We start from the raw sequence: 55145 nt of genomic DNA, 5'->3' as shown, positions 1-55145 counted from the left end.
TGATCGAGACGCACCAGGCCAAGGGCACGCTGCACCGGGGCGACGGCCCGTACGTCCCGCCGGCGGAACCGGACACGGCGCTGCGCTTCCCGGGCAAGGCCGTGCTGCTCGACGGCGGCAACCTGCTGGTCTCCGACTCGGCCCGGCACTCCCTGGCGGAGCTGGCGCCGGACGGCGAGCGGCTGGTCCGCCGGATCGGCTCCGGCGCCCGGGGGCGCGCCGACGGCCCGGCCGAGGCGGCCACCTTCGCCGAGCCGCAGGGGCTCTGCCTGCTGCCCCGGCACGCCGCCGAGGTGGCCGGCTACGACCTGGTCGTCGCGGACACCGTCAACCACCTGCTGCGCGGGGTGAAGCTCGCCACCGGCGAGGTGGTCACCGTGGCCGGCACCGGCCGGCAGTGGCGGTCCACCGTCGACGACCACGCGCACGACGCGCTCTCCGTCGACCTCTCCTCCCCCTGGGACCTGGCCTGGTACGACGACAGGGTCGTCGTCGCGATGGCCGGCATCCACCAGCTCTGGTGGTTCGACCCGATCAAGCGGACCGCCGGGATGTACGCCGGCACCACTGTGGAGGCGCTGCGCGACGGTCCGCTGGCCGAGGTGTGGATGGCCCAGCCGTCCGGGCTGTCGGTAAGCGCCGACGGCACCCGGCTCTGGGTCGCCGACAGCGAGACCAGCGCCGTCCGGTACGTCGAGAACGGGACGATGTTCACGGCCGTCGGGCAGGGGCTGTTCGACTTCGGTCACGTCGACGGGCCGGCCGACCGGGCGCTGCTCCAGCACCCGCTCGGGGTCTGCGCGCTGCCCGACGGTTCGGTGCTGATCGCGGACACCTACAACGGTGCGGTGCGCCGCTACGATCCCGGGACCGAGCAGGTCGGCACGGTGGCGGACGGCCTGGCCGAGCCGAGCGACCTGGTGCTCACCGACGACGGCGGGGTGCTGGTGGTCGAGTCGGCCGCCCACCGGCTCACCCGGCTGGCCCCGGGGGCGCTGGACGCCGCCGGCGCCAGCACCGTGGACGGGCCCCGGCACAAGCTGGAGCGCAAGCCCACCGACGTGGCGGCGGGCGAGCTGACCCTGGACGTCATCTTCACCCCGGCGCCCGGCCAGAAGCTGGACGACACGTACGGCCCGTCCACCCGGCTGGTGGTCTCGGCCTCGCCGCCGGAGCTGCTGCGGGAGGGGGCCGGGACGACCACCGACCTGTCCCGCCGGCTGGTCATCGACGGCTCGGTGCCCTCGGGGGTGCTCCAGGTGACCGCCCAGGCGGCCACCTGCGACGCGGACGTCGAGCACGCCGCCTGCCACCTGACCCGGCAGGACTGGGGGGTGCCGGTGCGGGTGGTCGACGGTGGGGCGACCCGGGTGCCGCTGGTGCTGCGGGGCATGGACGCCTGACGGCCGGTCGGGCCCGGGATCCGGGCCCGGCTCAGGCGAACGGCTTCGGGGTGACGCCCGCGTCGAGCAGTGCCGCGCGGACCAGCTCCGCCGCGGCCACCGCGCCGGGGCTGTCTCCGTGCAGGCAGACCGACTCGACCTGGCAGGGGATCACGCTGCCGTCGACCGCCACCACGGTGTGCTCGGTGGCCATCCGGACCGCCCGGACGGCCACCTCCTCCGGGTCGGCGACCAGCGCGCCGGGGGCGGTCCGGGGCACCAGCGAGCCGTTGGGCAGGTAGCCCCGGTCGGCGAAGCCCTCGGCGACCACCCGCAGGCCGGCGCCGACCGCGAGCTGCGCCAGCGTCGAGCCGGGCGCGCAGAGGATCGGCAGTTCCTCGTCGTACCCGCTGACCGCGGCGACCAGGGCCGCCGCCTGCGACTCGTCCACCGCCGCCGCGTGGTAGAGGGCACCGTGCGGCTTCAGGTAGCGGACCCGGGTGCGGGCCAGCCGGCAGAACGCGTCCAGGGCGCCGAGCTGGTAGGTGACCTCGTCGCGCAGGTCGGTGAAGGCGTACGCGATGTGCCGGCGGCCGAAGCCGGCCAGGTCCCGGTAGCCGACCTGGGCGCCGACGGCCACTCCCCGCTCGGCCGCGGCGGCGCTGACCCGGCGCATGGTGGACGGGTCGCCGCCGTGGAACCCGCAGGCCACGTTCGCCGAGGTGATCAGGTCCAGCAGCGCCTCGTCGTCACCGAGCCGCCAGATGCCGAAGCCCTCGCCGAGGTCAGCGTTCAGGTCCATGGAACCTCACCGTAGTCCCCGGCCGGGCCTGCGCGAGCGCTGTCACGTCCGCGACCACCCCGATGACCGGGTAGCCGCCGGTGGTCGGGTGGTCGGCCAGGAAGACCAGCGGCCGACCGTCCGCCGGGACCTGCACCGCGCCGAGCACCAGGCCCTCGCTGGGCAGCTCGCCGCCGACCGCGCGGGGCAGCGCGGGACCTTCCAGGCGTACGCCGATCCGGTTGCTGAGCGGACCGACGGTGTACGGGCTGTGCAGCAGCCGGTGCACGGCGGCCGGGGTGAACCAGTCGTCGCGGGGGCCGAGGCGCAGCCGCAGCCGGAGCTCCGCCGGCGGCGTCCAGCCCGGCGTGACGTCCACCGGCGCGGGGCCGCCGGCGGGCGGGCCGAGGGCCAGCCGGTCGCCGTCGCGGACCGGGGGCGGGCCGAGCCCGGAGAGGGTGTCGGCGGAGCGGCTGCCGAGCACCGGCTCGACGGCGATCCCGCCCGCCACGGCCAGCCAGCTGCGCAGCCCGGCCCGGGGCGGCCCGATCCGCAGCACCGCGCCGGCGGGCACGGAGAGCGGCCGGCCGACGTCCGCCGGCCGGTCGTCCACCCACAGTTCGGTGTCCGCGCCGGTCACCGCCACCGTGGTCGCGGAGGTGAAGCGCAGCACGCAGCCGCCGAGGGTGACCTCCAGGCCGGCGGCCGGCTCGGGATTGCCGACCAGCCGGTTCGCCAGCCGCAGCGCGGCCGGGTCGAGCGCGCCCGACCGGGGTACGCCGAGGTGCGCCCAGCCGGGGCGGCCCTGGTCCTGCACGGTGGTCAGCGCGCCGGCCCGGAGCACCTCGACGGCGGCGGACCGGCTCATGCCGGCACCAGCCGGACCCGGGTGCCGGGGGTGAGCCGGGCGGGCGGGTCGGCGTGCACGTCGAACAGCGGCAGCGTGGTCCGGCCGACCAGCAGCCAGCCGCCCGGTGAGGCGCTCGGATAGATGCCCGCGTACGGGCCGGCGAGCGCCACCGAGCCGGCCGGCACCCGGGGTCGGGGGGTGGCCAGCCGGGGCACGGCCAGCTCCGCCGGCAGCCCGGTGAGGTAGCCGAAGCCGGGCGCGAACCCGCAGAACGCCACCCGGAAGTCGGTACGCCGCAGCCGCCGCACCACCTCCGGCACCGGCACCCCCCAGTGCCCGGCGACGACGGGCAGGTCCGCGCCGTCGTACACGGTGGGGACCTCGACCTCGCCGACGGTCGGCGTGGCGGTCGGCGGCGCCGGCGTCCAGCCGGCGACGAGCCGGGCCACCGCGGCCGGGTCCACCCCGTCGAGCAGGACGGTACGCGCGGCCGGGACGATTTCCTCGGCGCTCAGCTCGCCGGCCGCCCGGCGCCGGCACAGCTCGGCCCGCCACCCCTCCACCTGGTCGGGGTCGTCGCATTCGAGCAGCAGCGCGTACGCGCCGACGGGCCGGATCCGCACCCCGCCATGGTGGCCGATCCGGGGGCGGTCCGGGAATCCCCGGCACCGTGAGCGCACACACTACTTGCAAGTAACCTACGGTGTCGTAACCTGTCTAGGTGACCACCTCTGCGCCGCTGCGGCTCAAGCCGGTCGACATCGGTAAACCGCGGATGCGCGGCTGGCTGCACACGTACGCGTTCTTCGTCGCCCTCGCCTGCGGCATCGTGCTCTGCGCGATCGCCGCCACCCGTCCCGGCTGGGCCCCGCTGGTCAGCTGCCTGATCTACAGCGTGACCGTGTGCGGGCTCTTCGGCACCAGCGCGCTCTACCACCGCCGGGTGTGGTCCGAGCGCGGCTACCAGATCATGCGCCGGCTGGACCACTCGATGATCTTCGTGTTCATCGCCGGCACGTACACGCCGCTCTGCGCGCTGCTGCTCGACCGCGGGCCGGCCACCCTCATGCTGGCCGTGGTCTGGGGCGGCGCGCTGGCCGGGGTGGCGGTGAAGCTGATCTGGCCGCACGCCCCCCGCTGGGTCTCCGCGCCGCTCTACCTCGCCCTCGGCTGGGTGTCGGTGGCGATGCTGCCGCAGATCCTGCGCGGCGGCGGGGTCACCGCCCTGGTGCTGCTCGCGGTCGGCGGCGCGCTCTACAGCGTGGGTGCGGTGTTCTACGCCCTACGCAAGCCGAACCCCTGGCCGACCGTCTTCGGCCACCACGAGTTCTTCCACGCCTGCACCCTGATCGCCGCGATCTGCCACCACATCGCGATCTATTTCGCGCTGTTCGCCTGAGGCCCGCCGGCCCGGCCCCGTCCGGCCCCGGGCACAGGCAGGGGGCCCCGCGCCGTTGCGGAGCCCCCCACGTCCCTGGGCGAGAGCGCGCTCAGACCGTACGGCCCGGGCGGCGAACCTCGCGGTACTCCTCGCGGACCACCCGGTCGTCCTGCACCGGCACCACCGGGTCGGCGACCACCCGCTCGCGCACCGGCGCGGCGACCACGGCGCGCCGGCGGTTCCAGAAGTAGAGGGTGGTCAGCAGCCCGACCAGGCCGGCGAGCATCAGCACCCAGCCGACCACGTTGACGTTGAGCCATCCCAGGTCGGCGTCGATGGCGAACGCGAAGATCGCGCCCAGCGCGATCAGGAAGATGCTGGCACCGATGCCCATGACGTCGCCTCCTTGGCGTTCAGCTGGCGTTTCCTACCGCCGCGGCCATGGATGAGGTAGCGGCACGCATCGACATACCCAGGCGCTGTGATCGCCAATCAGGCAAGCTGTGGCCATGACGGACCGGACAGCCGGGGAGCGGAGCCTGGTGCTCCTGCGGCACGCCAAGGCCGAACCGCCCGATTCCTCGCCCGACGCGGAGCGCCGGCTCAGCGCGCGCGGACACGCCGACGCTGCCGCCGCCGGAGCCTGGCTGGCCCGGCACGGCCTGCTGCCCGACGTGGTGCTCTGCTCGCCGGCCCGGCGCACCCGGCAGACCTGGCACGACGTCGCGCTGGGCATGACCGGCTCGCCGCCGGAGGGCGGCCCGGCGGGCTCGGCCCCGGCGGTGCGCTACGAGGCCGCCGCGTACGAGGCCGGCCCCGAGGACCTGCTGGCCCTGCTCCGGACGGTCGACCCGGCGGCCCGCACCGTGCTGCTGGTCGCCCACAACCCGGGCATCTCGCTGCTCTCCGCCCTGCTCGACCCGGAACGGGCCGATCCGGACGGCCTGCGCACCACCGACCTGGTGATCCACCGCCCGACCTCCCCCTGGCCGGACCTCACCCCCGGCGCCGCCCCCATCACCACCCGCCACACCGCCCGCGGCTGAGGTGTAAGGAGGGGCCCCCTGTTAACGCATTTAGTAGAGCAGGGGCCCCCGCTTAACACTTCCGGCGGCTCAGGAGGGCGGAGCGGTCGGCCCCACCGGGCCGGACCCGTGCCGTGGCCGGCTCAGGAGGGCGGTCGGCCCCACCGGGCCTGGCCCGCGCGGTGGCCGACTCAGGAGGGTGGGGCGGTCGGCGGCGGCGGGTCCGGTGGCGGCGGCATCATCGCCGTCGGGTGGGAGAGCCGGTTCTCCTCCACGATCAGCGTGCGTGCCCGCTTGCGCCGGTCCTGCCAGAACCACAGCGTGGTGAGCAGGACCGCCAGCCCGGCCAGGATGAACACCCAGCCGACCGCGCGCAGGTCCAGCCACCAGACGTTGGCCCGGATGGCGAAGGTCATGATCGCGCCGAGCGCGATGAGAAAGATGGCGCTGCCAATGCCCATGTGCGCTGCACTCCCCCGTGCGGTGGCCCTTGGGCGTGCCCCTGACGTGTCCGTGACGGTTACCCGCCAGGCGGCACGCCTACCCGACCCGGCCCGCGCAATTCGGCCCGCGCAATTCGGCCCGTCACCGCTCCGCCCCCCACCGCTCCGCTGTCATCTTCGACAGGGGGCCCGCCATGATCCGCGCTGAATCCTGGTTGTAGTGGCCTTGTAGGCGCAGCGAGACCACTACAACCAGGATTCAGCGCGATCTTGCAGGCGGACACCAGCGGCCGGCGAGCGCATGCTCGCCGGCCGCTGTGGGTCAGACTGGGATGATCGCCCCAAAGGGATCAGAAGGCCTCTTCTGGGAGGTCCATCAGGTCGAGGTCGGTGCCTTCGATGATCCGCCGGTCGGAGCCGATGCGGGGCAGCACCTCGCGGGCGAAGAACCGGGCGGCGGCCACCTTGCCGGTGTAGAACGCCTTGTCGGCGGCGGACACCTCGCCGGCCAGGGCCTTCAGCGCGACGTCCGCCTGCTTCTGCAGCAGCCAGCCGACCACCACGTCGCCGAGGGCGAGCAGGAAGCGACGGCTGCTCAGGCCGACCTTGTAGAGCGCCCGGGCGTCGCCGGCCTGGGCCTCGCCCAGCCAGCCGGTCATCACGCCGAGGATGTTCTGCACCTCGGCGAGCGCCTTGCCGAGCGCCTGCCGCTCCTCCTTGAGCTGGCCGTTGCCCGCCTCGGAGGCGATGTGCTCCTGGATCTCGCCGGCGACCGCCAGCAGGGCCTTGCCGTTGTCCCGGACGATCTTCCGGAAGATCAGGTCGAGGCTCTGGATCGCGGTGGTGCCCTCGTACAGGGTGTCGATCTTGGCGTCCCGGACGTACTGCTCCAGCGGGTAGTCCTGGAGGAAGCCGGAGCCGCCGTACGTCTGCAGCGACTCGTGGCCGAGCAGCTCGTACGCCCGCTCGGAGCCGACGCCCTTGACCAGCGGAAGCAGCAGGTCGTTTACCCGCTTGGCCAGCTTGGTGGCCTTCTCGTCGCCGGCCGCCTCGGCGATGGCGACCTTGTCCTGCCAGCCGGCGGTGTAGCAGACCAGCGCCCGCAGCCCCTCGGCGTACGACTTCTGGAGCATGAGGGAACGGCGCACGTCGGGGTGGTGGGTGATGGTCACCCGCGGCGCGGTCTTGTCGGCCTGCTGGATCAGGTCGGCGCCCTGCACCCGGTTCTTGGCGTACTCCAGGGCGTTCAGGTAGCCGGTGGAGAGGGTGGCGATCGCCTTGGTGCCGACCATCATCCGGGCGTACTCGATGATCATGAACATCTGCCGGATGCCGTCGTGCTTCTCGCCCAGCAGCCAGCCCTTGGCCGGTACGCCGTGCTCGCCGAAGGTCACCTCGCAAGTGTTGGAGACCTTCAGGCCCATCTTGTGCTCGACGTTTGTGGCGTAGACGCCGTTGCGCTCGCCCAGCTCACCGGTCTCGGCGTCGAAGTGGTACTTCGGCACCACGAACAGGGACAGGCCCTTGGTGCCGGGGCCGCCGGCGCCCTCGACGCCGACCGGGCGGGCCAGCACGTAGTGCACGATGTTGTCGCTCAGGTCGTGCTCACCGGAGGTGATGAAGCGCTTGACGCCCTCGATGTGCCACGAGCCGTCCGGCTGCTGCACGGCCCGGGTGCGCCCCGCGCCGACGTCCGAGCCGGCGTCCGGCTCGGTCAGCACCATGGTCGAGCCCCACTGCTTGTCGATGAAGAGCCGGGCCCACTTCTGCTGCTCCTCGGTGCCCTCCACGTGCAGCACGTGCGCGAAGGACGGGCCGGAGGCGTACATCCAGACCGGGGCGTTGGCGCCGAGCACCAGCTCGGCCAGCGACCACCAGAGGGCGCGCGGGGCGTTCGTGCCGCCGAGGGCCTCGGGCAGGTCGAGCCGCCAGAACTCGGAGTCCATGAACGCGCGGTAGGACTTCTTGAACGACTCCGGCAGCGGCGCGGTGTGCGTCGCGGGGTCGAAGACCGGCGGGTTGCGGTCGCTGTCCAGGTAGCTGGCGGCCAGGTCCTCGCGGGCCAGGCGGTCGACCTCGGAGAGGAAGCTACGGGCGGTGTCGACATCCAGGTCCGTGTACGGCTCGTGGCCGAACGTCCGGTCCGCCCCGAAGACCTCGAACAGGTTGAACTCGAGGTCCCGAACGTTGCTCTTGTAGTGGGTCATGCTCGCTGGCCCCGCTTCCGGACAGGTGTTACCGATCAGTAACCCAGACTGTATTACTCACCGGTAGGCAGCGACAACCCGATCACCGAAGTGATGGCAATTACACACCTGCGGTTCGCCGGACGGCGTCCCCGCCGCCATCACGCCTCCGCCGCGCCGACCTCCCAGCTCGGGACGGCCGCCGGGGTGGCGGCACGCGAGCCGGTGTATTCCATCAGGACCAGCGCGATGTCGTCGTCGAGCCGGCCGTGCACCCACTCGACCAGCGCGGTCTCCAGGGAGGCCAGCCCGTCGGCGACCGTGCCGTGGCCGAGCAGCCGCCAGGCCCGGTCGGCGGTCGGGAAGAACTCGCCGTCCCGGCGGGCCTCGCCGAGGCCGTCGGTGAACAGCAGCAGCCGGTCACCCGGCTCCAGCCGCTCGACCCGGGGCCGGACCACCGGCATGAAGCCCAACGGCGGGGCCGGGGCCGGCGGCTCCAGCGGGATGACCGCCCCGCGGCGCAACAGCAGCGGCGGCGGGTGGCCGCAGTTGACGATGGTGAGCGTCCCGCCCCGCTCCTCGACCAGCGCGGCGGTGACGAAGTCCTCGTCGCCGACGTTGCGGGCCACCGCCCGGTCCAGGTCGGTGACCACCGCCCGCAGGTCGGAGCGCTCGTACGCCACGTGCCGGTAGGAGCCGAGCACGATGCTGGCCAGCCGGACCGCGTCCAGCCCCTTGCCGCGTACGTCACCGATGATCATGCGGACGCCGTACGGGGTGTCCATCGCCTCGTACAGGTCGCCGCCGATCTCGGCGGTGGCGGTGGAGGAGATGTATCGGGCGGCCACCGCCAGCGAGCCGACCCGGGGGCCGAACGGGCGCAGCACCGCCTGCTGGGCCACCGTGGCCAGTTTGGACAGCTGGGCGATCTGCTCGGCCTGGCGCTGGCGTACCGCGGCGACCCCGGCGGCGACCGCGGTGGCCAGCGCGATGCCGGCCACGTTGATCGCGGTGACCAGTGACATCTCCGGCTCGGCCAGGGCGAAGCCGGCACCGGTGAGGGTGGCCGCCGCGCCCACGCCGAGCACCACCCGCCAGGACGCCAGCGCGGCGGCCAGGAACGGGGTGGCCACCATCAGCGCGACGTAGTGCACCGGGCGGCCGTCGGCCGCCTCGACGGCGGAGACGATCGCGAGCAGCCCGAGGGCCGCGCCGAGGCCGGCGCGGGATCCGGGGGTCAGCGGGCTACCGCCCGACCGAAGGGGCTGCATGCGTACACCGGACAGCATGCCTGAAGAAAATGAACCGTGGCATGAACCTGCCCTGACGTCCGAGCGTGTTCTGGCCGACGGGACCAGGCCGGCCGCCGGTCGACGCCCGCCCCGCCGATCAGCCGAGCACCTCGTACTTCACGGTCAGCTCGCCGAGGTCGACCGAGGCGATCGCCGCGAACGCGGCGCGGGACAGGTCGATGCAGCGCCCGTCGATGTACGGGCCGCGGTCGTTGATCCGTACGGTGACCGACTTGCCGTTGTCCGGGTTGGTGACCCGGACCTTGGTGTTGAACGGCAGGGTCTTGTGCGCGGCGGTCAGCGCGCTCGGGTCGAAGGTCTCGCCGTTCGCCGTCATCTGCCCCTCGTCGTAGAACGACGCGCCGCAGGTGCCGCTGTCGACCACGGCCGCCGTCTTCTTCGCGGCGGTCGGCTTCGGGCTGGCGGTCCGGGTCGCGGTCGGCTTCGGGCTGGCCGTCCGGGCCTTGCCCCGCGACGCCGCCTGCGCGGACCGGGTGGCCTTCGGAGTGGCGGTCGCGGTGGCGCTCGGCGATGGGCTGGCGCTCGGCGAGACGGTGGGGCTGGGCGAGAGGGTGGGGCTGAGCGAGGGGCTCGGTGCGGCCGAGGTGCTGGCCGGCGGGGCGGCGTCGAGCACGGGCGGGGTGGTCGCCTCGCCGGCGGTCAGCTGGACGGCACCGACGGTCCCACCGACCGCGAGCGCGACACCGACCGCCGCGGTGGCGGCGATACCGCTCGGCGAGGAGAAGAAGCGGTTGCGCAGGGTGTGCCTACCCGTCACTGACCTGGTCCTTTCGTCGATCGGGTGAACCGAGATCGGACCGTAACGAGAGAAGTACTTCCGAAGTCAACGTGATCATGGTGGTATAGCCCGATTTACAGCTATACGTGTAGCCGATCATCCGAGTCGAGGTGGGCCGGTCGGGCCGCGTCGCGCCGGCCGCCCGCCGTGCCGCAGGATGGGGCCGTGCCCGCTGAGCTGAGCGAACGCCTCGTCGCGTTGTTCCGCTGGATCGACCCCGGCCCGACCAGCGACCACCTGGTCAGCGACGTCGCCGGCTGGTGGCGCGACCCCGAGGTGCTGGCCGGGCTCGGGCCGGCGCTGGTGGCGCCGTTCCGGGCCGCCCGGCCGACGGTGGTCGTCGCCCCGGCGGTGACCGGGCTGATCCTCGGCCCACTGGCGGCCACCGCGCTCGGCGTGGGCTTCGCGCCGGCCTACAAGGCCGGCGACGGCCGGCTGCCCGCCGGGCCGGTGAGCTGGGCGCAGAGCCGGCCGGACTTCCGGGGGCGCCGGGTCCGGCTGGGCGTACGCGACCACGACCTGCGCCCCGGCGACCGGGTGCTGGTCGTTGACGACTGGCTGACCACCGGCGCCCAGGTCCGCGCCACGCACGCCATCTGCGCCGCCCGGGGCGCCGAGGTGCTGGGCACCGCCGTGGTGGTCCGCGACTGCCCGCCGGAGACCGCCGCCGAGCTGCGGCTGCACGCCCTGCTCGACGCCGCGCGGCTGCCCACCCGGGCCACCCATTGACCTCCACGAAGGTTGAGGTTTCACGATGGGGGCATGGACACGGGGATTCTGGACGAGGCGTACCGGCGGCTGCACCACACCGGGCCGGAGTTCGAGGGCTGGCTCTCCAACCACGGGCCGATGGCGGTGGAGGCGCTGGTGCGGCACGGGCACGACGGCCGGGTGCACCGCTGGCTCGACGCGTACCTGAAGCGGCTCGACGACGCGCCACGCGGCCTGCGGCCAATCGACGACTGGCGGGCGGCGCTCGGCGACCCGAAGCGGGCCGGTGACTGGCTCGGCTACTTCGCGCGCGAACTGCGCGAACGGCCCTGGCGCGAGGTGCTCGGCACCTGGTGGCCCCGGCTGCTGCCGGGCATCGCCGCCGGTGCCACGCACGGCGTGATCCGGGTCGGCCACGCCGTCCGCGCCCTCCTCGACGGCGGGGACGGCGCGAGCCCGGACCGGCGCACCGAACTGGCCCAGGCGCTCGGCTACTGGGCCGCCCGCTGGCAACCGGTGCCGGGCGCCGGGCCGCTCACCGGCCGGACGGACCTGGTCGACGCGCTGGACTCGCTGCCCCGGCTGCCCGACCGGACCGGCGGCATCGGCGACCGGCTGGGCCGGCTGCCCGACGTACCCCACTGGTCGCACGCCCTAACGGCCCCGCGCCCGGCGCGGACCCCGGCCGACGCGCAGCGGGGGCTGACCGCGCTGGTGCACCGGGCGAGCCTGGACTACCTGCGGTTCGGCCACGAGAACCCGGTGATGCTGGTGCACGCGGTCACCGCGCCCACCGCGGTGCTGCGGACCCTGCCGGCCCTCGACCCGGCGCGGTGGGCGGCGAGCCTCGCCGCGGCCTGGTCGGCCACCGCCGCCGTCACCGCGGTGTACGCGCCGGCGCACCCGTCCGGCGCGCCCGCCGTGCGGCCGGCCGACCCGGCCGAGGTGTTCGCCCGCGCCGCCCGGCACGGCGACGAGCACGTGGTCAAGCTCGCCGACGCGGTCCTCGACTCGCACGCGGCCACCGGGGACGCCCGGGTCCTCGCCGCCGCCGGCTACGCCGGGCAGCTGATCTGAGGGTGCAAGGAAGGTGCCCTTGTTAACGCCTACGGTAGAGAAGGGTGCCCTTCTCACCACCCCGGTCGGCGCGCGGTCAGGGGGTGCGCAGCTCCGGCAGCAGCCGGGTCGCCACGTCCGCCAGGACCTCCTCGTCACCCGCGTACCAACTGCTGGCCCGGGGCCAGTGGGTGATGACGTCGGTGAAGCCGAGGGCCGCCGCCCGGGCCACCTGCTCGGCGAAGAAGTCGGCGCTGCTCAGCGAGAACTCCGGCGCGGAGTCCAGCGACAGGTAACGGTCCAGGCTGGCCGGGTCGCGGCCGGCCTCGCCGAGCGTCCGGTCCAGCCGGCCGCACAGCTCGCCGACGCCGTCCCACCAGCTCGTCAGGTCGTCCCCGCCGGTGCCGGTGGTCACCCAGCCCTGGCCGAACCGGGTGGCCAGCCGCATCGACCGGGGACCGTTGGCGGCGACCACGAACGGCACCCGGGGCCGCTGCACGCAGCCGGGGTTGTTGCGGGCGTCCACGGCGGCGAACCAGTCGCCCCGCCAGGTCGTCCCGTCCTCGCGCAGCACCAGGTCGAGCAGCTCGGTGAACTCGCCGAACCGGTCCACCCGCTGCCGCGGCGGCAGCGTCTCGCCGCCGAGCACCGCCGAGTCGAAGCCGATCCCGCCGGCGCCGAGGCCGAGCAGCACCCGGCCGTCGGAGATGTCATCCAGGGCGGTGAGCTGCCGGGCGAAGGCCACCGGGTGCCGGAAGTTCGGCGAGGCGACCAGCGTGCCGATCCGGATCCGCGAGGTCACCGTGGCCGCCGCGGTGAGGGTGACCATCGAGTCGAACCACGGCCCGTCGACCAGGTCCCGCCAGCCCAGGTGGTCGTACGTCCAGGCGTGGTCGAAACCCCACTCCTCGACCTGCCGCCACCGCCGCTGCGCCTGCGCCCACCGCTGGTCGGGCAGGATCACGATGCCAATCCGCATGATCGCCAGCCTAGTCGGGGCGGGTGGGGGGTGAGGTTGGGGCGTCATGCCGTGAACTGCGGTATCCCAGGCGGCGGTTGGCGCGTCTTGCCGCGAGTCGGCTCCCTCCGGCTGGCGGGCGAGGTCTGGTCAGGTTGGGCGGGCCTCCAGCACTGCCAGGTCCCGTTCCGCGTAGCGGCGGTGCGCGCAGCACTCCGTCATCAGCACCCGCAGGCACTCACCGACCGGGTGCGACTCGGTGCCCCAGACCGGGGCCAGCTCCGCCGTGCAGACCCGGTCCAGCTCCGCGTCGGTGAGGTCCGCGACCACCCGGCCCGTGCGGGCCATCCGGTCCGCGTGCAGCGCCAGCACCTCCGCGTACGCCGGCCGAGCGGTCAGGTCCACGCCGATCTCCGCGGCGCGGCCGCTCGGATAGTCCGTCGGTGGCAGGGCCAGCCGGTGGTGCGGCACCGCCTCGCCGAGGATCATCCGACCCACCCAGGTGTCGGCGGCGAAGACCAGGTGGCGCAGCGTCTCCACCAGCGACCACTCGTCGTCCACCCGCTCGTGCCGGGCCGGCTCCGGCAGGCGCTCGGCGCGGGCGATGGTCTCCGCCCAGAGCCGCTCCACCAGCGCCCACATCGCCCGGTGGTCGTCGGCCGACCGGACCGCCCGCAACCGCACCCGCTCCGGGTGCCGCCGGTCCAGCTCCGCCGACACGTACGCGGTGACGTCGACGTCGTCGACCACCACCCGCCCGGCGGTGCCGTTGAACCCGGAGACCCGCAGGTCCGCGATCTCCGAGCTGACGATCCGGACGCCGGTCAGGTCACAGTCGCGGAAGGTGGCGCCGGTGAGGTCGGCGGCCCGGAAGGCAGCGCCCCGGAACTGGTCGGTGTCGGCGTACTCGGTGCCCATCGCGTCATCATGCTCGGCCGGTCCGACAGTTCGGGGAGCACCCGGTGAGCGCCGTCCCACTACAGTGGCCACTCGCGAACCGGCCCGCGCCGCCCCGCCGGGACCGGGCGCGGATCGGGGGCGTCATGAAGAACTGGTACGACTCCTGGCTCGGCGCCGCGTCGCTGGGCGGGCTCGCCCTGCTGGTCGGCGGCGCCTGTCACCTGCTCGGCTGGTGGGATGCCGCGCAGCAGGCCTACGCGGTGGCTTCGGCGGCGCTCCTCGTGCGGCTGGCCGTGCTGTTCGGGCGACACCTCCGGGGACGCCGGAACAGTCAGCGGCCGGGCTCGCGGCGCGTCGTGGCGGCCTGGTTCGCCGGCGCGCTGCTGGCGTTCGTGGCCATGTTCCCGGTTCTGGGGCAGACGGGCGACGACCTGGGGGGCGTGCTCGTGCTGCTGGCGGTGGCGGTGGTCTTCCTCGGCTGTCTGGGTCTCGCGCTGGTCGAGGCGCAGCGCGTCGAGCGCGACCGCCCCACCTCGCACTGATCCCGCCCCGTCATCCGGGCGATCGCCGGCCGTCCCGCGGTCGGCGGGACGGCCGGGGACTTGGCCTCGGGAACTACGGTGGGCGCCGACCGGTGGACGAGCCCGCCTGTCGATGCGCGGAGGTGATGACGGTGGCGCAGCGTTACTGGCGACCCGACCGGTTCACGATCAAGGTGCTCAATCCGCTCGTCCGGGCGGCGGGCGGAACCACCCTTGAGGTGGCCGGGCGCCGGACCGGCAGAATCCAGCGGATTCCGGTCAACCTGCTGGAGCACGGCGGCGGGCGGTACGTGGTGGCGATGCGGGGCAACACCGAGTGGACCCGCAACCTGCGGGCCGCGGGCCGGTGCGCGATCCGCCGGGGACTGCGCCGCGCCACATATCACGCGACCGAGCTGCCGCTCGACGAGCGGCAGCTGGTCGTGGACGCGTACCGCGCCAAGTGGCCCGGGCAGTCCCGGCGCTTCTTCGACCGGTTGCCCGACGTGGCGGACCATCCGGTGTTCCGGCTCGACGCCGACGGCTGACCGGGACTGAAAACCTAGATGGCGAGGTCGCCGTAGGTCGGGGCGCCGGACGCCTCGTACGTCAGTTGCAGCGTGCCGTTGGGGTGGGCGACCGACTCGGTGAGCCGGAGGGCGGCGGGCACGGCGCCCTCCGCGAACACCCGCTTTCCGCTGCCGAGCACCACCGGATAGAGCCACAGGTTGAGCCGGTCGACGAGGCCGTGCCGCAGCAGCGTCTGCACCAGGTCCAGGCTGCCGATCACGTGCAGCTCGTCGTGGCGGTCCTTCAGCGCGGCGACGCCCTCGGCGAGGTCACCGGCGACCAGCGTCGAACCCGCCCACTCGAGCGGCTCGGCCAGGGTGCGGCTGGCCACGTACTTGGGCACCCGGTTCAACAGGCCGGTGAAGGGCATCTCCTCGGGTGCCTTCGGCCAGTAGGCGGCGAAGATCTCGTAGGTCTTCCGGCCCAGCAGCAGCGCGTCCATGCTGGTGGCCTGCGCGAACATGGCCGAGCCGGACGCCTCGTCCAGCAGCGGCACCTGCCACCCGCCGTGCCGGAACCCGCCTTCGCGGTCCTCGTCCGGCTCCCCCGGCGCCTGTGCCACGCCGTCCAGCGTCACGAACTCCGTCACGACCAGCTTGCCCATCGGATGCTCCCTCAGATTCTGAACCGTCCCCCGACAGACCGCGCCGCGGTCGAATAGTCATCGGTGGGATCCGGCCGATCCGCGGTGACCCGACACCCCGCCACCACCGCACCGCCGCGAGCGTGACGGGTCTGCGCACCGGGCAGAACACCTAGCTAGGCCCCGCGGTCCTCGATCAGGCGGCACATGACCTCGATGTCGCCGGAACGGATCATTTCGTCAACCGCTGCCACCATGGCACCGACACCGGGCTCCGGAACGATCACCTGATCCGAGCACCGGAAGTAGCGACCGCCATCGACTTCGCCGGTGTCGGCGACAACATGTCCGTACATGTCGTCCGACAAGCCGTGCGTCTCGCGCACCCCGTGCGTCACCATCACGCGCACTGTGGCTCCCGGCCTGTTCACGCCACATCGCGCTGGCTGACTCGACGGGGGACAATGCGCGGGGGCCGGGATGGCTATCGTGCGCCGGTGACCGCTGGTGCCGAGCGTCCCTTGCTCTTCCTCGACGTGGACGGACCGCTCATCCCGATCGGCGGGGGGCCGCCGCGGGACTCCGGCGGGTGGACGGCCGGGGCCGACGTCACCGACCAGTGGGACGAGCCGGTCAACCCCCTCCTGTCGAGGCTCGATCCGACGCACGGTGCGCGGCTCAGCAGACTCGGATGCGAGCTGGTCTGGGCCACCACCTGGATGGCCGACGCTAACGAGGACGTCGCACCACGCATCGGCCTACCGGAACTGCCCGTCGTCGACTGGCCCGATGAGGACGAGGAACCGCCGGTCCGGCGGCTGCACTGGAAGACCAGGGGCCTGGTCGCGTGGGCGGCCGGACGGCCCTTCGTGTGGGTCGACGACGAGATCAGCGACGTCGACCGAGCCTGGGTGGCCGCCAACCACCCTGGACCCGCGCTTCTCCACCGCGTGGACCCACGGGTCGGGCTCACCGATTCCGACTTCGCCGCCATCGAGCGATGGCTTCAGCGCGCGGGGCAGGCCTCGGGCCGGTAGCGGGCACGGCCGGCGCACCCGAACCCGATCCGCATGAGGCCGGTGTTGACGACTTCTAGCACATGCCAATACTCTTTGGCATGTGCCGAGGAACGCTCTGCAGATCGCTGCCCTGACTGGTGACGAGCTGGTGCAGGTGCTTGCGACGCTCGCCAGCCCGCACCGCATGCGCGTCCTCGCTGCGTTGTCCACGGGCCGCAACTACGTCAGTCGGCTGGCCCGGGACCTCGGCATCAGCAGGGCCCTGCTCCAGGTGCACCTCAAACGCCTGGAAAAGGCCGGGCTGGTGACGGCTCATCTTGAGCTGTCGGAGGACGGCAAGGCGATGAAGTTCTACGAGGTGACGCCGTTCGTGCTGCACCTGACCCCGCAAGCGCTGGTTGTCGCGGCCAGAACACTCACGGACACCACCGACGGCGGTGACGCCACGGTGAACATCGGAGAGGAACGAAAGTAGATGTCAGACCGCATCATTGAGGAGATCGCCATCGTCCTGGTGGTCGGCGCCGTGGGGGTCGCCGTCATATGGCAGCTCGGAGTCAGCCGGCGGGCCAGAGCCGCATTGGCTCGCGACACCGATTACCGGAAGATCGCCGAACGCGCCGTCGCGGCACAAGAGGCAACCGACGGCCGGTTGGCCGATGTCACCGGGCGGCTGACCGAAATGAACCTACGGGTGGCCGCGATAGAGCGAGTCCTCAAGGACGCCGAATGACCACGGCGGCGGCACGCCCCCGCCGTCTGGATGCCCGACCCGCCACATCAGGGCGCCTGACGAACCTTGCTCTCGCCGTGGCACCCGTCGGTGTCCTTGCCGGCTGGACCCTCATGCGGCTGGGTGCAAGCCACAGCACCGGTGTGGGCTGGGCATTGGCGCACTCGGTATGGCTCATCAGCTATGCCCTGTTCGGGATCGTCGTGGTCGAGCTGTACCGACGGATACGAGCGCAACCCAGCGGTGGCAAGGTCGTTGCCGTCCTCACCGCGGCTGTCGCGATGGCCGGCATCTCGGCCATCGCCGGTCAGATGATTGTGGATCTGGTTGTTGGTCTTGCCGCCGCCGATCGGACGCACATGCACGAGCTGTTCCAACGGGCGTTCGCTGTTCCCGGAGTGCAGCCGGTGCTGTACGAGGTCGGACCGATATTCCTCATCATCGGTCTTGCTGCTCTGTTCACCCACTTGGCGGTCATGCGCCGGGTCTCGGTGCGGACCGCCGCCCTGGCCCTGATCGGCATCATTCTGATCGGGCTGGAGGGGGCCGCCGAGGGGGTGGTGCGACTGCTGCTCATGCCGGCAGGCGCCGGCTGTCTCGCGCTGGCTCTGAACGAAATCAGGCGTACGTCAACGCACGGCCACGCTGGGCCCGCCGAGTAGGCGGGGTCCACGGTCGAGCGACCCGGAGCTCTCCTCGGTCGCCGACGTGAAGATGCGATGCCCTCGCGGGTCCGGAACGGCACCCGCCCTCCTCGATCGCGGCCCGGACGGGCTCCAGCACCCGGGACGGCTCTGCCCGAGCAGCATGATCTACCAGCACGCCACCTCCACGGCGGATCGGGCCATCGCCCAGGCGGTGAGGGCCGAGCGCGGGAAGGCCGAGAAGCCGGCGGCGGGTTCCTCGGACAAGGCCACGGCCAGGGGCAGGTAGCCGGGCAAGAAGCGTGGTCAGTGGCCAGTCGGACGCTGCTGTCCTCAGCAACGACGACGGCCCTGGCTGGGACTTGCGTCCTGACCAGGGCCGTTCACGTGGAGCGGGTGACGGGAATCGAACCCGCACTGTCAGCTTGGGAATCGGATTGATCCACACGTTGGGTAGCCCCATCGCCCAATAGAGGAACACGGAGCGTTCGGGTTGTAGCCGGCACGATGCCGGCCATAGCTCGTGTTGACCTCTGCATCGGGCACGGATCGGGCACGCGATCGAGGACGGCTGTCGTCCCGGGTGAGAGGCTGAGCGCATGCGGCTGAACAAGGAGATGGCAGCGCGGCTTGCCGATGCACGTCTAGCTGAATGGCGACGCGTCGGCTACGACGAGTGGCGCGCGATGCTCGAAGACAAGGAGCTACGCCAGGTCGTCGGCGAGGACGGCAAGCGGTACAGCGTGGTCAGCTACGCCCTTGATGACGGCGAGGGGCGTGTCCGCATGGCGGTGGCCGTGGATGACGGGGGCTGGTCGGCGTTCGTGCCGTTGGTGCGCGATCAGCTAATGAATCCAGATGGCACTTTCGTCGAGTGACCTCTTCGGTGTGAAGGAACGACCATGGCATGCTTGAGCTGCACCTCGTCATGCCGTGAGCTGCACGAACAGTCCACAAACGTCCACGGTCGTCCGCCGTTGTCGCGCCCGGTCGTCACCCAATTAGTCACCCACCCCGCGCCCAAGGCGTCTTAGTCGTCGAGCGAGGGGCTGCACCTCGCGGACCCAGAGTTGCCAGCCGCTGTCCGTCTTGCGGCGCTGGCTCGCAGTCACCATCCGGATCGTCGATATTTGCGGTTTGGCGGCTTGTTGTCATAGCCTACGCTCTGTGCATGGAAGCTGCACTCATCGCTATCGTTGTAGCGGCGCTCGGCTACGCAGGGACCTACATTACGAATCTCAATCTTTCCCGACGTAATGAAACACTTGCACGCATTACTCGCCAGTTGAGTGAACTCTACGGGCCACTTCTGGCCTACACCGAATCAAACGGCCGACTCTTTGTTGCATGGGAGAGCAGCCTTCGCGCTGACAAGTTATCACCTTACGGTCGAAACCGTAATCCATCAGACGAAGAGTTGGCCGAACTACGACTTTGGATGCAATCCGCATTTATCCCGAACGTACGCAAGGCCCGCGATGTAGTAATTCAAAAGGCTGACTTGTTAATTGAATCAGAGATGCCTGAGGTTCTGCTCGAATTCTGCGCTCACGTGGGAGCGTATGACATGATCATGAAGCGATGGGAAGCTGGCGATCATTCGAACCATTGGCCGGTTATCCGCTATCCGCGCGAATTAAACAAGTATGCTAGGTCTTCCTTCCGCACTTTGAAAGAGCGACAGGTTGCCCTTCTCGGTTACCAGTCCCGGAGGTTGATCCCGGGCGCATCATTCCGCCGTTCGGCTCGTGTCAAAAAGCTAGAGCCAGCGGCAGCAAGCGCCACGCCCTTGCAAGCTTCGGCTCCGCCGCGAGTCCCGAACCAAGGCGCGCCGGATGATCGGGGCTGACTCCTTGACCCCCAGGCAACCAACAGCGCTCGCCGACCTGCATTGCCGGGAGAATCTAGCTGCGACAACCGTCCCCGGGAGTCTGTAGACGTCCTTCGCCGCTCGTACCCGTCGTCACTCAGATAGTCACCCATGGCAGACAGCGAGAGAAGTCCGTCATTCACCCTTGCTGACCCTCTCGCCGGCCACGCAGCGGCACGTCTCGGGCTCGTCCTACGGCTGCCAGCGTTTTGCCGCGCAACTGATTCGGGCGTCGGCGGGCGTTCTGGTGGTGGGCGCTCAGCGCGCTCTCGGCTCGTACCTGGCCGAATGGATCGATCACCGTCCGGGGCTGCGCCCAAGGACTCTCGATCTCTACCGCTGTTCGGACCACCCAAGACCGATGCCGGCATCCGGACCGTCACCATTCCCGACGCTGTCCGCCGCGACATCCGCGCACACCTGGACGACTTCGTCGACGAGGACCAGGACGCGCTCATCTTCACCGGCGCGAAGGGTGCCGTCCTGCGCCGCTCCAACTTCCAGACCGCCTGCAAGTGGCGCGAGTCGGCGGCTGCGGCCGGCCTGCCCGGCTTCCACTTCCACGACCTGCGGCACACCGGCAACACCCTGGCGTCCCGGACCGGGGCAAGCTTGGCCGACCTGATGGCCCGGATGGGCCACGCCTCGACCCGCGCCGCGATGATCTACCAGCACACCGCCCGGGAGCGCGACGAGCACATCGCTGACGCACTCAGCTCACAGATCAAGCAGAGCAGAGATCGGGCACGTAGCGGGCACGGCCAGCGCAAGAAGCGGTAGCAACGAACGAGGCCCCAGCCAGGAAACCTGTCCTGAGCTGGGGCCTCAGGTTGGAGCGGGTGACGGGAATCGAACCCGCACTGTCAGCTTGGGAAGCTGATGTTCTGCCATTGAACTACACCCGCAGGCGGCACCACTGTACCTGAGGTCATCACCCCCGTGCACCCAGGCACCCCCGACACGTCGACCGCCAGTTAACGATCTTGAAACCGACGGCCAACCTCGGTCGCCGAAAAGTTTCCTCGCGGCAACATATAGCCATTCTCAAATCGTTCTATCGGTTGTAACGTCTCACCCACATTTCAGCCCCGGCGCGACACACCCCCGGTCGCGCCGCCAGAAAGAGGTGGGCCCATGGGACTCCGTCCCAACCTGTTGACCCGGCGTACCGCCGGTGTCGCGACGACGACCCTGGCGCTGCTGCTCAGCACCGCCGCGGTGGGCGTCGTCCCCGCTGCTTCGGCCTTCTCGGCCGCCCCCGACAACGCCTGCGCGGAGCCCGCCGGGGCGCACTCGGACCACGCCGACGCCCGGGTCAAGAAGGGCGGTTCGGCGAAGCTCGACCCCAACGAGCTGACCGCCGCGCAGCTCCGTGACCGCGAGGCCGACTTCGCCGCCGCCCTGCGCGAGCGGGCCAACACCCGCCTCGGCGCGAACGCCGTCGCCCCGCTCGCCACCGTGACCATCCCGGTCGTGGTGCACGTGATCCAGAAGGACAGCACCCGGGCCGGCGGCAACATCCCCGACTCCATGATCACCTCGCAGATCAACGTGCTGAACCAGGCGTACGGTGGCGGCACCGGCGGCGCGGCCACCGCGTTCGGCTTCCAGCTGCAGAAGATCAACCGGGTCACCAACTCGTCGTGGTACCAGATCACGCAGGGCTCCTCGGCCGAGCGGCAGATGAAGACCAGCCTGCGCACCGGCGGCAAGAACACCCTCAACGTCTACCTGGGCCAGCTGAGCAACAGCCTGCTCGGCTGGGCCACCTTCCCGAAGCGCACCCTCGACAGCATGGACGGCGTGGTCGTGCTGAACGAGTCGCTGCCGGGCGGCACCGCGACCAACTACAACCAGGGTGACACCGGCACCCACGAGGTCGGCCACTGGCTGAACCTCTACCACACCTTCCAGGGCGGCTGCTCCGGCTCCGGCGACAGCGTCAGTGACACCCCGGCGGAGTCGTCGCCGGCGTACCAGTGCCCGACCGGGCGGGACACCTGCAGCGCCCCCGGCCTGGACCCGATCACCAACTTCATGGACTACACCTACGACTCCTGCATGTACCAGTTCACGCCGGGTCAGGCGGCGCGCATGCTGAGCGCGTGGAACGCCTACCGCGCGGCGTAACAGCCCCCAACACCACGAAAGGTGCCGGCTCCGTCGACGGAGCCGGCACCTTTCGCGTACGCCTGGTCAGGCCGCCGACCGGCGGGTGTCGAACCCGTGCCGTCCGCCGCGACGACCCTCCGCCGCGACCGGCCGGTGGACCGGCTGGCCGGCGGTGGCGTACGGGTCGAGCCACACCTGCACCGCGGGGCGGCCGGACGCCGGCGCACCCTGCTCACGCCGGGTGAGCATCGCGACGTCGACGGTGAACTCGAAGAGCCGCCAGTCGACCTGAGCGGCGGCCCGACCGGCGAGGGCCACCCGGGCCACCCGCCCCGGATCGGTCACCGGACGGGCCCGACCCGCCAGGTACGCCTCGTCGTCGGTCTCCTCCGGCGGGAAGGAGTGCAGGGCGTAGCGACCGTCGCGTTCGAGGTCACGCCGCTTCGGCGAGTTGATGACGAAACAGAACAGCCCCTCCTCGGTGATCACCGGGGCGACCGGGTGGACGCGGGGCCCGCCGTCGGCGCGGACGGTGGCCAGGTAGCCGAAGCCCGACCCGTACTGCTGGAAGAGCCGGCGGATGCCGGCGGCCAGGTGGGGCTCGTCGGTGGCGAATTCGGACCAGGAAGCCATGCCGCCATCCTATCGAACAGATGTTCGAACGACAGTCCGACACGCGATCCGACACGCCTGTCAGTCCGGCCGATCGCTAAGGTGGTGCGATGCTGCTCTCGGACCGTGACCTGGTCAGCGAGATCAAGGCGGGCACGCTCGCGTTGGATCCGTTCGAGCCCACGCTGGTGCAACCGTCCAGCATCGACGTACGCCTGGACCGGCTCTTCCGGGTCTTCAACAACCACCTGTACACCCACATCGACCCGTCGACCCGGCAGGACGACCTGACGTCCCCGGTCGAGGTGCCGGACGGCGAGCCGTACGTGCTGCACCCCGGCGAGTTCGTGCTCGCCTCCACGCTGGAGGTGGTCACCCTCGGCGACCAGCTCGCCGGCCGGCTGGAGGGCAAGTCGAGCCTGGGCCGGCTCGGCCTGCTCACCCACTCCACGGCCGGGTTCATCGACCCCGGCTTCTCCGGTCACGTCACGCTGGAGCTGTCCAACGTGGCCAACCTGCCGATCACCCTCTGGCCGGGCATGAAGATCGGTCAGCTGTGCATCTTCCGGCTCTCGTCGCCGGCCGAGCACCCGTACGGCTCGGAGGTGTACGGCTCGCGGTACCAGGGGCAGCGCGGCCCGACGCCGAGCCGTTCCTGGCAGCAGTGGCGCACCTGGCCGACCCGCTGACCCGTTCACCCACGCAGTCGCGCACCCGCGCGCTCGCCCGGCGAGGCCGCGCCTGGGCGGGGTGAGGCGTTAACAGGGGCCCCCTCCTATACAGAATGCGTTAAGAAGGGGCCCCTCCTTACACGTCAGCCGGGGCGGCCGTAGCTGTTCACCGGGCCGTCGTCGACCCGCTTCATCTTGATCGGCATGCCGGCCTGGGAGGCGTGCACCACCCAGCCACCGCCGACGTACATGCCGACGTGGTGCAGGTCGGAGTAGTAGAAGACCAGGTCGCCGGGGCGCAGGTCGGCCTTGCTGACCCGGGCGGTGACCTGGCGCTGCTGGCGGGCGTTGTGCGGCAGCGAGACCCCGGCCTTCGCCCAGGCGGCGAGCATCAGCCCCGAGCAGTCGTACGAGTTGGGCCCCTCGGCGCCCCAGACGTACGGCTTGCCGATCTGCGCGCAGGCGAACTTGACCACGGCGCCGGCGTCGCCACCGGGCCAGACGGCCGGGCAGGGGGCGGGGCGCAGTGGCCCGCCGCCGCCGTTGCCGTACACCTGAAGGCGCAGCTGCTGCAGCCGGTCGATCTCGGCGTTGATCTGCCGCTTCTTCGCGGCGAGCTGGGCTTCGGTGCGGCTGAGCTGGACGATCAGCTCGTCCAGCGACCGCTTCTGCGCGGCCAGCTCGTCGCGCAGCTCCGCCACGCCGCGGATCTGCCGCTGCTGCCGGTCGGCGAACCGGTCGAGCAGTTCCAGGCCGTCGACCAGTTGGCCCGGCGACCGGCTGCCCAGCAGCGCGTTGACGGTGGAGACGTTGTCACCCTTGTACGCCTCGGCGGCCAGCCCGCTGACCTGGTCCATGGCCAGGTCCACCTGGAGCTGGAGGGGTTCGATCCGCTTGGCGAGCGCCGCTGCCTGGCGGCGCTTGCCGGCCAGGCCGGCGCGGGTGGCGTTGTGCTGTTCGATGATCGGTTCGAGCCGGTTCCAGTCCTGGTCGATCCGGCGTTCGATCTCGGTCACTGACGGTTCGGCGTGGGCCGCCGTGGCGCCACCGGTCAGGACGACGGCGACGCCGACCAGGGCGGCGACTGCTGTGGTGAAGCGGGACCACTGGGTACGCGGCGCGACCGTCGGCTGGCCGGGGACCGGCCGGACCGACAGCGGCCGCGGGGCATGGAGTGCCACCGGGGCTCCGTACTCCTTCACGTCGACCGCCTACCGGGTTAGCTGACGGGTTCGGGCGGGAAGGGGTCGCCCTACCGCAGTGGCTGCGGATTCACCCCGGCGTACCTGGGTCCCCGGCTCGCCCGGAGGCGACTTGGCGGTGTCCGACCGTCACCTCCCGGGTTGGGTGGTGAACCTACCGGTCGACGATTTCCCAGAGTAGGGATCGCCGTCGCCGGGGCGCAACTCGCCCGGCCGTGACACTCCGTACGTGAATCGGCCGTCACGACGGTTCACGGATGAAGGTTTTTTTCGTATTTGATTCACTGTCGGAAAGCTATTGACCAGAGCCCGGGCGGGGAGTGAGGGTGGAAACGCAGTGACCCCCATCCCTGTCTGGAGGTTCGATGCCGCTCTCACCCCCACCGTCGGGCAGACGGATACTGCTGGCCGCCGCCGTCGCGGCGGCCGCCGTGGTCGCCACCACCGGCCCGGTCGCCGCCGAGCCGTCCCGCGCCGAGCGCACCGACCGGCAGCAGCAGTACGCCGCCGCGGCCGACGAGTACGGTGTGCCGCGCAGCGTCCTGCTCGCCGTGTCCTACCTGGAGTCCCGCTGGGACACCCACCCGGGCGAGCCGAGCACCAGCGGCGGTTACGGGCCGATGCACCTGACCGACGCCGCGCAGGTCGCCTCGACCCCGTCCAGCGCGCACGTGGACGCCGACGAGGACCCGCGCGGCGACGAGTTCCGCCCCCTCACCCTGGACCCGGCCGTCGCCGCCACCCCCGCCGGCGACGTGCTGCCCCGGGCCGCCCTGCAGACCGTCGACGCCGCCGCCGCGCTCACCGGCCTCCCGGTGCGGACGCTGCGGACCGACGCCGCCGCGAACATCCGGGGCGGGGCGGCGCTGCTCGCCTCGTACCAGAAGAGGCTGGGCGGGCCCGTCGGGGCCGGCAGCGACCCGGCGGCCTGGTACGGCGCGGTGGCCCGCTACTCCGGCGCGGACACCTCCGACGCCGCGGCGGCCTTCGCCGACGAGGTGTACGACCAGCTCGGCCAGGGTGCCAGCCGGACCACCGACGACGGCCAGCGGGTCACCCTCGCCGCCACGGCGGTGACCCCGGACCGGTCCGGGCTACCCCGGCTCGGCCTGCGCCGCGCCGAGCGGCCCGACGGGCTGGAGTGCCCGGTGCGGCTCGCCTGCGAGTGGATCCCCGCGCCGTACGCCGAGTACGTCGACGAGGACGGCAACGTCGACTACGGCAACCACGACATCGGCAACCGGCCGGCCCAGCAGAAGATCGAATACATCATCATCCACGACACCGAGGGCTACTTCGGCCCCAGCGTCGACCTGGTCAAGCGGGCCGACTACCTGGGCTGGCACTACACGCTGCGCTCGGTGGACGGCTACGTCGCCCAGCACATCAAGGCCAAGGACGTCGGCTGGCAGGCCGGCAACTGGTACGTCAACGCCAAGTCCATCGGCATCGAGCACGAGGGCTTCGCCGGCCACGGCACCTGGTACACCGAGGCGATGTACCGCAGCTCGGCCAAGCTGGTCCGGCACCTGGCGCTGCGGTTCCAGATCCCGCTGGACCGCCAGCACATCCTGGGCCACGACAACGTCCCCGGCATCCTGCCGGGCAACGTCGCCGGGATGCACTGGGACCCGGGCCCGTACTGGGACTGGTCGCACTACTTCGACCTGATGAAGGCGCCGTTCCGGGGCACCGGCACGCCGCGCACCGGCCTGGTCACCATCGACCCGGACTACGCCACCAACCGGCCGGCGTTCTACGGCTGCAACCAGCAGCCGCCGGGCGTCCCGGTCCCGCCACCGCCGGCCGAGCCGTGCCCGCTGCGCGGCTCCTCCTCGGTCCTGCTGCGCACCGCACCGAGGGCGGACGCGCCGCTGGTCAACGACATCGGGCTGCGCCCGGACGGCACCCCCAACACCATGTACGTCTCCGACCACGGCGCCCGCGCCTCGGCCGGCCAGACGTACGCCCTCGCCGGCGTCCAGGGTGACTGGACGGCGATCTGGTACCTCGGCCAGCGGGCCTGGTTCCACAACCCGGCCTCGGCGCCGACGGCGAAGTGGGCGACCGGCTTCGTGGTCACCCCCAAGCCCGGGAAGACCACCATCCCGGTGTACGGGCGGGCCTACCCGGAGCGGGCGGCCTACCCCGCCACCATCCCGTACCAGGCCGTCACGCCGTTGCAGTACACGTTCCCGGCCGGCCAGCGGTACGCGCTCGGCGGGGTGCTGCCGGGCGAGTACTACCGGGCGGTCTCGTTCGACGGCTCGGCGCCCGGCGACCGCACCGTCGTCCGGGGCGCCAACCGGTACGTCCAGCTCCAGTTCGGCCACCGGGTGATGTACGCGAACCTGGCCGACGTGCAGATCCTGCCGGCCGCGGTCGGCGCGCCGCGGTAGCACCGCGACAGCGACGAGGGGCCCCGACGCCAACGCGTCGGGGCCCCTCGAACGTGGCGAGCCGGTCAGGTGACCCGGCGGAAGCCGGCGATCGGCTGGTTGTTGATGCTGCTGACCTGGACCGGTTTCCCGGTGCGTGGCGCGTGCACCATGATGCCGTTGCCCAGATAGAGCCCGACGTGGTGCAGGTCACTGTAGAAGAAGACCAGGTCGCCCGGGCGGGCCTCGGAGCGGGACACCGAACGGCCCTCGTTCCACTGCGCGCCGGTGAAGTGGGTCAGGCTGATCCCCGCCGCCTTGTACGCGTACTGGGTCAGGCCCGAGCAGTCGAAGGAGTTCGGGCCGGTGGCCCCCCAGACGTACGGGTCGCCGACCTGCTGGCAGGCCACCCGGATCGCGGTCCGGGCCGCCGCGGAGACCACCCCGTTGATGGTGGGACAGCCCGAGACGCTGACCGTGGTCTTCGGCATGGACGCCTTCAGCCGCTTGATCTCGGCGTCGATCTTCTTCTTGCGGGCGGCCAGCTCGGCCTCCTGCTCGACCTGCGACGCGATAAGCGTGTCGAGCTTCTGCTTCTGCGCGTTGTACTTGTCGCGGACGGCGAGCACGCCGGCGATCTGCTTGCGCTCGTGGGCGGCGAGCCGGTCGAGCATGGTGAGCTGCTCGGCGAGCTGACCCGGCCGGGTGTCCACCAGCAGGGCACCGATGTCGGTCGCCGGGCCGGACATGTAGTGCCGGGAGGCCAGCTGACCGACCCGGCCCATCGCCAGCTCGGATTCCAGCGCCAGCGGCTGGATCTTCTTCGCCAGATCCGCCGACTTCTTGCGGTTGACCCGCAGCTTGGACCGGACCTCGTTGTACTTCTCGATGGTCGGTTCGAGCTGCTCCCACTGCTTGTCGATCGCGGCCTCGATCTCATCCACCGAGGGCTCGGCGTGCGCGGGCGCGGTCAGCGCTCCGGCGCCGACCAGCGCCGCCGCGAGCAGCACGATCAGACGGTGTGTGACACGTCGCGCGCGACCGGGACCGCCGGGGCGGACAGGCGCGGGACGATGAGGGGGCATGGTCGCCACCGGCACCGACTCCTTTTGACGAAATCCGCCGGGCGCCTCGCGCGGGGTGGGGATCGAGGCCGACTACCGCAGCGGTCGGTGCCCCACATTAGGGAAGCGGACGAGCGGAATCAAGACGAGGCATTACGGGGTCAGCGTTACGCAACGGCTTGCGCACAAACGGTATTCATTCATTAATGAACGATGGCAATGAATACCGGGCGTCACGGGTACGGCGCGCTGGCGAGCGGTGGTGATCCGACGACGGCGGCGGCACCGGACTCCGGTGCCGCCGCCGTCGTGGTGCACGGTTCGGGGGTACGACCTCAGCCGGCGACCGGCTCGCTCTCCTTCTCGTCGCCCGGGGCCCCCGCGGGCCGGACCGAGCGGAGCAGCACGCTCGCCACGTCGACGACCTCGACCTGCTCACCGGCGCCCTTGCCGTTGACCCCGTCGTTCAGCATCGTCGAGCAGAACGGGCAGCCGACGGCGACCGTCTTCGCCCCGGTGGCCATGGCCTCCTCGACCCGGTCCACGTTGATCCGCTTGCCGATCTTCTCCTCCATCCACATCCGGGCGCCGCCGGCACCGCAGCAGAAGGAGCGCTCGCTGTTGCGCGGCATCTCGATCAGGTCGCCCTGGATGGAGTCGCCGAGGACCTCGCGCGGCGGGGCGAAGACCCGGTTGTGCCGGCCCAGGTAGCAGGGGTCGTGGTAGGTGACACCGCCGTCGACCGGCTGCACCGGGGTGAGCTTGCCCGTGGCGACCAGGTGGGCCAGCAACTGGGTGTGGTGCACCACCTCGAACTCGCCGCCCAGCTGGCCGTACTCGTTGCCCAGGGTGTTGAAGCAGTGCGGGCAGGTGGCCACGATCTTGCGCTTGGCCTTCTCCCGGCCCTCGAACGCCTCGTTCAGGGTCTCCACGTTCTGCTGGGCGAGCATCTGGAAGACGAACTCGTTGCCGATCCGCCGGGCCGGGTCACCGGAACAGGTCTCGCCCTCGCCGAGGATGGCGAACTTCACGCCGGCCTCGTGCAGCAGCGTGGCGACCGCGCGGGTGGTCTTCTTGGCCCGGTCCTCGAACGCGCCGGCGCAGCCGACCCAGAACAGGTACTCGAAGTCGTCCGCCTCGCCGACCCGGGGCACCTCGAACTCCAGGCCCTTGGTCCAGTCCTCGCGGGTGTTCTGCGGGGCGCCCCACGGGTTGCCCTTGTTCTCCAGGTTGCGCAGCATCACGCCGGCCTCGGACGGGAAGCTCGACTCGATCAGCACCTGGTAGCGGCGCATGTCGACGATGTGGTCCACGTGCTCGATGTCCACCGGGCACTGCTCGACGCAGGCGCCGCAGGTGGTGCAGGACCAGAGCACGTCCGGGTCGATCACGCCGCCCTCCTCGGCGGTGCCGATCAGCGGCCGGTCGGCCTCGGCCATGGCCAGCACGTCCACGCCGGCCAACTGCTCCTGCGTGCCCTTCTCCTCGCCGGTCAGGTCCTTGCCCCCGCCGGCCAGCAGGTACGGCGCCTTGGCGTACGCGTGGTCGCGCAGGCTCAGCACCAGCAGCTTCGGCGACAGCGGCTTGCCGGTGTTCCAGGCCGGGCACTGCGACTGGCAGCGGCCACACTCGGTGCAGGTGCTGAAGTCGAGCAGGCCCTTCCAGGTGAACTGCTCGACCTGGGCGACGCCGAACTGGTCCTTCTCGGGGTCGGCCTCCTCGAAGTCGAGCGGCTTGCCCTGGCTGGTCATCGGGCGCAGCGGGCCCAGCCCGGAGCCGGCCGGCTTCGCCGGGTCGCGCTTGAAGAAGATGTTGGGGAAGGCCAGGAAGCGGTGCCAGGCCACGCCCATGGTGACGTTCAGCGAGATCACGATGAGCCAGGTCATCGAGATGGCGATCTTGATGAGGGCGGCCACGCTGACCCCGGCCGACCAGGCCGGGAGCGCGGCACCGACCGCGTGACTCAGCGGGGTGGCCCAGACCGGGTACTCGAAGTGGTCGGTGGCGACCTTGAAGCCGCGGATCACGAAACCGAAGATCAGGACCAGCAGCACGACCCACTCGACGAAGTAGCCCTGCCACATGGTCGAGCCGGTGAACCGGGACAGGCCGCCGGGGCGGGTCGGCCGGTTGCGCAGCCGGATCGCCATCAGCACCAGGATGCCGGCCAGGCCCAGGATGCCGATCCACTCGGTGACCAGGCCGAAGACCGTCCAGTGCCCGATGATCGGCAAACCGCCGCCGGGCGTGACCACCTCGAAGTACGCCTCGAGCACCAGCAGCGACAGCACGATGAAGCCGACCATCACGAACCAGTGGGCGGCCCCGACCACGCTCCACTTCAGCATGCGGGTGTGGCCGGCGGTCTCCACCAGCATCTTCGTCGTGCGGGCGCCCTTGTCCCCGAACCGCTCGGGCGCGGGCTGCCCGAGCCGGATGACGGCCGTCATCTTCATGACCGCGCGTACCGCAAGCCACACCGCAACGGCGGTGATGGCGGCCGCGAGGATCGTGGTGACGATCTGGACGCTGCCCATCGAGTTGGCCTCCCGGTCTGCTGCCTGTCAGTGCAGCCTACGCGCAAGGTTACTCAACAGTAACGTGAGTCTTCTCGCACCGGCCACGCCGCCCTGCGCACACCTTAGGGGCACCGGGCCCGCCGCGCCGGGCTGGGGCGGCGTGGCGTGACCTCGTCCACCGTCGTACCGGAGGTGGACGAGCGGGAACGTACGGCCCACGGCCCGGCCCCGGGTCGGGACCGGGCCGCGACGGCACGGGTACGGCGCGACGCGAGGGCCGCCGGGGCGGCCGCTCAGCGGGTCAGCGCCAGCGGGAGAGCAGGATCAGCGAGGCGACCATCGCGCCGAACCCGACCGCGAGGTTCCAGTAACCCCACGACATCACCGGGTACTCCTGCTCGGAGAGGTAATACACCACCAGCCAGCCGATGCCGGCGACGATCAGCGCGACCGCCGTGACGGGCAGCCAGACCGGGCTAGGCTTGCGCGTCGCCGCCGTTGCCGTGGGACGGACGTCCGTCGGCGGGGTGTACACCTTCTTCTTGCGGACCTGAGACTTGGGCACGACGCTCTCCAGAGGGGGTGACGACCTCGTCCGGCCTGACAACCGGGCGCGGGGGCGACGGTCCATGGCCAATAATGTTCGACAGCTAGCGTAGTCCCGAAGGCCCGCTCAGGCCACGAATGGGGTCAGTCCGGTCCGCGGAGTGACCGAAAAGGGCGGAACTGTCGCGGCCGACGCACCGGTCCGCGACGTGGCGGGCCGACACCAGACGACGCGGAAGGAACGCCCCGGTGGAGTACACATCCGGCGCCGCCTCCTGGCAGAAGGTCATCCGACGGGCGGTCGCCGGCCTGCTGCCCCGGCGGGGACGCCAGCGCCGCCCCGGCTGGTCCGTCGGCGTCCCGCTGATCGCCGCCGCCGCCGGTCTGCTCTTCACCACCACCGCCACCACCGCCGGCGGGACCGCCCTGCGCGAGGACCGCCGGCCGGAGCTCAACCAGCTCATCGAGGAGCGGCGCACCCAGGTCGAGGGGAACGAGCGCCGGGCCGCGCGGCTGCGCGCCGAGGTGGAGAGCGAGACCGCCGTCCTGGCGGACACCGACGCGCCGATCCGGGCCCAGCAGGACCGGGCGAAGGGGAGCGAGCAGGCCGCGGGCCTCACCGCGCTCGCCGGCCCGGGGATCACGATCGAGCTGAACGACGCGCCGCCGCCGGGCGCCCAGCCGCTACCCAAAGGGGTGAGCTACGACGACCTGGTCATCCACCAGGGCGACGTCCAGGCGGTGGTCAACGCGCTCTGGGCGGGTGGTGCCGAGGCGATGTCAATCATGAACGTCCGCGTGCTCAGCACCAGCGCGGTACGCTGCGTCGGTAACACCCTGCTGCTGCACGGCCGGGTGTACTCCCCACCATTCAAGATCGTAGCAATCGGCGATCCCGCTGCCCTTCAGCGGTCCCTCGCCAGCTCCAAGGGAGTCCGTTGGTTCATGGACGCGGTTGACGCCTACCACCTGGGCTACAAGGAAGACGTGTCCACGGTCACCGTGCCGGCGTTCGAGGACTCCACCGCGCTCCGCTCGGCCAAGGTGCCCCGGTGAACCAGGGCCCGGACGAGCGGCGCGACGGTCGACACCGTGACCCGAGCGACGACCCGACGGCCTTCATTCCCAAGATCGACCGACCGGCCGCGCCGCCCGATCCGCCCCGGGTGGAGCTGCCCTGGCCGGACCGGAAGCTCACGCCCCGCCCGGCCGCCCCGGTGCCCGGGCCGGACCGCTTCCCGGATGGCGAGCGCCGCCCGGCCCGACCCGGCCCGGCCGCCGGCCCACCACCCGGCCGCCCGCCGGCGCCCCCGGCGTGGCGGGGCGAACCAGAGCACCGGCCCGCATCACCGCCGGACGCGCCACGGCACGCCCCACCCACCCCCGGACCGAACGCCGCCGGACCGCCTTCCGCCGGGCCGCCCGTTACCACGCCGCCCCCCGCCGGCCGGCCGGCCGACGACCCGCGCAACGCCGGGTGGCAGCGCCCGGGGACCGGCGGCGAGCACGCCCACCCGCCACCGGACCCGTCCGGGCAACCCTGGACGGCCCAACGCCGGTCGGAATCACCCGCGACGCCCGTGAACGGGGCAGCCGCCGCGCCGGGGGCGACCGCCCCCGCCGCCAGCGCCTGGTCCGACCGCTCCGCGCCCACCGACGCCAGGCCCGACCGGGCCGCACCCGCCGCCGACTGGCCCGACCGCGCCTTCACCGCTGACGCCAGGTCCGACCGCGCCGCGCCCGCCGCCGACTGGTCCGACCGCGCCGCGCCCGCCGGCCCGAACGGCGTACCCGGCCGTGCTTCCGGCTCGGCGGCGCCGGGCGGCCCGGCCGCGCCGGCCGGCGACGCGCCCACCGCCTTCATCCCCAAGGTCGACTCACGCCGCACGCCGGCCGCCGACCACGCCGACGCCGCCTTCCGCCCGACCGCCTCGGGCGGGCTGCCCTGGGGCGACGGCCGCCCCGAGCCGGCCGACCCGGGTGCCACCGCGGTGATCCCGGCGGTGACCGGGCGTCCGCCCGCCGGAACGCCGGGGCTGGACTCCACCGCGCTGATGGGTGCGGTGCCGCGCCCACCGGCCCGGGACGACCCGACCAGCGACGAGCCGCCCGGCGAGCCGCCCCGACCCCGGCGTGGCGAGCAGGTGGTCCAACTCCGCGCCCAGCAGACCGGCGAGGGCTACAAGAGCGTCTACTCCGAGCTGACCCGGCCGTCGTTCGCGTCCCGGCTGCGGACCGGGGTCCGGTTCACCGGAGAACTCCTGATCACCTTCGGCCTGGTGGTGCTGCTCTTCGCGGGCTACGAAATCTGGGGCAAGTCGGTCATCGTCGACGCCCACCAGCAGGATCTGAGCAGCGAACTCGCCGAGGCGTGGGCGCCGAGCGACGACCCGACCGTCGCCCCCAGCCGCGGGCCCACGCCGAAGCCCGCACCGGTGGTGCAGGGCAAGCCGATCGCCGGGCTCTACATCCCCAGTCTCGACAAGCACTGGGTCGTGGTGGAGGGCGTCGAGCAGAAGGACATCCGGTACGCCCCGGGCCACTACCCGAAGAGTGCGATGCCGGGCGAGGTGGGCAACTTCTCGGTCGCCGGGCACCGCAACCGGGCCACCTTCTGGCGGCTGGACGAGCTGAACGAGGGCGACGACATCGTCGTCGAGGGCAAGGACACCTGGTACGTCTACAAGGTCTACAAGACCAGGATCGTCCGGCCGGACCAGGTCGAGGTGGTGGCGCCGGTGCCGATGGCGCCCGGCACCAAGCCCAAGGAGAAGCTGCTCACCCTGACCACCTGCAACCCGAAGTTCGACAACTACCAGCGGCTGATCGTCCACGCGAAGCTGGACCACGACCTGCCCAAGTCGGCCGGGCGTCCGCCCGAGCTGGGGAGCTGACCCATGTACGCCTGGATCTGGCGCAAACTGCCCTTCGGGCTCGCCGGCAAGCTGACCGGCTCGGTGCTGCTCGCCGCTGCCGCGTTGGCGCTGCTCTGGTTCGTGGTCTTCCCGTGGGCGGAGCCCCTGCTGCCGTTCGACGACGTGCAGGTCACCCAGGACTCGGGCGTACCCGACGGCGGTGGTGACTCCGGGGTGACCACCGAGACCGGCAACCCCGGCGACCCGGGCGACGGGCACGAGCTGCCGTACGACACCGACCAGAACAACACCCCGCCCCCCTCTCCCCGCAGGTGAGTCGATGCGCGTACTGGTGATCGACAACTACGACTCGTTCGTCTTCAACATCGTGCAGTACCTCGGCCAGCTCGGCGCCGAGTGCGAGGTCCGCCGCAACGACGAGATCGACCTGGCCGAGGTGGGCCGGGTCGGCGCCGCCGGTGTGCTGCTCTCGCCCGGGCCGGGCAGCCCGGACCGCGCCGGGATCTGCCTCGACGTGATCCGGGAGTACGGCGACACCCTGCCCATCTTCGGCGTCTGCCTCGGTCACCAGGCGATCGGAGAGGCGTTCGGCGGGACGGTCACCCGGGCCCCGGAGCTGCTGCACGGCAAGACCTCCGAGGTGCGGCACGAGTCGGCGGGCGTGCTCGCCGGGCTGCCCGACCCGTTCACCGCCACCCGCTACCACTCCCTCGCCGTGTTGCCCGAGACGCTGCCCGACGAGATCGAGGTGACCGGCTGGACCGGTTCCGGCGTGGTGATGGCGATGCGGCACCGGTCGCTGCCCATCGAGGGCGTGCAGTTCCACCCGGAGTCGGTGCTCACCGAGGGCGGCCACCTGATGCTGGCGAACTGGCTGGCCGCGTGCGGTCACCCGGAGGCGCTGGAGCGGGCCCCGGAGCTGGCCGCCGAGGTGGACGCCCGCCGGCGGGCCGCCTTCGCCTCCGCCTGACACCACCGGCACGCCCCCGGGCGGTCAGCCGCGCAGCGCGTCCCGCACCGCGGGGTCGGCCGGCGAGCGGACCTCGGGGGGCCGCCGGCGCAGCGCGTCCCACGCCGCCTTGCCGCTGGCGAAGTAGTCCCGGGCCGCCTTGCCGACGAGCAGTGCCGACCCGCAGCCGGGACAGCGGGCGGCCACCCCGTCGGCGTCGAGGCCCACGTGCCGGCACAGCGTCACCGCCCGGGAGAGGTGGTACGACTGGGTCACGATCAGGGCCCGCTCGATGCCGTACACGTCCCGGGCGCGTACGCAGCTGTCGTAGGTGTCCAGGCCGTGCGGGTCGGCCACGACGCGCTCCCGGTCGACCCCCAGCCGCTCGGTCAGGTAGGCGGTCATCACCGTCGTCTCGTCACCGGAGGCGCCGCCCCCGTCACCCGACACCAGGATCACCCGGGCCCGCCCGCTGCGGACCAGCTCGGCGGCGGTCTCCAGGCGACCGGTGAGCCGGTCACCCGGCCGGCTCCGGTCGGCGGCCACCGCCGTGCCCAGGACGAGCACCACGTCGGCGGTGGGCGCCGCGGCCTCGGGGTACAGGTGCCCGCGAGCGCCGAGCGTCGTCCACAGCCACGGCAGGCTGGCGAGGAGCAGCCCGGCGAGGCCGCAGACGCCCACCCGGGTCAGCAGCCGCCGCCACCGGTTCGCCCGGCGCGGCGGCTCGGAGTCCCGGTCCACCAGCGGCGCGCCGGCTACTCGGGCAACCGGGCCGGCGGGGTGGTCGGCGGCAGCGGGAACCCGCCGCCGCCGCCCGTCTCGGTCGCCGTCGGGGTCGGATCGGGGCTGCCGGTCGGCTCGTCGGTCGGCGTGGGTTCGGTGGTCGGCTCCGGCTGGGACACCGTGATGGTGATCTCGGTGTTCACCGGCTTGCGGTCGTTCGCCTTCGGGTTCTGCTCGGTCACCTTGCCGGCCTGGTCCGCCGGGACGTTCTTGCCCAGTTCCACGCTCACGTTGGTGAAGCCCGCCTCGCGCAGCCGCTCCTTCGCCTGGTCCTCGGTCAGGCCGACGACCTTGGGGACCCGCACGATGTTGCCCTTGGACACCTCGACGGTCACCGTGCTGCCCTCGGGCGCCTTGGTGCCGGCCTCCGGCGAGACGTTGACGACCTGGCCCTCCCGCTCGGAGCTGCTGACGTCCTTCCGGTCCGGCTTCAGACCCAGGCCCTTGAGTTGCTGCTCGGCGTTCTCCCAGGTCGAGCCCTTGAGCGGTGGGATGGTCACCTCGGCCGGGCCGCCGCAGATCGTCAGGGTCACGTCCCGCCCGGGTTCGAGCTGCCCGCCGGTCGGCTCCTGGCTCACCACCGCGCCCTTCTTGCAGGTGGTGTTGCGGACCGGGTCGTCGCTGACCTTCGGGGTCAGCTTGGCGGCCTCGATCTCCGCGACGGCCGCGGCCTGCGCCTTGCCGACCACGTTGGGCACGGTGGCCAGCTCGGGCTTCTCCTCACCCGTCGGCCAGAGCAGCGCGGCGACCAGCGCGATCACCGCGAGCACGCCCAGCGCGGCGAAGACCGCGATCACCCAGGAGGACGACTTCCGCTTGCGCGGGTCGCCCACCCGGGCCGGGATCTGCCGGGTCGCACCGGCCGGGTAGCCCACCGCCGCGCCGGCCGGCGCGAGCTGGGTGGTCTCGTCCTGGTGCGGCATCACCGGGGTGGCCATCACCGGCCGGCCGGCGGCGGCGCGGAGCAGGTCCGCCCGCATCTCGCCGGCGCTCTGGTAGCGGTTCAGCGGGTTCTTCGACAGCGCCTTGAGCACGATCGCGTCGACCGCCGGGTTGACGTCCGGGTTGATGTCGCTCGGCGTCGGCGGCGCCTCCCGCACGTGCTGGTACGCCACGCTGACCGGACTGTCGCCGACGAACGGCGGGTGCCCGCAGAGCAGCTCGAACAGCACGCAGCCGGCCGCGTACACGTCGGAGCGGGCGTCGACCGCCTCGCCGCGGGCCTGCTCGGGGGAGAGATATTGCGCGGTGCCGATGACCGCGCTGGTCTGGGTCATCGTGGTGGCGCCGCTGGCCAGCGCCCGGGCGATGCCGAAGTCCATCACCTTGACCTGGCCGGTCTGGGTGAGCATCACGTTGCCCGGCTTGATGTCCCGGTGGATGATGCCGTGCCGGTGGCTGAACTCCAGCGCCGCGCACATGTCGGCGCAGATCTCCAGCGCCCGGCGCGGCTGGAGCCGGCCCTCGGCGCCGAGGACCTCCTTGAGGGTCCGCCCGTTGACGAACTCCATCACGATGAACGGCAGCGTCTCACCGGTCGGGCCGGTCTCCTCGCCGGTGTCGTACACGGCGACGATCGCGGGGTGGTTCAGCGAGGCGGCGTTCTGCGCCTCGCGGCGGAACCGCATCTGGAAGGTGGCGTCCCGGGCCAGGTCGGCGCGGAGCATCTTGATCGCGACGTCCCGGCCCAGCCGGAGGTCACGACCCCGGTGCACCTCCGCCATGCCGCCGTAGCCGAGCAGCTCGCCGACCTGGTACCGGCCACCGAGCAGGCGGGCCTGCGCTGTCATCGCGTCTGTCGTCCTTCGCTCGTCGTCTCGCCGCCACCCGGCCGGGTCAGTTCCCCCCGACGGTACGACGTCCGGAACGGATCGTCGGCTCCGTCATCGTTCAGCGCGCCGGACAGCACGGTCGACCGCGTGGGTGGACCGGACGGACCGGGCAGCGCAGTGTTGCGCAGCTTGTAGGAAATCACGCCGGAGCAAAGCAGGACCAGCGTGAGCATCAGGATGACGAGCACCGCCCGGCCCGACCTGGACCGGCGCGGAGCCGGCGCCGGGACGGGCTGCCGGGCGTACCCGAGGGCCCGGTCGGGACGGGCCGGGGCCGGCGGCGGCACGGTCGCCGCCCCCCGGGGGTACGCCGGCTGCGACGTCGGCGGACGCGGTGGGGCGGGCCGGGCCGCGACCGGCGGGCGGGGCGGTCCCGGCGGTACGGCGGAGGCCGGCGGGCGGGGCTGGGCCGGTGACACCGGCGCGGCCGGCCGGTGTTGCTGCCCGGGCGACACCGGCGCGGGCGGGCGGTGCTGCTGGCGGGGCGGCGGCACCTGCGCCCGGGCCTGCGGGGCGGCCGGCGAGGACGGCGCGGCCGAGACCGGCCGGGCGTGCCCGGCGGCGCGGGTCTGCTGGGAGAGCACCGCCTTGGCCTGGCGGGCGACCCCGGCCAGCGTGGCGGCGCTCGGCCAGCGGCCGGCCGGATCCTTGGCCAGCGCCCGCTCCACGATCGACCGCACCTGCGGCGGGATGTCGCCGGGCAACGGCCGGGGCGTTTCCCGCACGTGCTTCATGGCGATCTCGAGTGGATTGTCCCCCTCGAACGGGCGCCGGCCGGCCAGGCACTGGTAGGCGACCACGCCCAGGGCGTACACGTCCGACGCCGGGGTGGCCACCGCGCCGGTCGCCTGCTCCGGGGAGATGTACGAGGCGGTGCCGAGCACCGACCCCGCGGCGGTCAACTGCCCCACCAGGTCGGAGCGGGCGATGCCGAAATCGGTAAGCACCAGCGTGCCGTTCGGCCGGACCAGCAGGTTTCCCGGCTTCACGTCCCGGTGCACGATGCCCTTGGTGTGCGCCGCGTGCAACGCCTCGGCGGCCTGGGCGACGAGCGCCATGGTCCGGGCCGGGGTGAGCCGCCCCACCCGGGAGAGCGTCGAGGAGAGCGCGTCACCCTCCACGTACTCCATGACCAGGAACGCCATCTGCTGGTCGCTGCCGTAGTCGTAGATGTCCACCACGCCCGGGTGGTTGACGGTGGCCATGGTCCGGGCCTCGCCGCGGAACCGCTCGGCGAAGCCGGGCTCGTCCAGCAGGGCCGGCAGCAGCGTCTTCACCGCGACCGTACGCCCGAGCACCTGGTCGGTGGCCCGCCAGACGTCGCCCATGCCGCCGCTGGCGATCCGCTCGTCGAGACGGTAGCGGTTGCCGAGCAGGACGCCGGGGCTGAGCATCAGCGGCCACCACCGTCGGCGATGGCCGCCTTCATGATCTGCGCGGAGATCCGGGCCGCCTCGGCGCTGCCGCCCTTGCCGGCGTTCTCCAGCATCACGCAGACCGCCGAGATCGGGGTGCCGTTGCGGTCCAGGGCGAAGCCGATGAACCAGCCGTGGTCCGGGTCGTTCGGGCCGGACTGGGCGGTACCGGTCTTGCCGCCGACCGTGTAGCCGTCGATGGCGGCCTTGCGGCCGCTGCCATCGGTGACCACGCTCTGCATCATCTCCCGCAGGTCGGCGGCGACCGGGGCGCTGACCGGCTGGCGCAGCTCGCGCGGCTGGGCCGTGTAGAAGCTGGTGGTGCGGTCCGGCGCCAGCAGCTGCTTGACCAGGTAGGGCCGCATCTGCTTGCCGTCGTTGGCGACGGCCGCCGCGATCAGCGCCCCCTCCAGCGGGGTCATCCGCACGTCGCGCTGGCCGATCGAGGACTGCGCCAGCGCGGGCACGTCCGTGTCCTGGATGTCGCCGGTCCGGCTCGGCGCCACCTGGTGACCGCCCTTGCCGAGCTGGCCGACGGTGAGGTCCTCCTGCTCGAAGCCGAACTGCCGGGCCTTCTCCTTCAGCTTGTCGGCGCCCAGCCGCACCCCAAGCTTGGCGAAGCCGGTGTTGCACGAATCCTGGACCGCCTTCTTCAGGGTGACCTGACTCTCCGGGCAGATCGACGGGGCGGCATTCTTGATCGAGCTGCCCGACGTCGGCGGGGTGTAGAGCCGGCCGGCCGGGATCATCGTCTCCTTGGTGATCCCGTTCTCCAGCGCCGCTGCGGCCACCACCACCTTGAAGGTCGAGCCGGGCGGCAGGGTCTCCGCCAGGGCCCGGTTGGCCAACGGCCGCTGCGGGTCGTCCTTCAGCTCGTTGTACGCCGCCGAGGCCGCCGCGGTGTCGTGGCTGGCCAGCGGGTTCGGGTCGAAGCTGGGCATGGAGACCAACGCCTGCACCGCACCGCTACGCGGGTCGATCGCGATCGCCGCGCCGCGCTTGGCGCCCACCTCGTTGCCGCGCAGCTGGGCGTACGCCACGTCCTGCGCGCGCTTGGAGATGGTGAGCAGCACGTTGCCGCCGCCGCTCTCCTCGCCGGTGAACATGTCCTTCACCCGGTTGGCGATCAACTGGTCGCTGGTCCCGGCGAGGAAGTCGTTCTCGCTGCGCTCGATGCCGGTGTCACCGATGTTGACCGGCTTGTAGCCGAGCACGTGGGCGTACTTGTCCTTGCCCGGATAGGTGCGCACGAACTGCAGCCGGCCGCCGGTCTCCTTGCTGACCGCGAACGCGGTGCCGCCGGCCTCGATGTTGCCGCGCTTGCGCTTGTATTCGGCGACCTGGACCCGGCCGTTGTAGTCGCTGTTGCGGTAGTCGTCGGCCTTGTAGGCCTGGATCCAGTTCAGGTTGGCGAAGAGCAGGCCGAACAGGACCATGACGACGACACCGACGCGGCGCAGTGGGGCGTTCACGGGCGGATCACCTCCGTGGGCGCGCCGTGCAACTGCTCCGGCGGGGTGCCGGACGGCCGGGCGGCGACGCCGCCCGCGCTCACCGGCCGGCGCGCGCCGTCGGAGACCCGCAGCAACACCGCGATGAGCAGCCAGTTCGCCATCAGCGACGAACCGCCGGCGGACAGGAACGGAGTGGTCTGACCGGTCAGCGGGATGAGCTTGCTGATCCCGCCGATGATCACGAAGACCTGGAGGCCCAGGGTGAAGGCCAGACCACCGGCGAGCAGCTTGCCGAAGGAGTCGCGCACCTCCAGCGCCGCCCGCAGGCCCCGCTCCACGATCAGCAGGTAGGTGACCAGCAGCGCGGAGAGACCGAACAGGCCGATCTCCTCCCCGATGCCGGCGAAGATGAAGTCGGTCTGCACCTCCGGCAGCAGGGTCGGCTGGCCGCCGCCGGGTCCGGCCCCGAACAGGCCGCCCGTGCCCAGCGTGAGCAGACCCTGGACCAACTGGTAGCCCCGGTCGTACGGCTCGGCGAACGGGTCCAGCCAGATCTGCGCCCGGTCGTAGAAGTTGGCGAACGGGCCGCCGACGGAAGCGCCCAGCAGGTAGGCCAGGTAGGCCCCGCCGAAGAACAGCAGCAGGCCGATGAGCAGCCAGCTCACCCGCTCGGTGGCGATGTAGAGCGTCACCACGAACATGCCGAAGTAGAGCAGCGAGGTGCCCAGGTCCTTCTCGAAGACCAGGACCAGGAGGCTGATCATCCAGACCACGAGCACCGGCCCGAGGTCCCGGCCGCGCGGGAAGTCGATGCCGAGCACCCGGCGGCTGGCCAGCGAGAGCACCTCCCGCTTGCGGACCAGGTAGTAGGCGAAGAAGGCCAGCAGGGCCAGCTTGGCGAACTCACCGGGCTGGATGGAGAAGCCGCCGACCCGGATCCACAGCTTCGCGCCGTTGATCTCCGAGAACCGGCCGGGCAGCACCGCCGGGATCATCACCAGCACGATGCCGGCGAGCCCCAGGGTGTACGCGTACCGGGACACCGAGCGGTGGTCCCGCATCAGCGCCAGCAGCCCGGCGGCCAGGATCACCGAGGCGAGCGTCCAGGCGAGCTGCCGCCCGCCGGTGCCGGCGAAGATCGCCAGGTCCGCCCGCTCGGCGGGGGTCGCCCGGGCCAGGTCGTACCGGCGGAGGAAGCCGACCCCGATGCCGTTGAGCAGGGCCACCGCGGGCAGCAGCGCCGGGTCGGCGAACGGTGCCAGCCACCGGATCACCAGGTGCAGGCCGACGAAGACCAGACCCAGCGCGGCGGCCGGGATCCAGAAGTCGGGGGTGACGGTGTCGAGCACGTTCGCCTCGACGGTCGCCCCGTACGCCGCCACCAGCACCATCGCCAGCAGCAGCAGGGACAGCTCGGAGTTGCGCCGGGACCGGGCCAGGCGTACGCCGAGCTGCTCGCCCGCGGTGGCGGGCGAGGTTGCCGGGGTGGCCGCAGCGGTCACGGAACGGTCCTTGAGGTCGAGCCGACGCTCACTCGGGCGACCGGCAGCCGGCCGGGTCGTTGACCGGCGGCACGGCGTCGGACGGCGGAGCGTCGGGCGTGGTGGTGGGAGCCGGGGTCGGCGTGACCGCCGGCGGGCTGACGGGGCGGGTCGCCGCCGGGCTCACCGGTGGGGCCGGCGCCACCGGCGACACCGTCGGCGCCGGTGTGCTGACCGCCGTGGCCGCCGGGCTGGGCGGACAGATCGGCTTCAGGTTCGGGTTCGCCGGGTCGTCGGCGGTCAGGTCCGCCAGCCGGCGCAGCGCGTCCGCCTCGCTCTTGGCCTGAATGCCCTGCTTGACCTGCTCCTGAGCGGCCAGGGTGAGGTCGTCCAGGCGGGCCGGGCTGACCGAGTCGATGCTGGACAGGTCGAGCCCGGCGACCTGGCCGGGCACCCCGCGGAAGACCGCCAGGTAGCCGTCCTCCGTCGCGCCGACGTAATACTGACGCTGGGTGTAGCTCCAGCCGGCGAAGAGGCCGCCGCCGAGGATGACCAGCAGGGCGGCCAGCATCGCGGCGGTACGCACCGGACGGCGGCGGGGCCGCTCCGGCTCGTCGTCCCGCCCGCTGGCGGGCTCCTCCTCCGGCGCGGCCGGCCGCGGCGCCTGCAGCGCCGAGGCGCGGGCCGCCGGGGTCGAGACGTCGGCCGCGGTGGCCATGCCACGGTCGCGCGCGGCGGCGCCGCCGACGATGGGGCTCGCCTCGACGATGTCGTGGTCGGTGGCGTCCGCGATGATCACGGTGATGTTGTCCGGCCCGCCGCCGCGCAGGGCCAGCTGGACCAGCCGTTCCACGCACTGCTGCGGGTCCGGGTATTCACGCAGGGTCTCGCCGATGGTGTCCGCGCTGACCACGCCGGAGAGGCCGTCGCTGCAGATCAGGTAGCGGTCACCCGGCAGCACCTGGCGGACGCTGTATTCCGGGTCGATGTCGCGGCCGTCCAGGGCCCGGGTGAGCAGCGACCGCTGCGGGTGGCTGCTCGCCTCCTCGGCGCTGATCCGGCCCTCGTCGACAAGCATCTGGACGTAGGTGTCGTCCTTGGTGATCTGCGCGAACTCGCCGTTGCGGAGCAGATAGGCGCGCGAGTCGCCGATGTGGACCATGCCCAGCTTGGTGCCGGAGAAGAGGGTCGCGGTCAGCGTGGTGCCCATCCCCTCCAGCTGCGGGTTGGCGTCCACGGTGTCGCGGAGTTGTTGGTTGGCGGTGCCCACGGCCGAACGCAGCGCGTCGACGAGGGCGTCACCGGGGACGTCCTCGTCGAGCGGTGCCATGGCACCGATGACGATGTTGCTGGCGACGTCACCGGCGGCCATGCCGCCCATGCCGTCGGCGACGGCGAGAAGCCGCGGCCCGGCGTAGACGGAATCCTGGTTACCGTCTCGGATCAGACCGCGGTCGCTGTGGGCCGCATAGCGCAGGGTCAGAGTCATGGCCGTAATTCGAGGGAAGTGCGGCCGATCCGGATCGGCACGCCGAGGGGGACGGGGGTCGGTCCGGTGACCTTAGCGCGATCGAGATACGTGCCGTTAGTCGAGCCGAGGTCCTCGACGAACCACTGCCCTTCCCGGGGCACCAGCCGGGCGTGCCGCGCGGAGGCGTAGTCGTCGGTGATGACCAGGGTGGAATCCTCCGCGCGACCGATCGTGATCTGCGCCTCACCCAACGTGATCCGGGTGCCGGCCAGCTGACCTGCGGTGACCACCAGCTGGTGGGCGGCCCTGCCCCGCTTCACCTTGGCCGGCTTGGCCGCCGGCCCGGTCGGAGCGCCCACTCCCCGCGGCGCGGCCACGAGCCGGCTCGACCGGGCGCCCGCGAAGAGGTCCCGGCGGATGACGCCGACCACCGTGAACACGAAGATCCACAGCAGGATGAGGAACCCGAACCGGGCGACGGTGATGACGAGTTCCGGCAAGACGGCTCAGCCGTCCACGCGGAAGGTCAGCGTCGTCGTACCGAGCTGGATCATGTCGCCGGGGTTGAGCGCGACGGCCGAGACCCGCTGGCCGTTGACCATCGTGCCGTTGGTGGACCCCAGATCGGTCAGCACCACCTGGCCGCCGTCGAAGTCCAGCCGGGCGTGTCGGCGCGAGATGCCCACGTCCGGCAGGCGCAGGTTGGCCTGGTCACCCCGGCCGATCACGGTCGAGCCCATCTGCAGCGGGTAGGTCCGGCCGTCGCCGGAGACCAGCCGGACGTTGCGCGCGCCGCCGTGGCCGGGCGGCGGGCCGTAGCCGCCACCCTGGTCATAGGTGGGGTACGCGGGCGGGCCGGCGTCGTAGCCCGGCGCGGAGACCGGGGCGACCTCCCCACCGGTGTAGACCTCGGCGGTGACCCGGAACATGCCGGTGTCCAGCCCCTCGCCGCGCTCGATCTCGACGATCACGTCGCCGTAGACGGTCCAGGCCTGCTCGCCGATGAACTCCGCCTGCGACTGGGCCAGCTCCTGGGCCAGCGCGGCGGCGTACGGCGCCAGCCGACTGTGGTCGTACGGCGAGAGATCGATCACGTAGCGGTTGGGCACCAACGTGCGCCCACCGGCCAGGATCGCCTTGTGCGCCTCGGCCTCCCGCTGCATGGCGTTGAGGATCTCCACGGGGTGGACCACCCCTTTGAAGACCTTGGCGAAGGCCCCCTCAACCAGGCCTTCCAGACGCTTCTCGAAGCGTTGCAGCACGCTCACCGGCTCCTCCTCGGGTCCCGAGGACATGATGCTATCCGGCCGGCGCGCGCGCAGCTCACACGCCGCTCGGCGCCCCGGCGCCAACCCGTTCGGTAGGGCCATGTTCCTCGTGCTACTCTTTCGACCGCCACAGACGGTAACCCGTCGTGGCGCGACCTCGGACAGCGTAATGTGTCCGGGCCACCTGCCGAAAACGGCGGGGCCGGGGCGGGTTACAGTGATCCAGGCAAGCCACGGGGATGTGGCGGAATGGCAGACGCGCACGGTTCAGGTCCGTGTGTCCGAAAGGACGTGGGGGTTCAACTCCCCCCATCCCCACCAGAGTGACGAGGGCTCCGCAGCTTGATGCGGGGCCCTCGTCGCATATCGGGGCGTATCGGATCTCACGCTATGCTCCGATGGTTCCCTGCCTCCGACATCCGCAGGAGTGGCGTGTGACTGTCGCGTTGGTGACCGGATCCGGCGGTCTGATCGGCTCCGAGGCGGTCCGGCACTTCGCCGGGCTCGGCCTCGACGTGGTCGGCATCGACAACGACATGCGCCGGTACTTCTTCGGCGCGGACGGCTCGACCGCGTGGAGCCTGGACCGGCTCTCCGCCGACCTGGGGAACGCGTACACCCACTTCGCGGTGGACATCCGGGATCGGGACGGCCTGGAGCAGGTCTTCAAGAAGTACGGCTCGGACATCGCCGTGGTGATCCACAGCGCGGCCCAGCCCAGTCACGACTGGGCGGCCAAGGAGCCGTTCACCGACTTCGACGTGAACGCCGGCGGCACGCTGAACGTGCTGGAGAACACCCGGCGGCACGCCATCGAGGCGCCCTTCATCCACTGCTCGACCAACAAGGTCTACGGCGACCGGCCGAACAGCCTCCCGCTGCTGGAGCTGGAGACCCGCTACGAGCTGCCCGAGGATCATCCGTTCTTCCCGGGCATCACCGAGGAGATGTCGATCGACGCCTCGCTGCACTCGGTCTTCGGGGCCTCGAAGGTGGCCGCCGACGTGATGGTGCAGGAGTACGGCCGGTACTTCGACATGCGTACGGCCTGTTTCCGGGGCGGCACGCTGACCGGCCCGGCGCACTCGGCGGCGGAGCTGCACGGCTTCCTGGCGTACCTGATGCGCTGCGTGATGGAGGGCCGCACGTACAACCTCTTCGGCTACAAGGGCAAGATGGTCCGCGACGCGATCCACTCGCACGACGTGTTGACCGCCTTCGAGGCGTTCTTCCGGGCGCCGCGCTCGGCCGAGGTCTACAACCTGGGCGGTGGCCGGCATTCCAACACCTCGCACATCGAGGCGTTCCGGATCGCCGAGGAGATCACCGGCCGGGAGGCGAAGGTCAACTATGTCGAGCGCAACCGCACCGGCGACCACCAGTGGTACGTGAGCAGCATGGCCCGGTTCGAGGAGCACTACCCGGACTGGAAGATCACCTACGACGTGCCGATGATCCTGCGGGAGATCTACGAGGCCAACGCCGACAAGTGGGTGCCGGAGGCATGACCGGCGGCGGCAAGCGGAACGTCCTCGGCGTCCTGGTCGACGCCACCGACTACGCGACGGCGACCGAGCAGGTCGTGGCCGCGGCCCGGGACCGCCGACCGCTGGCGCTGACCGCGCTGGCCGTGCACGGCGTGATGACCGGGGTGCTCGACCCGGCCCACAACGCCCGGCTCAACTCCTTCGACGTGGTCACCCCGGACGGCCAGCCGGTCCGCTGGGCGCTCAACCTGCTGCACCACGCCGGCCTGACCGACCGGGTCTACGGGCCGACCCTCACCCTGCACGTGCTGCGCCGCTTCGCCGAGGAGGGCCTGCCGGTCTACCTGTACGGCTCGACCGAGGAGACCCTGGCCCGGCTGATCCCGGCGCTGGAGCAGATGTTCCCGGCGCTGAAGATCGCCGGGGTCGAGCCGTCGAAGTTCCGCGGCGTGCAGCCGGGCGAGGACGCCGAGATCGCCGACCGGATCCGCGCCAGTGGGGCCCGGCTCGTCCTGGTCGGGCTGGGCTGCCCGCGCCAGGAGGTCTTCGCGTACGCCATGCGGCCGCTGCTGGACATGCCGCTGATGGCGGTCGGCGCGGCCTTCGACTACCACGCCGGCCTGCTCCGCAACCCGCCGCCGTGGATGCAGCGGGTCGGGCTGGAGTGGCTGTGGCGGCTGGGCCTGGAGCCGAAGCGGCTCTGGCGGCGGTACATCATCCTCAACCCCGCCTACCTGAGCCGGCTGATGGCGCAGAAGACCGGCCTGTGGAAGGCCGTCCCGCCGCCGCCGGCCACCGAGCGACCGGCCGGCTTCGCGGTCTGACCCCACGACGACATCCGGCGGCCACCCGTGGGTGACCGCCGGACGCCGGTGGGAAGGTTGGCTCAGGAGACGTTCACCGCCGTGTCGTCGATGACGAACGACGTCTGCAGGGACAGGTCCTCCACGCCGGTGAACCGGATCTGCACGGTCTGGCCGGCGTAGCCGCCCAGGTCGAAGCTGCGCTGCGCGTAGCCGGTGTTCTTGTTCAGGTTCGAGTAGGTCGCCAGGGTGGCCAGCACCGTGCCGCCGCTGTTGAGCACCTGCACCCGCAGGGTGTCGTACGCGGTGGTGCTGGTCGTCTCCGCGGTGTCGATGTGCAGCCAGAAGGACAGGCCGTACGAGGTGCAGCCGGCCGGCAGTGACACCGACTGGGACAGGGTGTTCGTGCTGGAGGTGCCGTAGCCGTTCAGCCAGGCGTTCCAGCTGCCCGAGCGGGGCGGCTGGCCGGACGAGCCCCACTGCCCGATCACGCCGGAGCTGGCGCTCCACCCGGTGTTGCCGGACTCGAAGCCCGGGTTGGCCAGCTTCTGGCCGGCCCCGGTGCAGCCGCCGCCGGAGCTGGTCACGGTCAGCGTGTACGTCGCCGTCCGGGTGCCGGACGCCGCCGTGCCGGTGACCGTCACGGTGTACGTGCCGGCCGGGGTGCTGGTGGAGGTGGTGACGGTCATGGTGGACGAGCCGCCGGAGGTGACCGTGGCGGGGTTGAACGAGGCGCTCGCGCCGCTGGGCAGGCCGCTGGCGGTGAGGCTGACCGACTGGGCCGAGCCGTTGGTGGTGGCGGTGGCGACGGTGGCGGTGACCGAGCCACCCGCCACGGTGGAGCCGGCGGTGGGCGACACCGAGACCGAGAAGTCGTTCGTCGGCGGCGGGGTGCCGTCGTTGACCACGTAGAGCAGCTTGTTCGGCGAGCCGGTCCCCGGGTTGGTGACCACGTTGCTGGTGGCGTTGTTCACCAGGTAGTCCCGCACCTGCTGCGGGGTCCAGGAGGGGTTGGCGGAGGCGACCAGGGCGGCGGCCCCGACCACGTGCGGCGTGGCCATCGACGTGCCGCTGATCGTGTTGGTGGCGGTGTCGCTGCTGTTCCAGGCCGAGGTGATCGACGAGCCGGGCGCGAAGATGTCCAGGCAGGTACCGATGTTGGAGAAGGACGACCGGGCGTCGGTGTTGGTCGTCGAGCCGACGGTGATCGCCTCCGCGGTCCGGGCCGGCGAGGTGTTGCAGGCGTTGGCGCCCGAGTCGTTGCCGGCGGCCAGGCCGTAGGTGACGCCGGAGTTGATCGAGTTACGGACCGCGGTGTCCACGCTGGTGTTCGCGCCGCCGCCGAGGCTCATGTTGGCCACCGCCGGCTTCACCGCGTTGGCGGTCACCCAGTCGACGCCGGAGATCACCCCGGCGTTGGTGCCGCTGCCGGAGCAGTTGAGCACCTTCACCGCGACCAGCCGGACGCCCTTGGCCACGCCGTACGCCGAACCGCCGACGGTGCCGGCGACGTGCGTGCCGTGGCCGTTGCAGTCGGTGTTGTTGGTGTCGACGGTGTTGGTGCCCCAGCTCGCCCGACCACCGAAGTCGCTGTGGGTGGTCCGGATCCCGGTGTCGATGATGTACGCCCGCACGTTGGTGGCGGTGTTCGGGTAGGTGTAGGAGCTGTTCAGCGGCAGGTTGCGCTGGTCGATCCGGTCCAGCCCCCAGGACGGCGGGTTGGTCTGGGTGCCCGCGACCGAGACGGTGTGGTTCTGCTCGACGTACGCCACGGCCGGGTCGGCGGCGATCCGGGCGGCGGCCCGGGCGTCGACCCGGACCTCGAAGCCGCGCAGCGCGGCGCCCCAGGTGCGGGCCACGGCGCCGCCGTGCCGGCCGGTCACCTGGCGGGCGGTGTCGGCCACCTTCGCGGGCGCGAGGGTGGCGTCCCTGAGGACCACGATGTAACTGTCCGCCACCGCGTTCGGGCCGCCGGCGGCCCGGATGGGGCCGACCGGTTCGGCCGCCATCGCGGGGGTACCCACCGCGATCATCGACAGCGTGGCGATTCCGACGAGCACGGACCTGCGGGAAAGGGCCATTTCCGTACCTCCCTCCGACCGGCGCGCCGTCCTGCGCCGCGGAGAGCAGCGGGATCGACGCTGACCAATCGAGGTGAGGCTAGATCAGGGCCCACCGCTGTTACACATGTCGAAAGTTCCATCACACCGGCGTTATGGCCCCCTACGGGGCCTGCGGGGAAGAACCGGGGTTCCTGCCGGATTCGGTGGACGTCGAAATGGGCAAGGCTGAGTTCATGCCTGAGCATCTCGCCGTACTGCTGCCGATCGCCGGCGCCTGGGTGGCCGCCGGGGTGGTGGCGGAGCGCCTGCCGACACCGGACCTGGCCCGAGTCCTGCGCCAGCGTACCGCCTGGTTGCTCGGGCTGACGCTGACCGGCCTCGGGCTGACCGCGGGGGTCCTCGCCGCCGGCCTGCAGAGCCCGGGCGGGACACCGTACGACCAGGCCACCGCCGGGTTGGCGCTGGCGGTGCTGCCGGCCCTCGCGGTGGCGATCTGCACCGTCCGCCGGGTACGCCGGCTGCGGGCCGGCGCCGGCGCCCTCGCCGGCGCACCCGGCACCCCCGCCCCGCACGGCCTGCGGGCCGCCGCGGCGCATCCGCTGATCGTGCTGCCGGTGCAGCTCACCGCCCTGGCCACGGTGCCGGCGGTGCTCTCCGCCAGCGGCCTCGACCTGTTCACCGGGCCCGGCGTGACCGGCGCGGCGGTGACCGTCGGCGTGCTCGGCGCCCTCGCCATCGGCGTGCGGCACGCGCTGCGGCACAGCCGGCTCGCCGAGCGGGTGGCGCCGGCCGAGTCGACCTCAGCGCGGGCGGCCAGCCCCCTGCACGTATAGCAGTTCCAGGATCGCCCGGGTCGCCTCGAACCACCGGTCCAGCCAGCCGGGCGGCGGCACGCTCCCGCGCGGCGGCAGCTCCAGCAGCAACCCGCGCAGCAACGGATGGTCGGCGAGCGCGTCCGGCGACTCCAGCGGCCAGCCACCCGACGGGAAGGACGGCTCGGTGAGCGGGTTCGGGTCCAGCGACGGCAGGGAGAGCGGCGCTCCCTGATCCGCGGTGACGGCCTCCCGGCCGCCGGCCTCCGCCTCGGTGGAGACCACCTCGGTGAGCACCGTGTCCCGACGGGCGCCGCGGTACTTGCCACCGAACCGTTCCGGCTTGCCCGGCCCGCCGGTGAGATTGTCCGATCCGATCGTCGTCATGCGTCTCGCCTGCCTCGCTCGGTTGTGGATCGCGGCGTCGGATCGACCGGCACCGTATCGAGGGGTTCAACGAGTAGGGGCGGAAGTGGCGACGGCCGGGCGGACCGGCCACCGACCGGCGAAAAGGGGCGCGCCCCGGGGCCGGCCACACTGCCGGCCCGGGGCGCGCCCCCGACACCCGATCGCCCGGTCAGTCCCGGGCGAACCCGCCGCTCCTGGCCCCGGCGACGAAGGACCGCCAGTCGCCCGGCGCGAAGACCAGGGCAGGGCCGCGCCGGTCCTTGGAGTCCCGGACGCCGACCACCCCGGGCACGTAGGCGACCTCCACGCAGTTGTCGCAGTTCGGCCCGCTCTTCGAACTCTTGAACCAGCTCGCCTCCGCCAGTTTCACGGAGTGCCCCTTGGTCGCCATTTCCACAACGGCTCCTTCACCAGTTTCGCGATGTGTGTGACGGACTCCTCCGGGCGAATCGCCGCTGCTCGAACGTGATCGAAGATGAAGTTGTACTTCTGCAGTTCGTCGCTCTTCTCGAGGAAGAGCCCACCCGTGGCGTTCTCCGCGTACACGACATCGGGATCACTCTGTTCGGGGAAGCTGAGGATGGTGAACGTGCCGTCCATGCCGGCGTGCGCCCCCACCTCGAACGGCAGGATCTGGAGCGTCACGTTCGGCAGTTCGGCCACTTCCACCAGGCGTTGGAGCTGGCCACGCATCACCGCGTCGCCGCCCACCGGCCGGCTCAGCACCGCCTCATCGAGCACCACCCACAGATCGACCGGATCGTCCTGCGTCAACAACGACTGTCGACCCAGGCGGACTCGCACACGTTGTGCGACCTGATCCGTGGTGAAATCCGGCCGGGCGGCCCTGATCATCGCGCCCGCGTACGCCTCGGTCTGCAGCAGGCCCGGCACCACCTGGTGCTCGTACGCCCGGACCGAGCTGGCCGCGGCCTCCAGCCCGACGTACGCCCCGACCAGCACCGTGCTGTACGGGTGCCACCAGCCCTTCTGCCGCGCCTCCCGGGCGATCTGCACCAGTTCGTCGCTCTCGGCACCGACCACCCCGTAGATCCGGAGCATGTCCCGCACGTCCCGGGGCGTGGCCGTGGTGTGGCCGGTCTCGATCCGGGACACCTTCGAGGCGGAGCACTCCAGCTGCTCGGCGACCGCCTCTATCGTGATGCCGGCCGACTCCCGCTGCCGGCGCAGCTCGGCGCCGAGCCGGCGGCGCCGGATGGTGGGGCTTCGCCGCTCGCTCACCAGGCCACCCCGCGGGCCGTCGATCCGGGTCGCTGGTTCCTCCCGCTCACCGGGCACCTCCGGTCGGTCGCGCGTCCGGTCACGCCCGCCAGGGCGCGACCGTCGAGCGGCGGGCGATCGTTCGCGGCAGGGGGGTGGTGCCGGTCGTCGACCGGCCGCGACGGGCGAAACCGGCGTCCAGTGTGCCGTCCCAAGGTCCACGTCTTCAAGCATCGTTTTGCGTGCTCGACTCACGTATCGGCAAAAGTCGACGTGCAACTTGCATGTCGCACGACGCTGATGCAATCTGTCCGTATGCCTCGGGTCACTCACCGTTCCGGCCCGCAGCCGGAGGAGTGCCGCCCCGCCCCCACGGGACGGCACCGGTGCACCCCCGAGACACGGCACCACCGACCAGACCTGCTCCGGGCGAAGAGACCTCGCCGCTGCACGCCAGTTGACTGCGGCGGCGGGAGCGGCACCGAGGGCAGCCGGGTGATGGTCGGGTGGCGGCGCGCCACCAGCGCGTACGGCCCGGCCACCGCCACCCACCAGCCGGTCCACGAGGCACGACCCCGGGCACCGGGCCCGAAGTGAGACGTCCCCCCGATCCAGCTCTTGCCGGCTCGACGGCCGGCCGATCCTTCCCAGGAGCCCATGTGCTTCCCCGCGCCGGTGACGTACTGCACGTGACGCGAACAGCCAGTGTCCAGTTCCTCAAACCGATCATGTTCCGGGTGATCCGAGTGCACGACTGGCCGACCTACGACGGCTGGGTGTGGCTCGACGGCTACGAGTTGAACGCTTCGGGGGACGCGGTCAACCGACGGTCGATCTATGTCCAGGCGGCCGGTCTGCGCCAGCTCCGGTCCGCCCCGGCGCCCCGGCCGCACACCGTACGGCAGCGCCGGCCGGTCACCCGGACCCCGGTCCGGGTGGGTTAGCCACCCGTTACCAGGTCGGGGGGCGTACCGCCGCCATAGAATCGGTACGCCCACCCCGGCAATTTCCACCCCGCGCGCGTCCCGGACCCTGAACCTGGGATGGCCATGGCACACCTGCCCGCCGCGCGGCGGCACCACAGGTCCCGTATCGCCTACGCATTCGGACTGCTGGCTCTGGTCGGCGCTGTCGCCATCCTCGTGGTGGCGGTGCGGTACCCGGCCGAGTCGGCCACCCGGTTGAGCGCCCCGGTACCGGCGCCCGAGATCACCGTCCCCGGCGAGGAGGGGTCGCCGGGGACGGACCCCGGCTGGGTCGGCGGCCCGTGGGAAGCGCAGGCCGCCGGTGCCGACGCCACCCGGCCGCCCGACGTCCCGGCGGCCGGCCCGACCGACGGCACGCTGACCGAGGCGCGGGGCCGCCCGAGCGGCCCGGCGGACTACCCGGACGCGGCCCGCCGCTCGCTGTTCTGGTCCGGCGTGCTCGGTCTGGCCATCTCGCTGGCCGGCCTGGGCCTGGTGGGGACCCGCCGCCGGGGCTGGTAACCGATCATCCGGTGGCCCGCCGGGATGACCGCCGGCGCGCCGAATGACGTCAGCCGGTGGTGGTGGTGGCCTCCGGCGACGGCGGTGCGCCCGTGGTGGGGGCGGTGGTCGTCGGCTCCGTCCGCGGCTCGGCCACCACCAGCGTCACCTCGCTGTCCGCCGGCACCCGCTCGCCCGCCTCCGGGTCGGTCTCGAGCACCGTGCCGGGCGGGCGGTCCGACTCCCGGGTCCGCGTCCGGTGCTCCAGGCCGATCCGGTCGAGCAGCCGTTCGGCGGTCTCCTGCGGCAGGCCGACCAGGGGCGGCACCCGGACCCGGTCGGCGGCGGTGCTCGGTGGGGTGCTCGCCGGCCGGGTGCTCGGCGCGGTCGTCGTCGGGGCCGCGGTCGTCGGCGCGGCGGTCGGCACCGGCGAGGGGGACTGCTGCGGGCCGGTGCCGGTCTGCTGCCCGCGCAGCAGCAACCACACCCCCGCCCCGATCAGGGCGACCAGCAGCAAGGCGAGGATGCCCACCAGGATCGGCGTCCACCAGCGCCGCCCGCCGGGTTCCGGGGCGTACCACTCGGTGGCGGACTCGCGGTATTCCCCCGGCCGGGTCACCGGCACCTCGGCCCGGCCGGACCAGACGGCCGGCTCCGGTGGCAGCGGCGCGGTGCTCCCGGGAGACGCCCCGGCCGCGGCCCGCCCGGTGGTACGCCCCTCGACGGGCGGCAGTGCCCGGGTCCGGTCGATCGGCTCCCCAGCGCCCGCGCCCCCGGGCAGCAACCGGGTGTCGTCGGCCGCGGCCGGCTCGCCGCCCGGCCGGGGCAGCGGTCGAGTGCTGTCGTCGGCGGGGACCGGCTCGCCCGGCCGGGGCAGCGGCCGGGTGCTGTCGTCGGCGTCCCCGGCGGATGGCTGGTCACGACGGTCGCTCATCGCACGTCCTTTCCCACCGGGGCGGGCGCCCGTTGATCCAACGTAACCGCCCGGGTCAGCATCGGCAGGGATCAGCGCGCGGCGATCCGCCCGCCCGCCCGGGGCGGATCCTCGCCCGGGCGCCGTCGCGGGACCGACCCGGCCGCCTCACCGGGCGTGACGGCCGTCCGCCACGACTCGCCGCGCCGGTGCCGGGCCGTTACGCTGCCCCGCATGGCCAGACAGGGCTGGACGGGAGCGGTCGCCACCTCGATCGCAGTGGCGGCCGGTGCGGGCGCCGCACAACTGGGCTTCGGCTACGGCCTGGGCATCATCAACTGGTCGCCGCCGGAGGACGCCGGCGCGCGAGAGGCGGCCTGGGTCGCCAGCCTGATCTGGGCGACCTGGATCGCGGCCAGCTCGGTGATCGCGGGCGCGGTCTGCGGCCAGCGGCTGTCCACCCGCGACGGTGCCGACCGGACGGCCGGTGGCTCGCTCCGGCACTGGACGCTGGCCGCGGCCGGCGCGGTCGGCTCGCTGATCACCGTGCTGCTGGTGGCGGTGCCGGCGCGGGACGCCTCGGTGGCCGACACCTCCTCGCCACAGACCATCGCCGCCGGCTACGCCGCGCTCGGCGTGCTGGTCGGCCTGCTGACCGCGGCGTGGCTGCTGCACACCCGCGCCGCCGCCACGAACGTGCTCGCCACGGCGGGCTGGCTCTGGCTGCTCGCGGTGGCGTCCGTGGTGGACGGAGTGCTCGCCGGCCGCGGCCTGACCACCGCGCAGCTCGGCATCTGGCAGTTCAGTGGGGACCGGGCCGACTTCTGGATCCGGGAGTACTTCTACTGGCCGGGGGCGCTGCTCGCGATGGTCGCAGCACTGGCGATCGGCATGCTGGCCGCCCGTGGCGGCGCCCGGCGAGCCGACCGGCGGGTCGGGACCGCGGTGTCCGGGGCGGCCGGCCCGCTGCTGGTGGCGGTGGCCTACTTCCTGGCGGTGCCGAGGCTCACCACGATCGGCCGGGAACAGGTGTCGGCGCACCTCACCGCCCCGTACACGGTGATCGCCGGCCTGGCCGGCTCGGTCCTGGTGGCCGCGCTCGCCCAGCGGGCGGAGCGCCGGTCCGCCGCCGTCGGCGGCGCGGTCGTGCCCCGGCAACGCATCGGCGACGAACCCGTGGATACGGCCGCATTGGCGGAGGCCGCCGACGGCCCCGCATCGGCGACGCCGACGCCGGGTACGGCCGACCCGCTCACGCCGACGGACCGGCCCTCCCCGGCCGCCGACCGGCCGGTGGGCTCCCCGGCCGCCGCGGCGAGCCGGCCGCCCGGGCGGCGGGGCCGCGCGGCGGTCGCCACCGCGGAGCCGGCCGGCGCGGACGGGACGGTGAGCGGCGACCCGCGGACCGAGGACGCCACACCACGGGCCACCCCGCCCCGGCGCGGCAGCGCCGGCGCACGCGGCGGCCCGGCCGGGACGGGCGGCGCGGTGGGCCGGGCCGCCGCGGCGAACCCCACCGGTACGGCGAGCCCGGCCGGTCCGGCCGACGCGCCGAGCCCGGTCGACGACCCGGACGGCACCGGGGACGCCGCCCCGGCGACCCCGAAGAACCGGTCCGGGCGGCGCAACCGCTAG

The 55145-nt window shown here is 72.4% G+C and carries 56 protein-coding genes, 2 tRNA genes, 1 pseudogene and 1 riboswitch (1 of these 60 running past the window's edge); of the genes and pseudogenes, 28 read left to right on the top strand and 31 right to left on the bottom strand.

Features of this window, described 5'->3' with window-relative positions:
* Positions 1–1403 carry the 3' portion of an NHL domain-containing thioredoxin family protein gene (locus K7640_RS27555; RefSeq protein ID WP_222957845.1) on the top strand. Its footprint begins 430 nt before the window's first position, so only the last 1403 of its 1833 coding nucleotides appear in the window; its start codon lies off the left edge, out of view; the stop codon is at positions 1401–1403.
* 31 nt (positions 1404–1434) lie between these two features.
* On the opposite strand, the gene K7640_RS27550 is transcribed toward K7640_RS27555, so the two are convergent.
* From K7640_RS27550 to K7640_RS27540, 3 genes are read right to left on the bottom strand one after another with little or no spacing between them, the layout of a single operon-like run.
* On the bottom strand, positions 1435–2184 hold the full coding sequence (locus tag K7640_RS27550) for a LamB/YcsF family protein (RefSeq protein ID WP_222957844.1): 750 nt from the start codon (positions 2182–2184) through the stop codon (positions 1435–1437).
* A complete protein-coding gene (locus tag K7640_RS27545; RefSeq protein ID WP_222957843.1) occupies positions 2168–3031 on the bottom strand; it encodes a biotin-dependent carboxyltransferase family protein in 864 nt (287 codons plus the stop codon). The genes K7640_RS27550 and K7640_RS27545 overlap by 17 nt, the downstream gene beginning before the upstream one ends.
* On the bottom strand, positions 3028–3636 hold the full coding sequence (locus K7640_RS27540; RefSeq protein WP_222957842.1) for an allophanate hydrolase subunit 1: 609 nt from the start codon (positions 3634–3636) through the stop codon (positions 3028–3030). The genes K7640_RS27545 and K7640_RS27540 overlap by 4 nt, the downstream gene beginning before the upstream one ends.
* A 98-nt stretch (positions 3637–3734) precedes the next feature.
* On the opposite strand from K7640_RS27540, the gene K7640_RS27535 reads away from it, so the two are divergent.
* Positions 3735–4412, top strand: coding sequence for a hemolysin III family protein (locus K7640_RS27535; protein ID WP_222957841.1), 678 nt, complete (start codon positions 3735–3737; stop codon positions 4410–4412).
* A 91-nt stretch (positions 4413–4503) separates the two neighbouring features.
* Here K7640_RS27535 and K7640_RS27530 read toward each other — a convergent pair whose 3' ends face one another.
* On the bottom strand, positions 4504–4788 hold the full coding sequence (locus K7640_RS27530) for a DUF6458 family protein (protein WP_222957840.1): 285 nt from the start codon (positions 4786–4788) through the stop codon (positions 4504–4506).
* Between the two features lie 115 nt (positions 4789–4903).
* On the opposite strand from K7640_RS27530, the gene K7640_RS27525 reads away from it, so the two are divergent.
* Positions 4904–5440 (top strand): histidine phosphatase family protein, encoded by a 537-nt coding sequence (locus K7640_RS27525; protein WP_222957839.1) that lies wholly within the window; start codon positions 4904–4906, stop codon positions 5438–5440.
* Between the two features lie 170 nt (positions 5441–5610).
* On the opposite strand, the gene K7640_RS27520 is transcribed toward K7640_RS27525, so the two are convergent.
* From K7640_RS27520 to K7640_RS27505, 4 genes are all read right to left on the bottom strand, one after another.
* Positions 5611–5880 carry a DUF6458 family protein gene (locus K7640_RS27520; protein ID WP_132390535.1) on the bottom strand — a complete coding sequence of 90 codons (270 nt, stop codon included), beginning with the start codon at positions 5878–5880 and terminating at the stop codon, positions 5611–5613.
* A gap of 332 nt (positions 5881–6212) precedes the next feature.
* Positions 6213–8069 carry an acyl-CoA dehydrogenase gene (locus K7640_RS27515; RefSeq protein WP_222957838.1) on the bottom strand — a complete coding sequence of 619 codons (1857 nt, stop codon included), beginning with the start codon at positions 8067–8069 and terminating at the stop codon, positions 6213–6215.
* 140 nt (positions 8070–8209) lie between these two features.
* Positions 8210–9337: a PP2C family protein-serine/threonine phosphatase gene (locus K7640_RS27510; RefSeq protein WP_222957837.1), complete on the bottom strand. Its 1128-nt coding sequence runs from the start codon at positions 9335–9337 to the stop codon at positions 8210–8212.
* 100 nt (positions 9338–9437) lie between these two features.
* Entirely contained in the window at positions 9438–10118 is a 681-nt protein-coding gene (locus tag K7640_RS27505) for a septal ring lytic transglycosylase RlpA family protein (RefSeq protein ID WP_222957836.1), read from the bottom strand.
* Between the two features lie 186 nt (positions 10119–10304).
* Here K7640_RS27505 and K7640_RS27500 point away from each other — a divergent pair, with 186 nt between their 5' ends.
* The gene (locus tag K7640_RS27500) at positions 10305–10868 is read left to right on the top strand and encodes a phosphoribosyltransferase family protein (protein ID WP_222957835.1); all 564 of its coding nucleotides are present in this window, start codon (positions 10305–10307) and stop codon (positions 10866–10868) included.
* Between the two features lie 33 nt (positions 10869–10901).
* On the top strand, positions 10902–11927 hold the full coding sequence (locus K7640_RS27495; RefSeq protein ID WP_222957834.1) for a questin oxidase family protein: 1026 nt from the start codon (positions 10902–10904) through the stop codon (positions 11925–11927).
* Between the two features lie 76 nt (positions 11928–12003).
* On the opposite strand, the gene K7640_RS27490 is transcribed toward K7640_RS27495, so the two are convergent.
* Both K7640_RS27490 and K7640_RS27485 read right to left on the bottom strand, forming a co-directional pair.
* The gene (locus tag K7640_RS27490; RefSeq protein WP_255610058.1) at positions 12004–12933 is read right to left on the bottom strand and encodes an LLM class flavin-dependent oxidoreductase; all 930 of its coding nucleotides are present in this window, start codon (positions 12931–12933) and stop codon (positions 12004–12006) included.
* A gap of 81 nt (positions 12934–13014) precedes the next feature.
* Complete coding sequence (locus K7640_RS27485) at positions 13015–13782, bottom strand: DinB family protein (protein WP_222957832.1); 768 nt, start codon at positions 13780–13782, stop codon at positions 13015–13017.
* Between the two features lie 125 nt (positions 13783–13907).
* Between K7640_RS27485 and K7640_RS27480 the strand changes: the two genes are divergently transcribed.
* Together K7640_RS27480 and K7640_RS27475 are read left to right on the top strand one after the other, a co-directional pair.
* Positions 13908–14306: a hypothetical protein gene (locus tag K7640_RS27480; RefSeq protein ID WP_222957831.1), complete on the top strand. Its 399-nt coding sequence runs from the start codon at positions 13908–13910 to the stop codon at positions 14304–14306.
* Positions 14307–14437: 131 nt separating this feature from the next.
* Positions 14438–14833, top strand: a complete 396-nt coding sequence (locus K7640_RS27475; protein WP_222957830.1) for a nitroreductase family deazaflavin-dependent oxidoreductase — start codon at positions 14438–14440, stop codon at positions 14831–14833.
* 14 nt (positions 14834–14847) lie between these two features.
* On the opposite strand, the gene K7640_RS27470 is transcribed toward K7640_RS27475, so the two are convergent.
* Together K7640_RS27470 and K7640_RS27465 are read right to left on the bottom strand one after the other, a co-directional pair.
* Complete coding sequence (locus K7640_RS27470; protein WP_222957829.1) at positions 14848–15459, bottom strand: dihydrofolate reductase family protein; 612 nt, start codon at positions 15457–15459, stop codon at positions 14848–14850.
* Between the two features lie 155 nt (positions 15460–15614).
* On the bottom strand, positions 15615–15848 hold the full coding sequence (locus K7640_RS27465; RefSeq protein ID WP_222957828.1) for a hypothetical protein: 234 nt from the start codon (positions 15846–15848) through the stop codon (positions 15615–15617).
* Positions 15849–15902: 54 nt separating this feature from the next.
* Here K7640_RS27465 and K7640_RS27460 point away from each other — a divergent pair, with 54 nt between their 5' ends.
* The 7 genes from K7640_RS27460 to K7640_RS27430 all read left to right on the top strand — a co-directional run bounded on the left by K7640_RS27460 (position 15903) and on the right by K7640_RS27430 (position 20484).
* Positions 15903–16475 carry an HAD domain-containing protein gene (locus K7640_RS27460; RefSeq protein ID WP_222957827.1) on the top strand — a complete coding sequence of 191 codons (573 nt, stop codon included), beginning with the start codon at positions 15903–15905 and terminating at the stop codon, positions 16473–16475.
* A gap of 97 nt (positions 16476–16572) precedes the next feature.
* A complete protein-coding gene (locus K7640_RS27455; RefSeq protein ID WP_222957858.1) occupies positions 16573–16932 on the top strand; it encodes a winged helix-turn-helix domain-containing protein in 360 nt (119 codons plus the stop codon).
* On the top strand, positions 16933–17190 hold the full coding sequence (locus K7640_RS27450) for a hypothetical protein (RefSeq protein ID WP_222957826.1): 258 nt from the start codon (positions 16933–16935) through the stop codon (positions 17188–17190). It begins immediately after the preceding gene.
* Positions 17187–17852, top strand: a complete 666-nt coding sequence (locus tag K7640_RS27445) for a hypothetical protein (protein WP_222957825.1) — start codon at positions 17187–17189, stop codon at positions 17850–17852. The genes K7640_RS27450 and K7640_RS27445 overlap by 4 nt, the downstream gene beginning before the upstream one ends.
* A gap of 581 nt (positions 17853–18433) precedes the next feature.
* Positions 18434–18712, top strand: a complete 279-nt coding sequence (locus K7640_RS27440; RefSeq protein ID WP_222957824.1) for a hypothetical protein — start codon at positions 18434–18436, stop codon at positions 18710–18712.
* Between the two features lie 293 nt (positions 18713–19005).
* Positions 19006–19683, top strand: a complete 678-nt coding sequence (locus K7640_RS27435) for a hypothetical protein (RefSeq protein WP_222957823.1) — start codon at positions 19006–19008, stop codon at positions 19681–19683.
* Positions 19684–19992: 309 nt separating this feature from the next.
* Positions 19993–20484: a tyrosine-type recombinase/integrase gene (locus tag K7640_RS27430; protein ID WP_255610056.1), complete on the top strand. Its 492-nt coding sequence runs from the start codon at positions 19993–19995 to the stop codon at positions 20482–20484.
* A gap of 51 nt (positions 20485–20535) precedes the next feature.
* On the opposite strand, the gene K7640_RS27425 is transcribed toward K7640_RS27430, so the two are convergent.
* Positions 20536–20609 (bottom strand) — tRNA-Gly (locus K7640_RS27425).
* A gap of 229 nt (positions 20610–20838) precedes the next feature.
* Between K7640_RS27425 and K7640_RS27420 the strand changes: the two genes are divergently transcribed.
* Entirely contained in the window at positions 20839–21834 is a 996-nt protein-coding gene (locus K7640_RS27420) for a zinc metalloprotease (protein WP_222957822.1), read from the top strand.
* Positions 21835–21900: 66 nt separating this feature from the next.
* Here K7640_RS27420 and K7640_RS27415 read toward each other — a convergent pair whose 3' ends face one another.
* On the bottom strand, positions 21901–22449 hold the full coding sequence (locus K7640_RS27415; RefSeq protein WP_222957821.1) for a pyridoxamine 5'-phosphate oxidase family protein: 549 nt from the start codon (positions 22447–22449) through the stop codon (positions 21901–21903).
* 89 nt (positions 22450–22538) lie between these two features.
* Between K7640_RS27415 and dcd the strand changes: the two genes are divergently transcribed.
* Complete coding sequence (gene dcd, locus K7640_RS27410; RefSeq protein ID WP_222957820.1) at positions 22539–23117, top strand: dCTP deaminase; 579 nt, start codon at positions 22539–22541, stop codon at positions 23115–23117.
* A 125-nt stretch (positions 23118–23242) separates the two neighbouring features.
* On the opposite strand, the gene K7640_RS27405 is transcribed toward dcd, so the two are convergent.
* On the bottom strand, positions 23243–24280 hold the full coding sequence (locus K7640_RS27405; RefSeq protein WP_222957819.1) for an NlpC/P60 family protein: 1038 nt from the start codon (positions 24278–24280) through the stop codon (positions 23243–23245).
* A gap of 11 nt (positions 24281–24291) precedes the next feature.
* Positions 24292–24429, bottom strand: a riboswitch (cyclic di-AMP (ydaO/yuaA leader).
* A gap of 237 nt (positions 24430–24666) precedes the next feature.
* On the opposite strand from K7640_RS27405, the gene K7640_RS27400 reads away from it, so the two are divergent.
* Positions 24667–26700 carry an N-acetylmuramoyl-L-alanine amidase gene (locus K7640_RS27400; protein WP_222957818.1) on the top strand — a complete coding sequence of 678 codons (2034 nt, stop codon included), beginning with the start codon at positions 24667–24669 and terminating at the stop codon, positions 26698–26700.
* Positions 26701–26765: 65 nt separating this feature from the next.
* Here K7640_RS27400 and K7640_RS27395 read toward each other — a convergent pair whose 3' ends face one another.
* The 3 genes from K7640_RS27395 to K7640_RS27385 all read right to left on the bottom strand — a co-directional run bounded on the left by K7640_RS27395 (position 26766) and on the right by K7640_RS27385 (position 30827).
* On the bottom strand, positions 26766–27779 hold the full coding sequence (locus K7640_RS27395) for an NlpC/P60 family protein (protein WP_308042780.1): 1014 nt from the start codon (positions 27777–27779) through the stop codon (positions 26766–26768).
* Positions 27780–28078: 299 nt separating this feature from the next.
* Positions 28079–30280 carry a (Fe-S)-binding protein gene (locus K7640_RS27390; RefSeq protein WP_222957817.1) on the bottom strand — a complete coding sequence of 734 codons (2202 nt, stop codon included), beginning with the start codon at positions 30278–30280 and terminating at the stop codon, positions 28079–28081.
* A gap of 283 nt (positions 30281–30563) precedes the next feature.
* Entirely contained in the window at positions 30564–30827 is a 264-nt protein-coding gene (locus tag K7640_RS27385; protein WP_222957816.1) for a cell division protein CrgA, read from the bottom strand.
* 230 nt (positions 30828–31057) lie between these two features.
* On the opposite strand from K7640_RS27385, the gene K7640_RS27380 reads away from it, so the two are divergent.
* The 4 genes from K7640_RS27380 (at position 31058) to K7640_RS27365 (ending at position 34654) form a co-directional block, all read left to right on the top strand.
* Positions 31058–31864, top strand: coding sequence for a DUF881 domain-containing protein (locus tag K7640_RS27380; protein ID WP_222957815.1), 807 nt, complete (start codon positions 31058–31060; stop codon positions 31862–31864).
* A 524-nt stretch (positions 31865–32388) separates the two neighbouring features.
* Entirely contained in the window at positions 32389–33702 is a 1314-nt protein-coding gene (locus K7640_RS27375; RefSeq protein ID WP_308042779.1) for a class E sortase, read from the top strand.
* A 3-nt stretch (positions 33703–33705) separates the two neighbouring features.
* Positions 33706–33999: a hypothetical protein gene (locus tag K7640_RS27370; protein ID WP_222957814.1), complete on the top strand. Its 294-nt coding sequence runs from the start codon at positions 33706–33708 to the stop codon at positions 33997–33999.
* A gap of 4 nt (positions 34000–34003) precedes the next feature.
* Entirely contained in the window at positions 34004–34654 is a 651-nt protein-coding gene (locus tag K7640_RS27365; RefSeq protein WP_222957813.1) for an aminodeoxychorismate/anthranilate synthase component II, read from the top strand.
* 24 nt (positions 34655–34678) lie between these two features.
* On the opposite strand, the gene K7640_RS27360 is transcribed toward K7640_RS27365, so the two are convergent.
* The 8 genes from K7640_RS27360 to K7640_RS27325 are packed head-to-tail and all read right to left on the bottom strand — an operon-like array spanning position 34679 to position 44364.
* Positions 34679–35374: an ElyC/SanA/YdcF family protein gene (locus K7640_RS27360; RefSeq protein ID WP_308042777.1), complete on the bottom strand. Its 696-nt coding sequence runs from the start codon at positions 35372–35374 to the stop codon at positions 34679–34681.
* 14 nt (positions 35375–35388) lie between these two features.
* Positions 35389–37206: a Stk1 family PASTA domain-containing Ser/Thr kinase gene (pknB, locus tag K7640_RS27355; protein WP_222957812.1), complete on the bottom strand. Its 1818-nt coding sequence runs from the start codon at positions 37204–37206 to the stop codon at positions 35389–35391.
* Positions 37203–38642 carry a serine/threonine-protein kinase gene (locus K7640_RS27350; RefSeq protein ID WP_222957811.1) on the bottom strand — a complete coding sequence of 480 codons (1440 nt, stop codon included), beginning with the start codon at positions 38640–38642 and terminating at the stop codon, positions 37203–37205. Before K7640_RS27350 ends, pknB begins: the two co-directional genes overlap by 4 nt.
* Positions 38642–40135, bottom strand: a complete 1494-nt coding sequence (locus tag K7640_RS27345; RefSeq protein WP_222957810.1) for a penicillin-binding protein 2 — start codon at positions 40133–40135, stop codon at positions 38642–38644. Before K7640_RS27345 ends, K7640_RS27350 begins: the two co-directional genes overlap by 1 nt.
* Complete coding sequence (locus K7640_RS27340) at positions 40132–41619, bottom strand: FtsW/RodA/SpoVE family cell cycle protein (protein ID WP_222957809.1); 1488 nt, start codon at positions 41617–41619, stop codon at positions 40132–40134. Before K7640_RS27340 ends, K7640_RS27345 begins: the two co-directional genes overlap by 4 nt.
* A gap of 28 nt (positions 41620–41647) precedes the next feature.
* Positions 41648–43087: a PP2C family serine/threonine-protein phosphatase gene (locus K7640_RS27335; protein ID WP_222957808.1), complete on the bottom strand. Its 1440-nt coding sequence runs from the start codon at positions 43085–43087 to the stop codon at positions 41648–41650.
* Positions 43084–43569, bottom strand: a complete 486-nt coding sequence (locus K7640_RS27330; RefSeq protein ID WP_222957807.1) for an FHA domain-containing protein — start codon at positions 43567–43569, stop codon at positions 43084–43086. The genes K7640_RS27335 and K7640_RS27330 overlap by 4 nt, the downstream gene beginning before the upstream one ends.
* A 6-nt stretch (positions 43570–43575) precedes the next feature.
* A complete protein-coding gene (locus K7640_RS27325; RefSeq protein WP_222957806.1) occupies positions 43576–44364 on the bottom strand; it encodes a DUF3662 and FHA domain-containing protein in 789 nt (262 codons plus the stop codon).
* Between the two features lie 208 nt (positions 44365–44572).
* Here K7640_RS27325 and K7640_RS27320 point away from each other — a divergent pair.
* The 3 genes from K7640_RS27320 (at position 44573) to K7640_RS27310 (ending at position 46648) form a co-directional block, all read left to right on the top strand.
* A tRNA-Leu gene (locus K7640_RS27320) sits at positions 44573–44658 on the top strand.
* Between the two features lie 77 nt (positions 44659–44735).
* A complete protein-coding gene (locus tag K7640_RS27315) occupies positions 44736–45845 on the top strand; it encodes an NAD-dependent epimerase/dehydratase family protein (protein ID WP_222957805.1) in 1110 nt (369 codons plus the stop codon).
* On the top strand, positions 45842–46648 hold the full coding sequence (locus tag K7640_RS27310) for a WecB/TagA/CpsF family glycosyltransferase (protein WP_222957804.1): 807 nt from the start codon (positions 45842–45844) through the stop codon (positions 46646–46648). Before K7640_RS27315 ends, K7640_RS27310 begins: the two co-directional genes overlap by 4 nt.
* A gap of 590 nt (positions 46649–47238) precedes the next feature.
* Here the strand turns inward: K7640_RS27310 and K7640_RS30910 are convergent.
* Positions 47239–48708, bottom strand: a pseudogene (locus K7640_RS30910) (S8 family peptidase); the annotation flags it as partial.
* A gap of 215 nt (positions 48709–48923) precedes the next feature.
* On the opposite strand from K7640_RS30910, the gene K7640_RS27300 reads away from it, so the two are divergent.
* On the top strand, positions 48924–49523 hold the full coding sequence (locus K7640_RS27300) for a hypothetical protein (protein WP_222957802.1): 600 nt from the start codon (positions 48924–48926) through the stop codon (positions 49521–49523).
* On the opposite strand, the gene K7640_RS27295 is transcribed toward K7640_RS27300, so the two are convergent.
* The 3 genes from K7640_RS27295 to K7640_RS27285 form a co-directional block, all read right to left on the bottom strand.
* Positions 49491–49889: a hypothetical protein gene (locus K7640_RS27295; protein WP_222957801.1), complete on the bottom strand. Its 399-nt coding sequence runs from the start codon at positions 49887–49889 to the stop codon at positions 49491–49493. The genes K7640_RS27300 and K7640_RS27295 overlap by 33 nt on opposite strands.
* A 190-nt stretch (positions 49890–50079) precedes the next feature.
* Positions 50080–50301 (bottom strand): DUF397 domain-containing protein, encoded by a 222-nt coding sequence (locus tag K7640_RS27290; protein ID WP_222957800.1) that lies wholly within the window; start codon positions 50299–50301, stop codon positions 50080–50082.
* The gene (locus tag K7640_RS27285; protein ID WP_222957799.1) at positions 50277–51152 is read right to left on the bottom strand and encodes a helix-turn-helix transcriptional regulator; all 876 of its coding nucleotides are present in this window, start codon (positions 51150–51152) and stop codon (positions 50277–50279) included. Before K7640_RS27285 ends, K7640_RS27290 begins: the two co-directional genes overlap by 25 nt.
* Before the next feature lie 638 nt (positions 51153–51790).
* Between K7640_RS27285 and K7640_RS27280 the strand changes: the two genes are divergently transcribed.
* Together K7640_RS27280 and K7640_RS27275 are read left to right on the top strand one after the other, a co-directional pair.
* Positions 51791–52075: a hypothetical protein gene (locus K7640_RS27280; protein WP_222957798.1), complete on the top strand. Its 285-nt coding sequence runs from the start codon at positions 51791–51793 to the stop codon at positions 52073–52075.
* A 99-nt stretch (positions 52076–52174) separates the two neighbouring features.
* Positions 52175–52618: a hypothetical protein gene (locus K7640_RS27275; RefSeq protein ID WP_222957797.1), complete on the top strand. Its 444-nt coding sequence runs from the start codon at positions 52175–52177 to the stop codon at positions 52616–52618.
* 49 nt (positions 52619–52667) lie between these two features.
* Here K7640_RS27275 and K7640_RS27270 read toward each other — a convergent pair whose 3' ends face one another.
* Positions 52668–53531 carry a PASTA domain-containing protein gene (locus tag K7640_RS27270; protein WP_222957796.1) on the bottom strand — a complete coding sequence of 288 codons (864 nt, stop codon included), beginning with the start codon at positions 53529–53531 and terminating at the stop codon, positions 52668–52670.
* Positions 53532–53744: 213 nt separating this feature from the next.
* On the opposite strand from K7640_RS27270, the gene K7640_RS27265 reads away from it, so the two are divergent.
* On the top strand, positions 53745–55145 hold the full coding sequence (locus K7640_RS27265; RefSeq protein ID WP_255610055.1) for a hypothetical protein: 1401 nt from the start codon (positions 53745–53747) through the stop codon (positions 55143–55145).

Origin of the sequence: Micromonospora sp. PLK6-60 (genome assembly GCF_019890675.1) — a bacterium.
Classification (GTDB): Bacteria; Actinomycetota; Actinomycetes; order Mycobacteriales; family Micromonosporaceae; genus Micromonospora.
The sequence above is the reverse complement of the archived record's forward strand: the minus strand, read 5'-3'. Positions and strand labels throughout refer to the sequence as shown.

Excerpts from the sequence above, each read along its gene's own strand:
- K7640_RS27550 (WP_222957844.1), bottom strand. The coding sequence starts at position 2,184 with ATGGACCTGAACGCTGACCTCGGCGAGGGCTTCGGCATCTGGCGGCTC.
- K7640_RS27545 (WP_222957843.1), bottom strand. The coding sequence starts at position 3,031 with ATGAGCCGGTCCGCCGCCGTCGAGGTGCTCCGGGCCGGCGCGCTGACC.
- K7640_RS27530 (WP_222957840.1), bottom strand. The coding sequence starts at position 4,788 with ATGGGCATCGGTGCCAGCATCTTCCTGATCGCGCTGGGCGCGATCTTC.
- K7640_RS27525 (WP_222957839.1), top strand. The coding sequence starts at position 4,904 with ATGACGGACCGGACAGCCGGGGAGCGGAGCCTGGTGCTCCTGCGGCAC.
- K7640_RS27520 (WP_132390535.1), bottom strand. The coding sequence starts at position 5,880 with ATGGGCATTGGCAGCGCCATCTTTCTCATCGCGCTCGGCGCGATCATG.
- K7640_RS27515 (WP_222957838.1), bottom strand. The coding sequence starts at position 8,069 with ATGACCCACTACAAGAGCAACGTTCGGGACCTCGAGTTCAACCTGTTC.
- K7640_RS27510 (WP_222957837.1), bottom strand. The coding sequence starts at position 9,337 with ATGCTGTCCGGTGTACGCATGCAGCCCCTTCGGTCGGGCGGTAGCCCG.
- K7640_RS27495 (WP_222957834.1), top strand. The coding sequence starts at position 10,902 with ATGGACACGGGGATTCTGGACGAGGCGTACCGGCGGCTGCACCACACC.
- K7640_RS27490 (WP_255610058.1), bottom strand. The coding sequence starts at position 12,933 with ATGACGCCCCAACCTCACCCCCCACCCGCCCCGACTAGGCTGGCGATC.
- K7640_RS27485 (WP_222957832.1), bottom strand. The coding sequence starts at position 13,782 with ATGGGCACCGAGTACGCCGACACCGACCAGTTCCGGGGCGCTGCCTTC.
- K7640_RS27480 (WP_222957831.1), top strand. The coding sequence starts at position 13,908 with ATGAAGAACTGGTACGACTCCTGGCTCGGCGCCGCGTCGCTGGGCGGG.
- K7640_RS27470 (WP_222957829.1), bottom strand. The coding sequence starts at position 15,459 with ATGGGCAAGCTGGTCGTGACGGAGTTCGTGACGCTGGACGGCGTGGCA.
- K7640_RS27460 (WP_222957827.1), top strand. The coding sequence starts at position 15,903 with ATGCGCGGGGGCCGGGATGGCTATCGTGCGCCGGTGACCGCTGGTGCC.
- K7640_RS27450 (WP_222957826.1), top strand. The coding sequence starts at position 16,933 with ATGTCAGACCGCATCATTGAGGAGATCGCCATCGTCCTGGTGGTCGGC.
- K7640_RS27445 (WP_222957825.1), top strand. The coding sequence starts at position 17,187 with ATGACCACGGCGGCGGCACGCCCCCGCCGTCTGGATGCCCGACCCGCC.
- K7640_RS27440 (WP_222957824.1), top strand. The coding sequence starts at position 18,434 with ATGCGGCTGAACAAGGAGATGGCAGCGCGGCTTGCCGATGCACGTCTA.
- K7640_RS27435 (WP_222957823.1), top strand. The coding sequence starts at position 19,006 with ATGGAAGCTGCACTCATCGCTATCGTTGTAGCGGCGCTCGGCTACGCA.
- K7640_RS27430 (WP_255610056.1), top strand. The coding sequence starts at position 19,993 with ATGGATCGATCACCGTCCGGGGCTGCGCCCAAGGACTCTCGATCTCTA.
- K7640_RS27420 (WP_222957822.1), top strand. The coding sequence starts at position 20,839 with ATGGGACTCCGTCCCAACCTGTTGACCCGGCGTACCGCCGGTGTCGCG.
- K7640_RS27415 (WP_222957821.1), bottom strand. The coding sequence starts at position 22,449 with ATGGCTTCCTGGTCCGAATTCGCCACCGACGAGCCCCACCTGGCCGCC.
- dcd (WP_222957820.1), top strand. The coding sequence starts at position 22,539 with ATGCTGCTCTCGGACCGTGACCTGGTCAGCGAGATCAAGGCGGGCACG.
- K7640_RS27400 (WP_222957818.1), top strand. The coding sequence starts at position 24,667 with ATGCCGCTCTCACCCCCACCGTCGGGCAGACGGATACTGCTGGCCGCC.
- K7640_RS27390 (WP_222957817.1), bottom strand. The coding sequence starts at position 30,280 with ATGGGCAGCGTCCAGATCGTCACCACGATCCTCGCGGCCGCCATCACC.
- K7640_RS27370 (WP_222957814.1), top strand. The coding sequence starts at position 33,706 with ATGTACGCCTGGATCTGGCGCAAACTGCCCTTCGGGCTCGCCGGCAAG.
- K7640_RS27365 (WP_222957813.1), top strand. The coding sequence starts at position 34,004 with ATGCGCGTACTGGTGATCGACAACTACGACTCGTTCGTCTTCAACATC.
- pknB (WP_222957812.1), bottom strand. The coding sequence starts at position 37,206 with ATGACAGCGCAGGCCCGCCTGCTCGGTGGCCGGTACCAGGTCGGCGAG.
- K7640_RS27350 (WP_222957811.1), bottom strand. The coding sequence starts at position 38,642 with ATGCTCAGCCCCGGCGTCCTGCTCGGCAACCGCTACCGTCTCGACGAG.
- K7640_RS27335 (WP_222957808.1), bottom strand. The coding sequence starts at position 43,087 with ATGACTCTGACCCTGCGCTATGCGGCCCACAGCGACCGCGGTCTGATC.
- K7640_RS27325 (WP_222957806.1), bottom strand. The coding sequence starts at position 44,364 with ATGTCCTCGGGACCCGAGGAGGAGCCGGTGAGCGTGCTGCAACGCTTC.
- K7640_RS27315 (WP_222957805.1), top strand. The coding sequence starts at position 44,736 with ATGGTTCCCTGCCTCCGACATCCGCAGGAGTGGCGTGTGACTGTCGCG.
- K7640_RS27310 (WP_222957804.1), top strand. The coding sequence starts at position 45,842 with ATGACCGGCGGCGGCAAGCGGAACGTCCTCGGCGTCCTGGTCGACGCC.
- K7640_RS27300 (WP_222957802.1), top strand. The coding sequence starts at position 48,924 with ATGCCTGAGCATCTCGCCGTACTGCTGCCGATCGCCGGCGCCTGGGTG.
- K7640_RS27295 (WP_222957801.1), bottom strand. The coding sequence starts at position 49,889 with ATGACGACGATCGGATCGGACAATCTCACCGGCGGGCCGGGCAAGCCG.
- K7640_RS27290 (WP_222957800.1), bottom strand. The coding sequence starts at position 50,301 with ATGGCGACCAAGGGGCACTCCGTGAAACTGGCGGAGGCGAGCTGGTTC.
- K7640_RS27275 (WP_222957797.1), top strand. The coding sequence starts at position 52,175 with ATGGCCATGGCACACCTGCCCGCCGCGCGGCGGCACCACAGGTCCCGT.
- K7640_RS27270 (WP_222957796.1), bottom strand. The coding sequence starts at position 53,531 with ATGAGCGACCGTCGTGACCAGCCATCCGCCGGGGACGCCGACGACAGC.
- K7640_RS27265 (WP_255610055.1), top strand. The coding sequence starts at position 53,745 with ATGGCCAGACAGGGCTGGACGGGAGCGGTCGCCACCTCGATCGCAGTG.